The organism is Pseudomonas sp. MN1F, from assembly GCF_009391885.1.
In the GTDB taxonomy this organism is placed as follows: domain Bacteria; phylum Pseudomonadota; class Gammaproteobacteria; order Pseudomonadales; family Pseudomonadaceae; genus Aquipseudomonas.
Map to the genome: position 1 here is coordinate 1 of NZ_VZII01000052.1, position 56,717 is coordinate 56,717.

The 56,717-nt window shown below is 63.4% G+C and carries 50 protein-coding genes, 1 tRNA gene, 2 pseudogenes and 1 riboswitch (1 of these 54 running past the window's edge); of the genes and pseudogenes, 16 read left to right on the plus strand and 37 right to left on the minus strand.

Translation table 11 applies throughout. From position 1 onward, the window contains the following. Position 1: 1 nt before the first annotated feature. From F6X59_RS23890 to F6X59_RS23900, 3 genes are all read left to right on the plus strand, one after another. Positions 2-80, plus strand: a tRNA-Leu gene (locus F6X59_RS23890). A gap of 188 nt (positions 81-268) precedes the next feature. Then, on the plus strand, positions 269-1,282 hold the full coding sequence (locus F6X59_RS23895; RefSeq protein ID WP_152958501.1) for an extracellular solute-binding protein: 1,014 nt from the start codon (positions 269-271) through the stop codon (positions 1,280-1,282). Continuing rightward, positions 1,282-2,847, plus strand: coding sequence for an iron ABC transporter permease (locus tag F6X59_RS23900; protein WP_152958503.1), 1,566 nt, complete (start codon positions 1,282-1,284; stop codon positions 2,845-2,847). The genes F6X59_RS23895 and F6X59_RS23900 overlap by 1 nt, the downstream gene beginning before the upstream one ends. A gap of 50 nt (positions 2,848-2,897) precedes the next feature. On the opposite strand, the gene F6X59_RS23905 is transcribed toward F6X59_RS23900, so the two are convergent. The 17 genes and pseudogenes from F6X59_RS23905 to F6X59_RS23980 all read right to left on the minus strand — a co-directional run bounded on the left by F6X59_RS23905 (position 2,898) and on the right by F6X59_RS23980 (position 20,040). Continuing rightward, positions 2,898-3,272 carry a hypothetical protein gene (locus F6X59_RS23905; RefSeq protein ID WP_152958505.1) on the minus strand — a complete coding sequence of 125 codons (375 nt, stop codon included), beginning with the start codon at positions 3,270-3,272 and terminating at the stop codon, positions 2,898-2,900. Further along, entirely contained in the window at positions 3,269-4,240 is a 972-nt protein-coding gene (locus F6X59_RS23910) for a hypothetical protein (RefSeq protein WP_152958507.1), read from the minus strand. The genes F6X59_RS23905 and F6X59_RS23910 overlap by 4 nt, the downstream gene beginning before the upstream one ends. Positions 4,241-4,249: 9 nt before the next feature. Then, entirely contained in the window at positions 4,250-4,738 is a 489-nt protein-coding gene (locus F6X59_RS23915) for a type VI secretion system tube protein Hcp (protein ID WP_152958509.1), read from the minus strand. A 233-nt stretch (positions 4,739-4,971) separates the two neighbouring features. Then, positions 4,972-5,463 carry a DUF2867 domain-containing protein gene (locus F6X59_RS23920; RefSeq protein WP_152958511.1) on the minus strand — a complete coding sequence of 164 codons (492 nt, stop codon included), beginning with the start codon at positions 5,461-5,463 and terminating at the stop codon, positions 4,972-4,974. 183 nt (positions 5,464-5,646) lie between these two features. Further along, positions 5,647-6,531, minus strand: a complete 885-nt coding sequence (locus F6X59_RS29030) for a methyl-accepting chemotaxis protein (RefSeq protein WP_372240509.1) — start codon at positions 6,529-6,531, stop codon at positions 5,647-5,649. A 21-nt stretch (positions 6,532-6,552) separates the two neighbouring features. Then, positions 6,553-7,245 (minus strand): annotated as a pseudogene (locus tag F6X59_RS29035) (methyl-accepting chemotaxis protein); the annotation flags it as partial. Positions 7,246-7,764: 519 nt separating this feature from the next. After that, a pseudogene (locus tag F6X59_RS23930) lies at positions 7,765-9,058 on the minus strand (adenylosuccinate synthase). A 56-nt stretch (positions 9,059-9,114) separates the two neighbouring features. Beyond that, complete coding sequence (locus tag F6X59_RS23935; protein WP_152958513.1) at positions 9,115-10,302, minus strand: ATP phosphoribosyltransferase regulatory subunit; 1,188 nt, start codon at positions 10,300-10,302, stop codon at positions 9,115-9,117. Positions 10,303-10,603: 301 nt separating this feature from the next. Further along, the gene (gene hflC, locus F6X59_RS23940) at positions 10,604-11,473 is read right to left on the minus strand and encodes a protease modulator HflC (RefSeq protein ID WP_152958515.1); all 870 of its coding nucleotides are present in this window, start codon (positions 11,471-11,473) and stop codon (positions 10,604-10,606) included. Beyond that, complete coding sequence (gene hflK / locus F6X59_RS23945) at positions 11,473-12,651, minus strand: FtsH protease activity modulator HflK (protein WP_152958517.1); 1,179 nt, start codon at positions 12,649-12,651, stop codon at positions 11,473-11,475. Before hflK ends, hflC begins: the two co-directional genes overlap by 1 nt. Before the next feature lie 96 nt (positions 12,652-12,747). After that, positions 12,748-14,049, minus strand: a complete 1,302-nt coding sequence (gene hflX, locus F6X59_RS23950) for a ribosome rescue GTPase HflX (RefSeq protein WP_060510652.1) — start codon at positions 14,047-14,049, stop codon at positions 12,748-12,750. Between the two features lie 12 nt (positions 14,050-14,061). Then, positions 14,062-14,322, minus strand: coding sequence for an RNA chaperone Hfq (hfq, locus tag F6X59_RS23955; protein ID WP_060510654.1), 261 nt, complete (start codon positions 14,320-14,322; stop codon positions 14,062-14,064). A gap of 95 nt (positions 14,323-14,417) precedes the next feature. After that, positions 14,418-15,389, minus strand: coding sequence for a tRNA (adenosine(37)-N6)-dimethylallyltransferase MiaA (gene miaA / locus F6X59_RS23960; protein ID WP_152958520.1), 972 nt, complete (start codon positions 15,387-15,389; stop codon positions 14,418-14,420). Position 15,390: 1 nt separating this feature from the next. Next, the gene (mutL, locus tag F6X59_RS23965; RefSeq protein WP_152958522.1) at positions 15,391-17,280 is read right to left on the minus strand and encodes a DNA mismatch repair endonuclease MutL; all 1,890 of its coding nucleotides are present in this window, start codon (positions 17,278-17,280) and stop codon (positions 15,391-15,393) included. Then, positions 17,277-18,707, minus strand: a complete 1,431-nt coding sequence (locus F6X59_RS23970; RefSeq protein WP_152958524.1) for an N-acetylmuramoyl-L-alanine amidase — start codon at positions 18,705-18,707, stop codon at positions 17,277-17,279. The genes mutL and F6X59_RS23970 overlap by 4 nt, the downstream gene beginning before the upstream one ends. An 11-nt stretch (positions 18,708-18,718) precedes the next feature. Next, positions 18,719-19,192, minus strand: coding sequence for a tRNA (adenosine(37)-N6)-threonylcarbamoyltransferase complex ATPase subunit type 1 TsaE (tsaE, locus tag F6X59_RS23975; RefSeq protein WP_372240506.1), 474 nt, complete (start codon positions 19,190-19,192; stop codon positions 18,719-18,721). After that, a complete protein-coding gene (locus tag F6X59_RS23980) occupies positions 19,180-20,040 on the minus strand; it encodes an NAD(P)H-hydrate dehydratase (RefSeq protein WP_152958526.1) in 861 nt (286 codons plus the stop codon). Before F6X59_RS23980 ends, tsaE begins: the two co-directional genes overlap by 13 nt. Before the next feature lie 64 nt (positions 20,041-20,104). Here F6X59_RS23980 and queG point away from each other — a divergent pair, with 64 nt between their 5' ends. Further along, complete coding sequence (gene queG / locus F6X59_RS23985; protein WP_152958528.1) at positions 20,105-21,169, plus strand: tRNA epoxyqueuosine(34) reductase QueG; 1,065 nt, start codon at positions 20,105-20,107, stop codon at positions 21,167-21,169. 26 nt (positions 21,170-21,195) lie between these two features. Here the strand turns inward: queG and F6X59_RS23990 are convergent, their stop codons facing one another. Next, positions 21,196-21,807 (minus strand): trimeric intracellular cation channel family protein, encoded by a 612-nt coding sequence (locus F6X59_RS23990; RefSeq protein ID WP_054887870.1) that lies wholly within the window; start codon positions 21,805-21,807, stop codon positions 21,196-21,198. 91 nt (positions 21,808-21,898) lie between these two features. Beyond that, positions 21,899-22,441: an oligoribonuclease gene (gene orn / locus F6X59_RS23995; RefSeq protein ID WP_152958530.1), complete on the minus strand. Its 543-nt coding sequence runs from the start codon at positions 22,439-22,441 to the stop codon at positions 21,899-21,901. A 141-nt stretch (positions 22,442-22,582) separates the two neighbouring features. Between orn and rsgA the strand changes: the two genes are divergently transcribed. After that, positions 22,583-23,614 (plus strand): small ribosomal subunit biogenesis GTPase RsgA, encoded by a 1,032-nt coding sequence (gene rsgA / locus F6X59_RS24000; RefSeq protein ID WP_152958532.1) that lies wholly within the window; start codon positions 22,583-22,585, stop codon positions 23,612-23,614. A 113-nt stretch (positions 23,615-23,727) separates the two neighbouring features. Next, a complete protein-coding gene (locus F6X59_RS24005; protein WP_152958534.1) occupies positions 23,728-24,207 on the plus strand; it encodes a molecular chaperone Tir in 480 nt (159 codons plus the stop codon). A gap of 30 nt (positions 24,208-24,237) precedes the next feature. Here the strand turns inward: F6X59_RS24005 and motB are convergent, their stop codons facing one another. Both motB and motA read right to left on the minus strand, forming a co-directional pair. Further along, the gene (gene motB / locus F6X59_RS24010) at positions 24,238-25,272 is read right to left on the minus strand and encodes a flagellar motor protein MotB (protein ID WP_152958537.1); all 1,035 of its coding nucleotides are present in this window, start codon (positions 25,270-25,272) and stop codon (positions 24,238-24,240) included. Between the two features lie 3 nt (positions 25,273-25,275). After that, positions 25,276-26,127, minus strand: coding sequence for a flagellar motor stator protein MotA (gene motA / locus F6X59_RS24015; RefSeq protein WP_152958538.1), 852 nt, complete (start codon positions 26,125-26,127; stop codon positions 25,276-25,278). Between the two features lie 130 nt (positions 26,128-26,257). Here motA and F6X59_RS24020 point away from each other — a divergent pair, with 130 nt between their 5' ends. Genes F6X59_RS24020 through asd form a run of 3 tightly spaced genes read left to right on the plus strand, consistent with a single transcriptional unit; the run spans position 26,258 to position 29,525 of the window. After that, complete coding sequence (locus tag F6X59_RS24020) at positions 26,258-27,793, plus strand: HDOD domain-containing protein (RefSeq protein ID WP_152958540.1); 1,536 nt, start codon at positions 26,258-26,260, stop codon at positions 27,791-27,793. 44 nt (positions 27,794-27,837) lie between these two features. Continuing rightward, positions 27,838-28,665 (plus strand): rhodanese-like domain-containing protein, encoded by an 828-nt coding sequence (locus F6X59_RS24025; RefSeq protein ID WP_152958542.1) that lies wholly within the window; start codon positions 27,838-27,840, stop codon positions 28,663-28,665. Further along, entirely contained in the window at positions 28,662-29,525 is an 864-nt protein-coding gene (asd, locus tag F6X59_RS24030; protein WP_152958544.1) for an archaetidylserine decarboxylase, read from the plus strand. Before F6X59_RS24025 ends, asd begins: the two co-directional genes overlap by 4 nt. Positions 29,526-29,583: 58 nt before the next feature. Here asd and serB read toward each other — a convergent pair whose 3' ends face one another. Further along, complete coding sequence (gene serB, locus F6X59_RS24035) at positions 29,584-30,798, minus strand: phosphoserine phosphatase SerB (RefSeq protein WP_372240507.1); 1,215 nt, start codon at positions 30,796-30,798, stop codon at positions 29,584-29,586. Between the two features lie 135 nt (positions 30,799-30,933). On the opposite strand from serB, the gene F6X59_RS24040 reads away from it, so the two are divergent. Beyond that, positions 30,934-32,397, plus strand: coding sequence for an AhpA/YtjB family protein (locus F6X59_RS24040; protein ID WP_346653987.1), 1,464 nt, complete (start codon positions 30,934-30,936; stop codon positions 32,395-32,397). 96 nt (positions 32,398-32,493) lie between these two features. Here F6X59_RS24040 and F6X59_RS24045 read toward each other — a convergent pair whose 3' ends face one another. From F6X59_RS24045 to F6X59_RS24085, 9 genes are all read right to left on the minus strand, one after another. Continuing rightward, positions 32,494-33,204: a membrane integrity-associated transporter subunit PqiC gene (locus tag F6X59_RS24045; RefSeq protein ID WP_152958548.1), complete on the minus strand. Its 711-nt coding sequence runs from the start codon at positions 33,202-33,204 to the stop codon at positions 32,494-32,496. 175 nt (positions 33,205-33,379) lie between these two features. Continuing rightward, positions 33,380-35,638, minus strand: a complete 2,259-nt coding sequence (parC, locus tag F6X59_RS24050; RefSeq protein WP_152958550.1) for a DNA topoisomerase IV subunit A — start codon at positions 35,636-35,638, stop codon at positions 33,380-33,382. Between the two features lie 10 nt (positions 35,639-35,648). Beyond that, the gene (locus F6X59_RS24055; protein ID WP_152958552.1) at positions 35,649-36,167 is read right to left on the minus strand and encodes a TIGR02281 family clan AA aspartic protease; all 519 of its coding nucleotides are present in this window, start codon (positions 36,165-36,167) and stop codon (positions 35,649-35,651) included. Continuing rightward, positions 36,164-37,150 (minus strand): esterase-like activity of phytase family protein, encoded by a 987-nt coding sequence (locus F6X59_RS24060; protein WP_152958554.1) that lies wholly within the window; start codon positions 37,148-37,150, stop codon positions 36,164-36,166. Before F6X59_RS24060 ends, F6X59_RS24055 begins: the two co-directional genes overlap by 4 nt. Then, the gene (parE, locus tag F6X59_RS24065) at positions 37,147-39,051 is read right to left on the minus strand and encodes a DNA topoisomerase IV subunit B (protein WP_152958556.1); all 1,905 of its coding nucleotides are present in this window, start codon (positions 39,049-39,051) and stop codon (positions 37,147-37,149) included. The genes F6X59_RS24060 and parE overlap by 4 nt, the downstream gene beginning before the upstream one ends. A 35-nt stretch (positions 39,052-39,086) precedes the next feature. After that, the gene (locus F6X59_RS24070) at positions 39,087-39,695 is read right to left on the minus strand and encodes a YqiA/YcfP family alpha/beta fold hydrolase (RefSeq protein ID WP_152958557.1); all 609 of its coding nucleotides are present in this window, start codon (positions 39,693-39,695) and stop codon (positions 39,087-39,089) included. Between the two features lie 145 nt (positions 39,696-39,840). Next, a complete protein-coding gene (cpdA, locus tag F6X59_RS24075; RefSeq protein WP_152958559.1) occupies positions 39,841-40,644 on the minus strand; it encodes a 3',5'-cyclic-AMP phosphodiesterase in 804 nt (267 codons plus the stop codon). A gap of 85 nt (positions 40,645-40,729) precedes the next feature. After that, a complete protein-coding gene (locus F6X59_RS24080) occupies positions 40,730-41,182 on the minus strand; it encodes a DUF1249 domain-containing protein (RefSeq protein WP_054887887.1) in 453 nt (150 codons plus the stop codon). Continuing rightward, positions 41,173-41,790, minus strand: coding sequence for an NUDIX domain-containing protein (locus F6X59_RS24085; RefSeq protein ID WP_152958561.1), 618 nt, complete (start codon positions 41,788-41,790; stop codon positions 41,173-41,175). Before F6X59_RS24085 ends, F6X59_RS24080 begins: the two co-directional genes overlap by 10 nt. A 185-nt stretch (positions 41,791-41,975) precedes the next feature. On the opposite strand from F6X59_RS24085, the gene F6X59_RS24090 reads away from it, so the two are divergent. Next, positions 41,976-42,722 (plus strand): RsiV family protein, encoded by a 747-nt coding sequence (locus F6X59_RS24090; RefSeq protein WP_152958563.1) that lies wholly within the window; start codon positions 41,976-41,978, stop codon positions 42,720-42,722. Here F6X59_RS24090 and cytX read toward each other — a convergent pair. Together cytX and thiC are read right to left on the minus strand one after the other, a co-directional pair. After that, on the minus strand, positions 42,691-43,974 hold the full coding sequence (gene cytX / locus F6X59_RS24095) for a putative hydroxymethylpyrimidine transporter CytX (protein ID WP_152958565.1): 1,284 nt from the start codon (positions 43,972-43,974) through the stop codon (positions 42,691-42,693). The genes F6X59_RS24090 and cytX overlap by 32 nt on opposite strands. Before the next feature lie 153 nt (positions 43,975-44,127). Then, entirely contained in the window at positions 44,128-46,008 is a 1,881-nt protein-coding gene (thiC, locus tag F6X59_RS24100; RefSeq protein ID WP_152958567.1) for a phosphomethylpyrimidine synthase ThiC, read from the minus strand. A 155-nt stretch (positions 46,009-46,163) separates the two neighbouring features. Beyond that, a riboswitch (TPP riboswitch) is annotated at positions 46,164-46,270 on the minus strand. Between the two features lie 161 nt (positions 46,271-46,431). Here thiC and F6X59_RS24105 point away from each other — a divergent pair. Beyond that, positions 46,432-47,865 (plus strand): TolC family outer membrane protein, encoded by a 1,434-nt coding sequence (locus tag F6X59_RS24105; RefSeq protein WP_152958569.1) that lies wholly within the window; start codon positions 46,432-46,434, stop codon positions 47,863-47,865. A 52-nt stretch (positions 47,866-47,917) separates the two neighbouring features. Here F6X59_RS24105 and waaA read toward each other — a convergent pair whose 3' ends face one another. Both waaA and F6X59_RS24115 read right to left on the minus strand, forming a co-directional pair. Next, entirely contained in the window at positions 47,918-49,189 is a 1,272-nt protein-coding gene (gene waaA / locus F6X59_RS24110; RefSeq protein ID WP_152958571.1) for a lipid IV(A) 3-deoxy-D-manno-octulosonic acid transferase, read from the minus strand. A gap of 11 nt (positions 49,190-49,200) precedes the next feature. Further along, entirely contained in the window at positions 49,201-50,091 is an 891-nt protein-coding gene (locus F6X59_RS24115) for a LysR family transcriptional regulator (protein ID WP_152958573.1), read from the minus strand. Positions 50,092-50,178: 87 nt separating this feature from the next. Between F6X59_RS24115 and F6X59_RS24120 the strand changes: the two genes are divergently transcribed. The 4 genes from F6X59_RS24120 to F6X59_RS24135 are packed head-to-tail and all read left to right on the plus strand — an operon-like array spanning position 50,179 to position 53,566. After that, the gene (locus F6X59_RS24120; protein ID WP_152958574.1) at positions 50,179-50,511 is read left to right on the plus strand and encodes a multidrug efflux SMR transporter; all 333 of its coding nucleotides are present in this window, start codon (positions 50,179-50,181) and stop codon (positions 50,509-50,511) included. A 46-nt stretch (positions 50,512-50,557) separates the two neighbouring features. Further along, complete coding sequence (locus F6X59_RS24125) at positions 50,558-51,733, plus strand: FAD-binding oxidoreductase (protein ID WP_152958576.1); 1,176 nt, start codon at positions 50,558-50,560, stop codon at positions 51,731-51,733. After that, positions 51,730-52,542 (plus strand): aldo/keto reductase, encoded by an 813-nt coding sequence (locus F6X59_RS24130; RefSeq protein WP_152958578.1) that lies wholly within the window; start codon positions 51,730-51,732, stop codon positions 52,540-52,542. Before F6X59_RS24125 ends, F6X59_RS24130 begins: the two co-directional genes overlap by 4 nt. 55 nt (positions 52,543-52,597) lie before the next feature. Next, positions 52,598-53,566: a metal ABC transporter ATPase gene (locus F6X59_RS24135; RefSeq protein ID WP_372240508.1), complete on the plus strand. Its 969-nt coding sequence runs from the start codon at positions 52,598-52,600 to the stop codon at positions 53,564-53,566. 33 nt (positions 53,567-53,599) lie between these two features. Here F6X59_RS24135 and hldE read toward each other — a convergent pair whose 3' ends face one another. Both hldE and msbA read right to left on the minus strand, forming a co-directional pair. Continuing rightward, on the minus strand, positions 53,600-55,021 hold the full coding sequence (gene hldE, locus F6X59_RS24140; protein WP_152958580.1) for a bifunctional D-glycero-beta-D-manno-heptose-7-phosphate kinase/D-glycero-beta-D-manno-heptose 1-phosphate adenylyltransferase HldE: 1,422 nt from the start codon (positions 55,019-55,021) through the stop codon (positions 53,600-53,602). 129 nt (positions 55,022-55,150) lie between these two features. After that, a protein-coding gene (gene msbA / locus F6X59_RS24145) for a lipid A export permease/ATP-binding protein MsbA (protein WP_152958582.1) crosses the window boundary here: on the minus strand, positions 55,151-56,717 show its 3' portion. Its footprint extends 242 nt past the window's final position; only the last 1,567 of its 1,809 coding nucleotides appear in the window; its start codon lies beyond the right edge, outside the window; its stop codon occupies positions 55,151-55,153.

The following is a 56,717-nucleotide window of genomic DNA, read 5'->3' on the forward strand; positions in this document are numbered from 1 at the left end:
TGGCGGAATTGGTAGACGCGCTGGTTTCAGGTATCAGTGACCGCAAGGTCGTGGAAGTTCGAGTCTTCTCCTGGGCACCATACAAAAAACCCACTAGCTTGCTAGTGGGTTTTTTCTTGCCTGCGATTTTTGCATCCCCCTCCCTCCTCCCTCCAAAGCCCGGCATTACACGTTAGTCTGCCGATGAATTTCTCGTCACCCGGCCACTTGAGAAACGATTTCGTTTACCATTGTTCCGAATATGTAGCCGAAGCGAGGAAGTACCCGCATGACGATCCGCCCGCAACCGCTGATGCGTACCCTGGCTGCCGCAGTTCTGAGCCTGGTGATCGGCGCTCCGGCCGCCCTGGCAGACGAACCGGTCACGCTGACCATGTACAACGGCCAGCACAAGGAAATCGGCGAAGCCATCGCCAAGGCCTACGAGGCCAAGACCGGTATCCACATCAATATTCGCAAGGGCAGCAGCAACCAGCTGGCCAGCCAGATCATCGAGGAAGGCAACCGCTCGCCGGCCGACATCATCTATACCGAAGAGTCGCCGCCACTGAACAACCTGGGCGAGCTGGGCCTGCTGGCCAAGATCGACGACGCCACGCTGAACATGCTGCCCAAGGAATACGTGGGCGCCAACGGCACCTGGATGGGCGTTACTGCCCGTACCCGCGTGGTGGTGTACAACCCGAAGAAAATTGACCAGAAAGACCTGCCGACCACCGTGATGGACTTCGCCGGCCCAGAGTGGGAAGGCCGCGTCGGCTACGTGCCCACCAGCGGCGCGTTCCAGGAACAGGCTGTGGCCATCCTGAAGATGCACGGGCGTGAAGCCACCGAAGAATGGCTGACCGGCCTGAAAGCCTTCGGCAAGACCTACACCAACAACATGGTCGCCCTGAAGGCCGTGGAAAAAGGCGAAGTCGCTGCGGTGCTGGTCAACAACTACTACTGGTACGCCCTGGAGCGCGAGCGCGGCAAGCTCGATTCCAAGCTCTACTACCTGGCCGACGGCGACGCCGGTAACCTGGTGACCATCTCCGGTGCTGCCGCGGTCAAGGCCAGCAAGCATCCGAAGGAAGCCCAGGCCCTGCTCAACTGGATGGCCAGCGAAGAAGGCCAGCGCGTGATCACCCAGACCACCGCCGAGTACCCGCTGCACAAAGGCATGGTCTCCGACCGTGGACTTAAACCATTCGAAGAGCTGCGCCCGCCGAAGATCTCACCAGCCGACCTGGGCAATGCCGAGGAAGCGATCGAGCTTGAACGCGAGGTCGGCCTGCTCTGATGACTGCCGCCCTGTCCACGCCTGCGCAGGTACGTTACGTGCCGCGCCGCAAGCGCCCCTCGATCTGGGTGCTGCTGCCTGTGCTGTTCCTGGTGGCGATGAGCTTGCTGCCGTTGCTGTACGTCGCCATGAAAGCCTGGGAAGCCGGCTGGCGCGAAGCCCTGCACCTGCTCTGGCGCCCGTTCGTCTGGGGCCTGATGCGCAATACCCTGATGCTGATGGCCGGGGTGACGCTGGCGTGCATGGTGGTCGGCCTGGCCCTGGCCTGGCTGCTCGAGCGCAGCAACCTGCCTGGCCGCCGGCTGTGGGGCGTGGTGCTGTGCCTGCCGTTCGCCGTGCCGTCGTTTGTCAGCAGCTTCACGTGGGTATCGCTGAGCTCGGACTTCGAAGGTTTGGGCGGGGCGATCCTGGTCATGGCACTGTCCAAGTACCCGCTGGTGTTCCTGCCGGTGGCGGCGACCCTGCGCAACCTCGACACTTCGCTTGAAGAGTCGGCGCGCACCTTGGGCTACAGCCGCTGGGGCGTATTCCGCAAGATCACCCTGCCGCTGCTCTGGCCGTCGATGCTGGGCGGTGCGTTGCTGATCGCCCTGCACATGCTGGTCGAGTTCGGCGCGCTGTCGATCCTCGGCCTGCAGACCTTCACTACGGCGATCTACCAGCAGTTCGAACTGGAATTCAGCAACGCCAACGCCGCCATGCTGTCGGCGGTACTGTTGGCGATGTGCCTGCTGATGCTGTGGCTGGAACTGCGCGTGCGCGGCAAGGCGCGCCACGTGCGCATCGGCCAGGGCGTGGCACGTCGCGGGCAGCCGGTACGGCTGCGTGGCTGGATGCCGTTGGCGCAACTGTTCTGCCTGAGCCTGGCGATTCTCGGCAGCGGCATCCCGCTGGCCATGCTGGGTTACTGGCTGAGCGTGGGTTCGTCGGCCGCCTTCCCGGTGGCGGCGATCAGTAAAGCGCTGCTGACTTCGCTGTCGGTGTCGCTGGGTGGCGCAGGCTTCTGTGTACTGCTGGCGCTGCCGGTCAGCTTCCTGGTGGTGCGCTACAAAGGCCGCCTGGCAATCTGGGCCGAACGCCTGCCATACCTGCTGCACGCCCTGCCCGGCCTGGTGATTGCGCTGACCTTGGTGGTGTTCTCGCTGCACTACGTGCCGGCGCTGTACCAGACCACCGCGTTGCTGCTGCTGGCTTATGCGCTGCTGTTCCTGCCTCTGGCCCAGGCGCCGGTGCGCACCGCGCTGAACAAGGCTTCGCCGACACTCGAAGAAGCAGCCCGCACTTTGGGCGCCAGCAGCTTTGCAGCGTTTTGCCGGGTGACCTTGCCGATCATCTTCCCGGCGCTGGCGGCGGCGTTTGCGCTGGTGTTCCTTGATGCCATGAAGGAGCTTACCGCTACTCTGCTGCTCAGCCCGACTGGCATGACCACCCTGGCCACTGAGGTCTGGGCGCATACCGCCAACGTCGAGTTTGCGGCGGCGGCGCCTTATGCGGCGTTACTGATTGTGGTTTCGGGGTTGCCGGTGTATTTGCTGACTACCCGGATGTACTTGAACAAGGCTTGAGAACGAATCCAGGCTGGCAAGCAGCCTGGATTTTTGAACGACACACGAGCTTACCTCCAGTACTCTATCCAAACAAAAAACAGCACAATCAGTGCAATCAGAAAAATTTGTACAGACCACAAGCGCACTAACAACTTCTGCAGGTCGGCGGGAGCCTTAGCAAGGTCATCGCCATCTAATAGACCCTTTCGAACGCTAAAATATTTCATAGATAGCATTGCAGAAATTGACCCTAGCCGCATGACTTTCCCGAGCAACCCGGCATGAGAATATATTTCTCTATTTACAGCCACCATTCGACTATTTGACAAGGCTGATTCGATACGATCCAGATATCGATGTGCAACGAATATCCATACACCAAACATAAAATACGGCGAAATAATCGCGAATACCCCAAGCACTGCCAGGTGCAAGTTACTCATCGCACTGCCTCGTACAAAATCTCCCCTACTCTTTCTCCCAACATCTCGCCAAACTCACCCCCAGCAATACCTCCAGCCGCTCCCCCCAGTACCGCGCATGCGAAAGTTGCCGTTCCACCGGTGGGAACGCCTAAGGCAACACAAGCTATTGGCCCCAATACGCCCCCGACTTTCCCACCAATTCCTCCTAGCCCCAAACCCGCGACTAGCGAACTCCTCTCGACATACTTAGCCTTTTTACACTCATCCTCCCGCCCAAGCACGCAAGCGTTACGAATTGACAGCTCGGTTGACGCCACTTCAAGCGCCATCCCCAAATACGCACCTTTTTTTACCCAATTAGCCGCCTTAGCCACGCCAGATATTTTTTCTGCGTACCCTTTAATCTCACCACCGTGAAGAAATCTTTTGGTGGATATATCCAGTGCATGCTTGATTTTACCCCGATTGCGCAATCCGGCCCCATACGCAGCCATACTGTCTAGCTGCGCCTCCAACGTCAGAAATAACGCTGTACGTTTCGAGTAGAATACATCACGAGCTTTCAACGTACCCTGATGCAAATAATTTCGGTGGAGCCGTTCTATCTCCTCTAACGTTTTCTTGATCGCTTCAAGATGCTTACTCCAAGCGTCACTAGCGGTACCAGCGCCGATGGACCCACGAGCCAGCAAGCTCTGCAGCAGCTCAAAATTCTCCAGAAGGAACCCGTCAAGCCCACCGCCGTTCAATTCGATATCAAGGTGTATACCCAACGCCTTACCCATGAGAAATGCCTCATGAGCAGTACAGGACGGTGTGCTTGGGTCACCCACGATTATCAGTTCGCCAGGGAAAACAACAGTGTTGACGATATGCGCATTCAAAACATCAAACTTGGCCCGCTGGTTCCCGTTCATGGGTGTATCGGCCCTCAGCGACTCATAGGACTGCGCTTTGGGATTAATGTAGCTACGAGCCTCGGACATGGTCGCACCTCACGCATACTTCTTGTTACTGATGCGATCCCAGCCACCGGTTACATTGCCACCGGCGCTGCCATCGAGACGTTTCTGCCGCGTGTAGGTGGTCTTGATGCGGCCATAGTTCAGTTGCACCACCTCCATGGGCACCCCGGTGCTGGCGCTCTGGGCGTAGTCGGCGATGATCACTTCTTCGAGGACCACTTCGAAGTACTTGAGCTTGTCGCCACCCGCACGACACAGCACCAACTTCACTTCCTTCAGGTGCTGACCGGCACAGCTGGCCTCCAGCAGCTTGCAGCTGGCGCTGTCCAGGTACTTGGTGAAGGAGAAGTTGGTGAGTGTGGTACGGCCTGATGATGCGCCGCCAGCAGAGCTTGCGGTGGCAGAGGTGCTCTGGTTGGCGCCGAACTTGTAGCCCGCAATCTCGATCCAGTTGGTGAACTGCTCGTCCAGTGCTTCGCCAGCAATTTCGGTGATTTGAATATAAGCATCGAAAGCCATGCTTACCTCTCCTTGGCAATATTTGGGCTGAATAACGACAGCGCTCTCGCATTGTCGTCTTGCGGTTGTGCCTGAAAAGCAAGACGGCGGATTAGCGCTGTCGCCTCGGGGCCCGATTGACACTAGTTCCCTGCGCCGAGCCACGCAATAGCACGCACGCTCCCAAGCAAACTTTGGGAAATTGCCTACAAGATCGGATAAAAATTCTGATTTATTAGGTAAGAATATATTGCTTACCGACGCTTGAAACGGTGGCCCTGCAGGTTGCCCAGCATCCGCCGCACGATCACACCATGAACCCTTCCGACCGGCACCATGTACAAACGGCCGAAGGTGTTGAAACACTTTACCGATGTGGTCACGTTCAACTTCGCGAGGCTGCACTCCCCTGTCGACACATCCATGCAGACCATGACGGCCAGGTGCGTATCACGAGAAGCCAGAACCAGTTGCTGGTCGCTGATGGCCTCGACGGTGAAGAAGTCCAGGCGCTCACCGACGACGGGCACATGCCCTGGATCGCGGGGAGTGAAGCCGTGGATATCGGCGACATTGAAACGACGTGAGATGAAGTCGCGGATGCGGAAGGCCTTGGCCAACCAGCCGGGGACGTCCGAGGTCATGGCGCAGTAGGCTTGCAGGGCGGTCATCGGGGCAGTGAGCTGTACGCTGTCACTGTGCAGGAAATTCAGTTCGGCCTGGGCGGCGACCAGTTGGGCGGACATGAGCAACTCCCTTTGTCATGTGTCGCCGACAGCATAGCAACATGACTCGCTGCAGGAGCGCCTTGTGTCGCGAAAGGGCTGCGCAGCAGCCCTGGGATTTCTGCTTCAACGCTGAAATTGCCGGGGCCGCTTTGCGGCCCTTTCGCGGCACAAGGCCGCTCCTACTAATGGACCGCGCAAGCTTCAAGCCCGGAACTGACCGAGACTGGCACGTAACTGGGCCGCCAGACCATCCAGTACCTTGCTGCTGGCCGTGGTCTGCATCACCACCTCGGCCGAACGCTCGGCCTGGGCATGGATGTTCTCCACCCGTCCCCGTACCGCCTGCGCGCCGTGTGCTTGCTGCTCGGCAGCGCGAGTAGCCAGGCCGATAGCCGCGTGCACCTGCTCCACCGCAGCCTGCACCGATTGCTGGCGACGCTCATTGTCCCGCAACACCAACAACCCTTCGCTGGCCTTGAGCCCAGCTTGACCGATGGTCGCCACCGCTTCCTTGGCACCTTTCTGCAGCGCGGCAATGTGCGCCTGAATGTCGCCGGTAGAGCTCTGGGTCTTGCTCGCCAGCGCCCGTACCTCATCGGCCACTACGGCAAACCCACGGCCAGTCTCGCCAGCGCGTGCGGCTTCGATTGCGGCGTTGAGCGCCAGCAGGTTGGTCTGTTCGGCAATGCCATGGATGACGGTCAGCACCACTTCGATCTGTTCGCTCTGCTTGGCCAGGCGCTCGATCACCTGCGAGCCGGTCTCCACCTGCCCGGCCAGGTTCTCGATCAGGCTCGCCAGTTGCGTCGAGGAACGGCTGTTCTCATCGGTCGCCTGGCGAATGTCCACTACCTGCTGCAACGCTGCCTGCATGGCATGGCTTTCAGCCTGGGCCTCATCAGCCATGCTCGACAGGTCGCGCAGGCTGGCGGCCACTTCATCACGCTGCAACGCCGCTGCGGCATCGGCACCGGCGTTACGCTGGGCCATGGCACCGATCTCGACCCCGGTACGCTGGGCCACTTCGCCAGCCTCACGCACGATGGGCTGCAACTTGTCGACGAAGCGGTTGACCGCCGAAGCCATATCGCCGATCTCGTCGCGGCTGTCGAGGGTCACGCGCTTGGTCAGGTCGCCTTCGCCAGCGGCAAGGTCGTTGAGCGCGGCGATCAGCAGGCGCAGCTTGCTGAGCACGCGGCGGCCTAGTACTACGGCGACCACCAGAAGAACACCCAGGCCAACCACCACCAGGCCCAGGCCAATCCGCCAGCGCAGCTCGGCAGCCGCATCGCGCACGGTCTGTGCCGTGTTGGCCTGCATAGCGGTGGCGCTGGCCTGTGCGGTCTCCAGGCGCTCGCGCAGGGCCTTGCCACTGTCGGCGGCCGCCGCGCCCAGGCTATCGCCAACCAGCTGCTCACCGCTGGCGATCAGGGCGCTGAAGCGCTGGTCGAGGGCCTTGAGCGCCTGGTCAACGCCGGCCGTGGAAACCCCCATCAGGACTTTGCCGATCTCGGCACCATTGGGGTTGATCGACGCTTCGACGAAGTACACCGACGGGTCGCGACGCGCGGCGTCGAGCACCTTGTCCAGCGCCCGCTCGCCCTGCCCCTTCTCGATCAGCGCCTGGTTGATCGGGTTCTGCCGGTTCAAGTAGCGGGTCAGGTGCTGGCCCTGGGCATCGTCATAGATCACGAACAGCACGTTGGGGTTGCGCTGGGCCCGACGGGCGAAGTCGGAGAGCATCGGCACATCGTTGTCCCAGATCGCCCGCGGGGCGACCGAGGCCAGCAGCTCGGCCATGTCGTTGGCCGAGTCCTTGAGATTTTTCTCCAGGGTGGCGCGCAACTGCTGCTGTTCATCCTGCAGCCGGGTGGACAGGCCCGCACTCAGACGCTGGCGGGTGCTGCTGGAAAGACTATCAAGGCCCCCGCGCACGTCCTGCCCGGCCTGCTCCAGCTCACCAGCGAGCTGGCGGCTGTCTTTGCCCAGGCGCTCACCCAGGTCAGCCTCCAAGGCCGTCACGGTGCTACGGGTCAGCGCAACAGCAACCAGCACCTGCACCAAAAGGGCGATACCAAGGGCAACAAACACAGGCCGCAATAGGCGGCTTCGTAACAGTGAAAGGATGGCAGACACGGTGTAACCCTCGTGTTTTCTGGCGCCACTATTTTGATGGCATCTACAGAAACTTCTTACAGCAAGGGTTGTGCCGTACACAGCAGGGATAAGCGCCAAGGTCTAGCAACCAAGCCTGCGCCACAAATGAAAACGCCGCGATCCTTTTCAGGACCGCGGCGTCAGATCAGCCTGGAGGGCAGATCAGGCGAACGGATGACGCAGGACGATGGTCTCGTTGCGGTCCGGGCCGGTCGAAATGATGTCGATCGGCGCGCCTACCAGCTCTTCGATACGCTTGATGTAGTCACGCGCAGCTTGCGGCAGCTCTTCCAGGGTTTTCACGCCCAGGGTCGATTCGCTCCAGCCTGGCATCTCTTCGTACACCGGCTCCAGGCCGATGTAGCTGTCGGCATCGGAAGGGGCGTCGATGACGGCACCGTTCTCGTTCTTGTAGCCAACGCAGATGTTGATGGTATCCAGGCCGTCCAGCACGTCCAGCTTGGTCAGGCAGATGCCCGAGATGCTGTTGACGTCGATGGCGCGACGCAGGATGACGGCATCGAACCAGCCGCAACGACGGGCACGGCCGGTGGTCGAACCGAACTCGTGGCCACGCTTGGCCAGCGTGGCGCCGGTTTCGTCGAACAGTTCGGTCGGGAATGGACCGGAACCCACGCGAGTGGTGTAGGCCTTGGTGATGCCCAGGATGTAGTCCAGGTACATCGGGCCAACGCCGGAACCGGTGGAGATGCCACCAGCGGTGGTGTTGGAGCTGGTGACGTACGGGTAGGTACCGTGGTCGATGTCCAGCAGCGAGCCCTGGGCGCCTTCGAACATGATGTCCTTGCCAGCGCGACGCAGGTTGTGCAGCTCGGCGGTGACGTCGAGCATCATCGGCTTGAGCTGTTCGGCGTAGGCCATGCACTCGTCCAGGGTCTGCTGGAAGTCGATGGCCGGCTCTTTGTAGTAGTTCACCAGCTGGAAGTTGTGGTAGTCCAGCAGCTCACCCAGCTTGGCGGCGAAACGCTCACGGTGGAACAGGTCGCCAACGCGCAGGCCGCGGCGTGCGACCTTGTCTTCGTAGGCTGGGCCAATGCCGCGGCCAGTGGTGCCGATCTTGGCTTCGCCACGGGCCTTTTTCACGGGCCTGGTCCAGGGCCACGTGGTACGACAGGATCAGCGGCGCAGCCGGGGAGATGCGCAGGCGCTCGCGCACCGGTACGCCTTTCTCTTCCAGCTTGGTGATTTCACGCATCAAGGCGTCCGGAGCAACGACCACGCCGTTGCCGATCAGGCACTGTACGCCTTCACGCAGGATGCCCGAGGGAATCAGGTGCAGAACGGTTTTCTCACCGTTGATCACCAGGGTGTGGCCCGCGTTGTGGCCACCTTGGTAGCGCACTACGGCGGCAGCATGTTCGGTCAGCAGATCGACGATCTTGCCTTTGCCCTCATCACCCCACTGGGTGCCCAGGACGACGACATTCTTACCCATTACATTGGTCCTCATTCACGCAAACTTGGTTGCCGGCCTACTGCCGACGCAGAAACTCACTGGGCCAGCGGCAGAACCTGCCAGCGCCCGTCTTGCTGAATCAATTGCCGATCACAATCCGCCTCGAGAGCAGCACTCAACGGCTGGCCAGGCAGAGCCTGGACCACACGCTGGCCCTCGTTGCGCAACTGGCAGACCTGCTGCCAGAGGGCCGCGTCGCCACTGTCCGGCATCCAGATGCCGCCAGTTGGCAATACGACCTCCGCTCGCCCCAGTGTGACCAGGGTCTTCAAATCCGTGGAGAAACCGGTGGCCGGGCGTGCCCGGCCAAAGTCGGCGCCGATGTCGTCATAGCGGCCGCCCTGGGCGATCGATTGACCTTCGCCCGGCACGAACACGGCGAACACCACGCCGGTGTGGTAGTTGTAGCCGCGCAGCTCGCCGAGGTCGAAGTACAGCGGCAGGTCCGGGTAGCGCGACGCCAGGCGATCGGCGATCGCCAGCAGGTCGTCGAGCGCCGCCAGCACACTGGCCGGGGCACGGCCCAGGCGCACACGGGCTTCGGCCAGTACTTCACGGCCACCGCACAGTTCGACCAGGGCGCGCAGCATGTTGCCCAGGTCCTTCGGCAGGTCGGCGGTCAGTGCCTGTACTTCGTCGACGGACTTGCGCTGCAAGGCGTCGAACAGCTGCTGCTCGACCGCGCCCGACAGGCCGGCGGCACGGGCCAGGCCGCGGTAGATACCGACATGGCCAAGGTCCATGTGCACATCTGGCACATCGGTCAGTTGCAGCGTGGCGAGCATCAGGCTGATGACCTCGACGTCGCTGCTCGGGCTGGCATCGCCGTACAGCTCGGCACCCAGCTGGATCGGGCTGCGCGAGGTGGACAGAGCACGCGGCTGGGCGTGCAGCACGCTGCCGGCGTAGCACAGGCGGCTCGGGCCTTCACGGCGCAGGGTGTGGGCGTCGATGCGCGCCACCTGCGGGGTGAAGTCGGCGCGGAAGCCCATCAGGCGGCCCGACTGCGGGTCGACCACCTTGAAGGTGCGCTGATCCAGGTCCTGGCCGGCGCCGGTGAGCAGCGACTCCAGGTACTCGATATGCGGGGTGACGACCAGCTCGTAGCCCCAACTCTGGAACAGGTCCAACACCTGGCGGCGCGCGATCTCGATGCGCGCAGCCTCAGGTGGCAGTACTTCCTCGATGCCATCTGGCAGCAGCCAGCGGTCTACCGTTGCCATTACGCCATTTCCCCTCTGGTCCGGGCGGCTTGCCAGCTGGCGAGCCGTCAGTAAAGCCGGTATCGCGCACAGCAGCGGGCAGCACTGATCCCAGCGCAGCCACCGTACCCGATACCCTCAAATTGCCTTGCGACCTGACCAAACCGTCAACTGGCGCTTTGCCAATCAACCTTGCAGACGCAAAAAAGCCGGGAAATTTCCCGGCTGCCTCATCATACACCCCTTTTCATTCAGGATGCACCCCGCCTGGTGTTTTAGCTGCCAGGCGGGGCGCTGCTGCATGAAAATCAGGGCCTGAGCATCACGGCTTGCTCTTGTCCAGGAAGCGGAAGAACTCGTTCTTCGCGTCCAGTACCAGCACGTCGTTCTTGCTCGAGAAGCTGTCGCGGTAAGCCTGCAGGCTACGGTAGAACGCGTAGAAATCGGCGTCCTGAGTGTAGGCCTTGGCGTAGATGGCGGCCGACTGGGCGTCGCCGTCACCGCGGGTCTCTTCCGCTTCGCGGTAGGCTTCGGCCAGCAGTACACGGCGCTGACGGTCGGCATCGGCGCGAATACCTTCGGCCAACTCGTTACCTTTGGCGCGGTGCTCGCGGGCTTCACGCTCACGCTCGGTGCTCATGCGGTCGAACACGCTGCGGTTGACTTCCTTCGGCAGGTCGATGGCCTTGACGCGCACGTCGACCACCTCGATACCCAGCTCCTTGCTGGCCATGCGGTTCAGCGATGCGGTGATGTCAGCCATCAGCGCGTCACGTTCACCGGAAACCACCTCGTGCAGGGTACGTTTACCGAACTGGTCACGCAGGCCGCTTTCCAGACGACGCGACAGACGCTCGTCGGCGATCTGCTTCATGCCGGAAGTGGCGGTGTAGAAGCGCTCGGCATCCTTGACGCGCCACTTGGCGTAGGCGTCGACCATCACCGCCTTCTTCTCCAGGGTCAGGAACCGCTGGGTCGGGGCATCGAGGGTCATCAGGCGTGCGTCGAACTTGCGTACCTGGTTCACGTACGGAATCTTCACGTGCAGGCCCGGCTGGACATCCGCCTGGACTACCTTACCGAAGCGCAGCAGTACCGCACGCTCGGTCTGGGACACGATGTAGAAGCTGTTCCAGGCCACAATGGCCAGAACCACGGCGGCGATCAGGGCGATCAGCGATCGGTTGCTCATCAGCGGCTCTCCCTAGTGCGCAGTGGCTGCTGTTGCTGTTGCAGGTCCTGCGCGGCACGTGCGGCCGCATCGTTGACCGACGGGCTGACGCTGGTGCTTGGCGCGGAAGCGTTGCGGCTGCCTTCGACCATCTTGTCCAGCGGCAGGTAGAGCAGGTTGTTCTGCCCGTCCTTGGCCGTGACCAGGACCTTGCTGGTGTTGCTGTAGACCTCTTGCATGGTCTCCAGGTACAGGCGCTGACGGGTCACGTCAGGGGCCTTGCGGTACTCGGCGACCAGCTTGGTGAAGCGGTCGGCCTCACCCTTGGCGCGGGCGATGACTTCGTCGCGGTAACCGTTGGCGTCCTCGATGATGCGCTGGGCCTGACCGCGGGCTTCCGGCACCACGCCATTGGCGTAGGACTCGGCCTGGTTGCGGGCACGCTGCTCGTCTTCACGGGCGCGGATCACGTCGTCAAAGGCTTCCTGCACTTCACGCGGGGCTGCCGCGCTCTGTACGTTGACCTGGGTGACGGTGATACCGGTGCGGTAGTTGTCGAGGAAGCGCTGCAGGCGCTCGCGGATATCCACGGCCATCTGCTCACGACCCTCGGTCAGCACCTGGTCCATCGAGGTGGAACCCACCACGTGGCGCAGGGCACTGTCGGTCGCATGCTGCAAGCTGACCTCAGGCTGGTCGACGTTGAGCACGAAGTCCTGCAGGTTGCTGATCTTGTACTGGACGGTCAGCGGCACCTCGACGATGTTCTCGTCTTCGGTGAGCATCTGCCCCTGCTTGGTGTAGGCACGCTCGCGCGTGACGTTTTCCATGTACTTGCGATCGATTGGCGGGAAGTAGATGTTCAGGCCGGGACCGACCGTCTCATAGTACTTGCCGAAGCGCAGCACTACGGCTTGCTCCTGCTCGTCGACCACGTACACGGCGCTGTACAGCCAGATTGCAGCGAGCACCGCCAGGCCGATGCCCAGCAGGCCGTAGCCGCCACCCTTGCCGACATTGCGGTCACCGCCGCCACGTTTCTTGCCACTGCCGAACATGCCGTTCAGGCTGTCCTGCAGCTTGCGGAAGGCCTCGTCCAGATCCGGCGGACCCTTCTTGTCGCCACCACCGCCGCCACCGCGACGGCCGCCCCAGGGATCCTGATTGTTCGAGTTGCCACCCGGCTCGTTCCAAGCCATAGCGCTCTCCATCTGATAAAGCAAAGACGCGCCCACGGCGCGCCGTCCAATGCTACAGAATGCCTGCCACTGCTGCCCGGCGACCTCACCGGGCATTTATTGCAAAGTGTGTTGCTCGACAAACACTTGCGGCTCCATGCCCTCACGACTGACCAGGCGATTCAACTCGACCCTGGGCAGGCGAACACTCAGCAGGCTGCGCCCTTCTTCGTCATGCTCTTCACTTCGCACGGCACCCAGGGCAAAGAATTGCGCGCGCAAGCGGGCAAAACGCTGCTCCAGGCACAGGGTGCCGACAAACAGATCATCCCCCAACAACTCGGCAATCGCCTGGCCGACAAGCTCCAGGCCACGTCCATCTCGTGCCGACACCCAGACCCGCTGCGGCTTGCCATCGGCATCGCGCTGAATCTGCGGCTCGACATCTTCAAGCAGGTCGAGTTTGTTATAGACCTCGAGGATCGGCAAGCCTTCGGCACCGATCTCACCCAACACGGCCAGCACTTGCTCGATCTGCTCCATGCGCTCTGGCTCATGGGCGTCGATCACATGCAGCAGCAGGTCCGAGTTGCTCGATTCTTCGAGCGTAGCCCGAAATGCCTCGACCAGCTTGTGCGGCAGGTGACGAATGAAGCCCACGGTGTCGGCCAGCACGATCGGGCCCAGGTCGGCCAGTTCGAGCCGGCGCAGGGTCGGGTCGAGCGTGGCGAACAACTGATCGGCCGCGTACACCTCGGATTCGGTCAGGGCATTGAACAGTGTGGACTTGCCGGCGTTGGTATAGCCGACCAACGAAACCGAAGGGATATCCGCGCGCTTGCGGCCACGACGGGCCTGCTCACGCTGGCTGCGCACCTTTTCCAGGCGCCCCTTGATCTGGCGGATGCGTACCCGCAGCAGACGGCGGTCGGTCTCCAGCTGGGTTTCACCCGGGCCGCGCAGGCCGATACCACCCTTCTGCCGCTCAAGGTGGGTCCAGCCGCGCACCAGCCGCGTGCTCATGTGGTCGAGCTGGGCCAGTTCGACCTGCAGCTTGCCTTCATGGGTACGCGCCCGCTGGGCGAAGATGTCGAGGATCAGCCCGGTACGGTCAAGCACACGACACTCGAAGACTCGCTCGAGGTTGCGCTCCTGACTGGGCGTGAGGGTGTGATTGAAAATCACCAGGTCTACCTGTTCGGCTTTGACCAGGTCGCGCAATTCCTCGACCTTGCCGCTGCCAATCAGGTATTTGGCCGTAGGCTGATGCCTGGCTACCGTGGCCAACGAGACGATGTCGGCTCCGGCCGACAGTGCCAGTTCCTGAAACTCCTGCGGGTCTTCGCGCGCCTCAGGGTTCTGACCTTCCAAGTGAACGAGCAGCGCCCGCTCACCACCACCGTGGCGCTCAAAGAACAATGCAGGCTCCTATCAGGCGTTGCCTGGCTCGCTGTCGCCGTGCTCGCCGTCGGTCGGGCTTGGCAGGCGGACCGGACGGGCCGGAACTACGGTCGAAATGGCGTGCTTGTAAACCATCTGGCTGACGGTGTTCTTCAGCAGTACCACGAACTGGTCGAAGGATTCGATCGAGCCCTGCAGCTTGATCCCGTTGACCAGATAGATCGATACCGGGACCTTTTCTTTTCTCAGTTGGTTCAAGTAAGGGTCTTGTAGCGAATGCCCTTTTGACATATGCCGCACTCCTGTAAGGATAAATAATTAGAAAATCAGAAAAATTGATAAGTCAGGCCGCCCCTTCGCAAGAATAGACGGCTATCAGCAGGGACTCAGCTCAATATGGAGACGGCCCCAAGGTATTTCAAGGTGCGGGACAGATTGTCGCAGGCCAGGCTGTCAAGCCAATGCACGTCAGGCCAGCCGCGCAACCAGGTGAACTGCCGCTTGGCCAGCTGTCGAGTGGCAATGATACCGCGTTCTCGCATCTCATTCTCAGTCAGCTTGCCGTCGAGGTAGTCCCAGACCTGTCGATAACCCACTGCCCGTATAGACGGCAGTCCGGCGTGCAAGTCACTTCTGGCTCGCAGCGATCGGACCTCGTCGACGAAGCCCTGTTCCAGCATCTGCGAAAATCGTAGCGCAATTCGCTTGTGCAAAATGTGACGATCCGCAGGCGCAATCGCCAAACTCGCGACAGTATAGGGCAAATGCCCGCCAGCGCCTGCGTCTGCGCCGCTACTTTCCGCGAATTGACGTTGCCGATGGGCTGTCATGCTCTCGCCACTCACCCGGTAGACTTCCAGCGCGCGGATCAGCCGCTGCGGGTCGTTGGGGTGAATGCGCGCCGCCGACTCCGGGTCAACCTCTGCCAGTTGCCGGTGCAATTCGGCCAGGCCCAGCGCCTCGGCCTGGGCCTCAAGCTCTGCGCGCACCGCCGCATCCGCCGCCGGCATGTCTGCCAGGCCCTCGATCAATGCCTTGTAATAAAGCATGGTGCCGCCGACCAGCAGCGGAATCTTGCCGCGCGCGGTGATATCGGCCATCGCTTCCAGGGCATCAGCGCGAAATTGCGCGGCCGAGTAGCTCTCGGCCGGGTCGCGGATATCGATGAGCCGGTGCGGGTAAGCCGCCAGAATCTCTTTGGAGGGCTTGGCCGAACCAATGTCCAGGCCGCGATACACCAGCGCCGAATCGACGCTGATCAGCTCGCAAGGCAGGACCTTGGTCAGCTCGATGGCGAGGTCGGTCTTGCCGGCCGCCGTCGGGCCCATGAGGAATATCGCAGGGGGTTTGCCGCTCATGTCATCGACCGCGCAGGAAGAGTTTGTCCAGGTCGTCCAGGCCCATCTGGGTCCAGGTCGGACGGCCGTGGTTGCACTGGCCGCTGCGCTCGGTGTTTTCCATGTCGCGCAGCAGGGCGTTCATCTCGGGAATGGCCAGGCGCCGGTTGGCGCGTACGGCGCCGTGGCAGGCCATGGTACCGAGCAGTTCGTTGAGGTGCGCCTGGATCCGGTCGCTGGTGCCATATTCCATCAGGTCGGCGAGCACGTCCTGGACCAGGCGGTTGGCCTCAGCCTGCTTGAGCAGTGCCGGAATCTGGCGGATCGCCAGCGTCTCTGGCCCCAGGCGCTGCAGCTCGAAGCCCAGGCGCTGGAACCACTGGCCGTGCTCCTCGGCGCAATCCGCCTCGCGCTGGCTCAGCGCCAGGGTTTCCGGCACCAGCAGCGGCTGGCCGCTGAGGCCTTCGCTGGCCATGGCCACCTTGAGGCGCTCGTACATGATGCGCTCGTGGGCCGCGTGCATGTCCACCAGCACCAGGCCGACGGCATTCTCGGCGAGGATGTAGATGCCCTTGAGCTGCGCCAGGGCATAACCCAGCGGCGGGATGTCGCCCTGGCTTTCCGGCAGCGCCGAAGGGGTGGGCGCCCCCTCGTTCAGCGGCTTGTAGAACTCGCGGTAGACCGCCTGGGACTCGGCAGCCGGCAACGGTTGCGAAGGGCGCGGGGTGTACTGGTACTGGTAGCCGGCGCCACTGCCGCCATTGGAAATGGAATGCTGCGGTTGTTCGAGCACTGGCGAGGCCAGGCGCATTTCACCCTGCGGGCCAAACTCACCGACCTGCTGGCCAGTCGGGCGAACCACTTCAGGCACGGCAGCAGGCGCCGCCAGCTGATCTTCCGGGCGCACATCAGCCAGGGCGCGGTGCAACGTGCCATAGAGGAAATCATGCACCGAGCGGCCTTCGCGGAAGCGCACTTCGTGCTTGGTCGGGTGGACGTTGACGTCGACGCCATTCGGCTCAAGCTCAAGGAACAGCACGAAGGTCGGGTGCCGGCCGTTGAACAGGACGTCGCGATAGGCCTGACGCACAGCGTGGGCGACCAGCTTGTCGCGCACTGCACGGCCATTGACGAAGAAGTACTGCAAGTCGGCCTGGCTGCGCGAGAAGGTCGGCAGGCCGACCCAGCCCCACAGCCTCAGGCCATTGCGCTCGACGTCGATTGGCAGCGCCTGCTCCATGAAGCCTGGGCCACAGATGGCGCCGACCCGCCGCGCACGGGCAGTTTCATCGTGAGCCTCATGCAGGCTGAGGATGCTCTTGCCGTTGTGGCGCAGGTGGAAGCCGACATCGAAGCGGGCCAGGGCCAGGCGACGGATGACTTCCTGCAGGTGATCGAATTCGGTCTTTTCGGCCTTGAGGAACTTGCGCCGGGCCGGGGTATTGAAGAACAGGTCGCGCACTTCCACCGACGTGCCGACCGGGTGCGCGGCAGGCTGCACGCGCGGGGTCATGTCACGGCCTTCAGTCTCGACCTGCCAGGCCTCGCCAGCGCTGGCAGTGCGCGAAGTCAGGGTCAGGCGCGCCACCGAGCTGATCGATGCCAGCGCCTCGCCCCGGAAGCCCAGGCTCAACACACCTTCAAGGTCTTCCAGCTCGCGAATCTTGCTGGTGGCGTGACGGGCCAGGGCCAGCGGCAGGTCATCGGCGGAAATGCCACTGCCATCGTCACGTACCCGCAGCAGCTTCACACCGCCCTGCTCGACTTCCACATCGATGCGCCGGGCCCCGGAGTCCAGGCTGTTTTCCAACAGTTCCTTGGCCACCGAAGCCGGGCGTTCAACCACCTCGCCGGCGGCAATCTGGTTAGCCAGCCGCGGGCTGAGCAGCTGGATGCGCGAACCACCACTCATTGCGAAGCCAGCGTGGTAGCGGGGATATCGAGGTGCTGGCCGACCTTCAGCTCATCGGTCTTGAGGCTGTTGCTGCTGCGCAGGCTGGCCACGCTGACCTGGTAGCGCACGGCGAGCATAGCCAGGGTTTCGCCCGGGCGCACGGTGTGCTCACGCGGGCCCTGGGCGATCTTGCCGCTGTCGCGCAGCCAGGCAACGTAGGTACCTGGCGGCGGGTTCTGCTGGAAGTACTGGCGCACGCCGGTATGAATCGAACGCGCCAATGCTTGCTGATGGCTGGCAGTGGCCAGCTTGGCGGCTTCGTTGTTGTTCGAGATGAACCCGGTTTCAACGAGGATCGACGGGATATCCGGCGACTTCAGTACCATGAAGCCCGCCTGTTCCACTCGCTGCTTGTGCAGCGACGTCACCCGCCCCATGTTGCCGAGCACCTTTTGCCCGACGTTCAGGCTGGAACTCAGCGTGGCGGTCATCGACAGGTCGAGCAGCACGCCCGCGAGCATGCGGTCCTTGTCGTCGAGGCTGACGTTGCCGGCACCACCAATCAGGTCGGAACGGTTTTCCGTGTCGGCCAACCAGCGCGCAGTCTCGGACGTAGCACCACGGTCGGACAGGGCGAACACCGAGGCGCCAAAGGCAGCGCGCGACGGTGCGGCGTCGGCGTGGATCGAGATGAACAGGTCGGCACCCTTCTTGCGGGCGATCTCGGTGCGCTTGCGCAGCGGGATGAAGTAGTCACCGGTACGGGTCAGCTCGGCGCGGTAACCCCTTTCGGTGTTGATCTGGCGTTGAAGCTCCTTGGCGATCTGCAGCACGATGTCTTTTTCGTGCTGGCCGCTCGAGCCGGATGCGCCCGGGTCTTCACCGCCATGGCCGGCGTCGATGGCGACCACGATGTCGCGCTTGCCACTGGGCACGGGCGGCAGCTTGATTGCAGGCTGGGCCGGGCTCACCGGTACGGCTGGCGTGGTTGCCGGGGTCGGCACTGGCGTGGGTGGCGGGGTCGGTGCCGTGGCAGCGACAGCATCGGCCTCCTGGTCGTACAGGTCGACCACCAGGCGGTTGCCGTACTGGGCATTGGGCGCCAGGGTAAAGCTCTTGGGCGTGACCGACTTCTTCAGGTCGACTACCACGCGCAGGTCGGTGGGGGTACGTTGGGCCGAGCGCACGCTGTTGATCGGCGTATTCGCGGTCGACACGTTCAATGGCGCGGCCAAGGTCGCGCCATTGATGTCGATCACCAGGCGATCGGGTGCACTGAGGGTGAAGACGCTATGCTGCACGGGGCCGGACAGGTCGAAGACCAACCGCGTGTTGTCCGGCGCGCGCCACAGGCGCACGCTCTTGACTTGAGTGACGGCCAGAGCGTCAACGGTCACCGCTGTCAGCAGCAATCCAACGACAGCGACCAGTGCGCGTATGCGCATACCTACCCCACTTACTGTTTATAGTGTTCGGCCAGTGCAGTGCACCAGGCCTCGCCGCGAGCCCCCTGCGGCGTAAGGTCAAGCGAGCGGCCGCCCGCTTGGGGGCTTATGGTAATGGTCAGGTCGGGCTTTGGCAAAACGCCCGCACCCTTTTGTGGCCATTCGAACAGGCACAGCGGATCGCCCTCGAAATAGTCACGAATCCCCATGAACTCCAGCTCTTCCGGGTCGACCAGGCGATACAGGTCGAAATGGAAGGCGCGCACGTCACCGATTTCGTAGGGTTCTACCACGGTGAAAGTCGGACTTTTCACTGCACCAGTATGGCCCAGGCTACGGATCAGGCCACGCGAGAGCGTAGTCTTGCCCGCGCCCAGGTCGCCTTCGAGAAAAATCACGCCACGACCGCCGGTCACCTCGGCCAGTTTTGCGCCGAAATCGACCGTGGCCGCTTCATCGGCCAGAAACAGGGTTAAGCCAGACACGCAGAATGCTCCTCCAACAACTCACGAATGACCGGCGCCAGATCACTGGCTGCCAGGCCTCTACCTTTGACGCCAAGGCGTTCCCCTGCACAGGCATGCAGCCATACGCCCAGGCCTGCCGCGCTCCAGGCATCCAGCCCCTGGGCCAGCAACGCCGCCAGCACGCCGGTCAGCACGTCACCCAGCCCTGCACCGGCCATCGCCGGATGGCCCCGCTCGCACAGCGCCAGCTGGCCGGTCGGGTCCGCCACCAGGGTACCGGCGCCCTTGAGCACGCAGACGCTGGCATAGCGGCGAGCCAGCTTGCGCGCCGCACCTGGGCGATCAGCCTGCACGGCCTCGGTGGATATGCCTAGCAGCCGAGCCGCCTCCCCCGGGTGCGGGGTGAGGATGCTGCCACTGGGCAGCGCCAGTGGCGTGCGTGCCAGCAGGTTCAGTGCGTCGGCATCCCACACCTGCGGGCGCTCGGCATTAGCCACTGCGGACAACAGGCTGCGGCCCCAGGCGGCCTGCCCCAGGCCGGGCCCCACCACCAGCACCGAGGCACGCTCCAGCACACCGATCAACTGATTGGCCGACTCGACCCCCAGGCACATGGCTTCCGGCATGCGCGCCAGCCCGGCCACGACGTGATCCGGGCGTGTCGCCACGCTGACCAGCCCGGCACCGCAGCGCAGCGCAGCCTCGGCACTGAGCAGGACGGCGCCACCGGTGCCCAGGTCGCCACCGACGACCAGCACATGGCCAAAGTCGCCTTTATGGGCATGCGCGTGTCGTGCCGACAGGCGTGCAACGGTCACGCTGCTGATCAGTTGCGGGGCATTGCTGGGGTGATTGGTCTGCGGCATGGGGTCAAAGGCTCCAATGTCTGGCAGAATTATACGCACCTGAGCCCGTATTGCCTGCCCATCCATGTCCGCTTGTACGCCTGACCTCGCCCAACTGGCCCAATCCATCAAGATCTGGGGCCAAGAACTCGGTTTTGCCCACGTCGGCATCGCCGGTGTCGACCTTGGCGAACACGAACAACACCTGCAACGCTGGCTCGACGCCGGCTACCAGGGCGAAATGGAGTACCTCGGCGCCCATGGCAGCAAGCGCGCCCACCCCGACCAACTGATTCCCGGCACAGTACGCGTGGTGTCGCTGCGCATGGACTACTTGCCCGGCGACACGCAGATGGCGCATCGCCTGGCACAGCCGGAAAAGGCCTACGTGTCGCGCTACGCCCTGGGCCGCGACTACCACAAGCTGGTGCGCAAACGCGTGCAGTTCCTGGCGGACCGCATCCAGGAAGCGATCGGGCCGTTCGGCTACCGCGCCTTCGTCGACAGCGCCCCGGTACTGGAGAAGGCCCTTGCCGAGCAAGCCGGGCTGGGCTGGATCGGCAAGAATACCCTGCTGCTCAACCGCAAGGCCGGCAGCTATTTCTTCCTGGCCGAACTGTTCGTCGACCTGCCGCTGCCGGTGGACGAGGCGCATACCAGTGAACACTGCGGGCGCTGCCAGGCGTGCCTGGATATCTGCCCGACCCAGGCATTCATCGGGCCCTACGTGCTGGATGCGCGGCGCTGCATTTCCTACCTGACCATCGAATTGCGCGGGCCCATTCCGGTGGAGTTGCGTTCGATGATGGGCAATCGCGTGTTTGGTTGCGATGACTGCCAGATCGTCTGCCCGTGGAACCGCTTTGCCAATTACAGCCAGGAGCAGGACTTCCAGCCGCGGCATGGGCTGGAGAATGCCGAGCTGGCGGAGATGTTCCTGTGGGACGAGCGAACCTTCCTGCGCAAGACCGAGGGCGGGCCGTTGCGGCGTGCGGGGTATGAGCGGTTCTTGCGCAACCTGGCGGTGGGGTTGGGCAATGCGCCTTCGACGATCCCGGTGATCGAGGCATTGAAGGCCCGGCGGGAGGATGGATCGGAACTGGTGCGCGAGCATGTGGAGTGGGCGCTGGCCCGGCATGGCGCTGAATAGCCGGGGCCGCTGCGCGGCCCCAGAATTCACTGCTGGTCGTTGTAGTGGAACTTGGGCATTTCCCAATGGAAACGAATCGCCAGCAAGCGCACCAGGAAGCCACCGAACAAGGTCAGCAGCATCGCCTGCTCCGCGGGTAGCTTGAAGTACACGCAGCCCAGATAGAACCAAGCCGCCGCGAACGACACACTGGCATACAGCTCACGACGGAACACCAACGGGATGTCGTTACAGAAAATATCCCGCAGGATCCCGCCAAATACCCCAGTGATCACCCCGCTGATCGACGCCACCAGCATGCCCTGCCCCATCTCCAGCGCGGTCATGCAGCCAATCAGGGTAAACGCCACCAGGCCCAAGGCATCCAGCACCAGGAACAGCGATCGCAAACGGCGCATCATCGGCGCAATGAAAATCGTCAACAGCGCGGCGAAGCTGGTCAACACCAGGTACTCCGGGTGCTTCACCCAGGTCAGCGGGTAGTGCCCCAGCAGCACGTCACGCACCGAGCCGCCGCCCAGGGCGGTCACGCAGGCGATCAGCACAACACCAAACCAGTCCATGCCACGGCGGCCGGCGGACAGGGCACCGGTCATGGCTTCGGCGGTAATGGCGATCAGGTAAAGCATCAACAACATGGCGCAGGTCCGAGCGGGAAAGGCGCGCAGTCTAACCAGTTGCCTGAGGCACCAAAAGAGGGCGCCAGCACAATATCTGCGCCCCTTCGGCTCATACCTTGATGAAATGCTCGCGGTAGTGACGCAGTTCGGCGATCGACTCGCGGATATCGTCCAGCGCCAGGTGGGTGCCGCCCTTCTTGAAGCTGTCACGCACATCCGGTGCCCAGCGCGCGGCCAGTTCCTTCAGAGTGGAGACATCGAGGTTGCGATAGTGGAAGTAGTTTTCCAGGCCGCGCATGTGCCGGTAGAGGAAGCGGCGATCCTGGCAGATGCTGTTGCCGCAGATCGGCGACTTGCCTTTCGGCACCCACTGCTCAAGGAAGGCGATGGTCTGCGCTTCGGCTTCGGCCATGCTGATCTTGCTGTCACGCACGCGCTGGGTCAGGCCCGACGCGCCATGGGTGCGGGTGTTCCACTCGTCCATGCGCGCCAGCACTTCGTCACTGTGATGGATGGCGATTACCGGGCCTTCGGCCAGGGTGTTCAGCTCGCTGTCGGTGACGATGGTGGCCATCTCGATGATGACGTCGTGGTCCGGGTCCAGGCCGGTCATTTCCAGATCGATCCAGATCAGGTTCTGTGGGTTCTGCATGAAGGGGCTCCTCGTATAGGCCGTCATATTAGCCTAGCGACGCCGGCCTGCGCATGCGCGGCGCAAAGGTAACCAGAATGGTCCATGAGCGGGCGTGCTAAACTGCCTGCCGTTTTCAACTTGCCCCACCTTGGAAGGTCCATGGCCAAACGCCAGCTCAATCGGCGCCAGAACTGGCGTATCGAAAAAATCCAGAACGAACGCGCCGCTCGCGCCGCCAAACGCGAGCAGCACGCGCTGCAAGAGCTGGAGGGCGGCGACCTGGGGCCGGAACAATTGGGCCTGGTGATCGCCCACTTCGGCGTGCAGGTCGAGGTAGAAGCTCAGGACGGCGAAGCCGCCGGCCAGGTGTTCCGCTGCCACCTGCGGGCCAACTTGCCGGCGCTGGTCACTGGCGACCGCGTGGTCTGGCGCGCCGGCAACCAGGGCATCGGCGTAATCGTCGCGCAGATGCCGCGCAGCACCGAGCTGTGCCGGCCGAACAACCACGGCCAGCTCAAGCCGGTGGCGGCTAACGTCGACCTGATCGTGATCGTCTTCGCCCCGGCGCCGGAGCCACACCCGAACCTGATCGACCGCTACCTGGTGGCCGCCGAGCACGCCGGCATCCGCCCGCTGCTGCTGCTGAACAAGGCCGACCTGATCGACGACGAGAACGGCCCGGGCCTGCACGCGCTGCTCGAGGTCTACCGTGAGCTAGGCTACCCGCTGCTGGAAGTCTCCGCGCACCATGGCGACGGCATGCAGCGCCTGCAGCAGATGCTCGACGGGCACATCAGCGTGTTCGTCGGCCAGTCGGGCGTGGGCAAGTCGTCGCTGGTCAACAGCCTGCTGCCAGATGCCGGCACCCGCGTCGGCGACCTGTCCGAATGGTCCGGGCAGGGCCAGCACACCACCACCACGGCACGCCTGTATCACTTCCCCAACGGCGGCGACCTGATCGACTCGCCGGGCATCCGCGAATTCGGCCTCGGCCATGTCAGCCGCGACGACGTGGAAGATGGCTTCATCGAGTTCCGCGACTTGTTCGGCACCTGCCGTTTCCGCGACTGCAAGCATGATCGCGAACCGGGATGCGCACTGCTCAAGGCCCTCGAAGAAGGCCGTATCAAGCCGCAACGGATGAACAGCTACCGCTCGATCATCGCCAGCCTGCCGGAAGACAGCTACTGATTTGTAGGAAATATTACCGGTGCGCGTAGGACGCCTCCGGTTTTCCTGCCATCTATTGCCCTGGCCGTCGCTTTCCCTGAAGGTCACGACTTCTATCAGGGAGGGCAACCGCGATGCCGGTTTTTATCAGCTACCGCCACGAAGAGCGGCTTGACGCCTTCATCCTCAACGAACGCCTGCTGCTCGAAGGCATCACCGCGCAGCTGGTGGAGTTTGCCAGCGACGGCCAGACCCACGACGATCTCTACGCCAGCGCCTGCCAGCAGATAAGCGATGCAACCCACTGGATTGGCCTGCTGCCCGCAGAAGCCGACCTGGACTGGTGGACCGCCTGGCTGCTGGCGGCTGCAGTGATGGCCAACCGGCGGGTCAGCTTCTATCGCAAAGGGGGCGGCGAACTACCCGCACACCTCGGCAAATGGCCGGTCATGCGCGAGAGAGTGCATATCGACCTGTTCGTGAGGGCGTATCACGATGAGCGCACATTCGAGCGGGCAATGGTGTTGCCAAATGGGAGCGGTACGTGTGCCGACCGGCACAACGCGGATTTCTTTCATGCAGATCTGAAGGCCAAGATCAGGCGGGGGTTTTGAGACTTTGGGGCCGCAAAGCGGCCCCGGCGTTTACTGATCCTTTTGCTCATCCATCTTCAAGGTCCCATCCTCGAAGATGTTCAGCTTCTGACGCAGCTCACGCGGCTGCATCGGCGCCTGGGCAGCGGCATCTCCCGCCGCCGGCGCGGCCGGAGCCGCCGCCCCAGGCGCTGCACCTGCTGGCGGGGCCGGCTGGGCAGGGGCCTCGGGAGCCCCCTGCTCACCCTCGATGTTGCGCTGCGCCTTCTTGGTCAGGACGATGATGTCGATGCGGCGGTTGACCGGGTTGAACGGGTTCTTGCGGTCGAACAGCGACGAAGAGGCATATCCCACCACCCGCGCCACCTGGCCATCGGGATAACCGCCGGCAACCAAGGCTCGACGTGCAGCGTTGGCACGGTTGGCCGAGAGCTCCCAGTTACCGAAGTCGCCCGTACCGGAGTACGGTTTGGCATCGGTGTGGCCACTGATGCTGATCTTGTTCGGCACCGCCTTGATGGTGTCGGCCATGGCCAGCAGGATGTCTTCGAAATACGGCTGCAGGCGCGCACTGCCGATGTCGAACATCGGCCGGTTCTCGGCGTCCATGATCTGGATGCGCAGGCCGTCCTGGGTAATTTCAAACAGGATCTGGTCCTTGAACTTCTGCAGCTGCGGGTTTTCCTCGACCTTGTTCTGCAGTTCCTGCAACAGCAACTCGAGGCGCTCGCGCTCGACCTGTTCGGCCATGGTCTCGACCTGATCCTTGTCCAGCTGGATGCTGGTATCAGGTGTAGGTTCGGACTTCACTTCCGGGTTGATGGTCTTTTCCGGCGCCATCTGCGGCGAGCCACCCAGGTCGATGACGTAAGGCGTGCCACTTTCGGAAAAACCGATCGGGTCCTTGAAGTAGCCGGCAATGGCGATCTTCTGTTCAGGCGTGGCCGTGGAAAGCAGCCACAGCACCAGGAAGAACGCCATCATCGCCGTGGCGAAGTCGGCAAACGCGATCTTCCAGGCGCCGCCATGGTGCCCGCCACCGAAGCGCTTGACGCGCTTGATGATTATCGGCTGATTGTTCTCCATGACTCAGCGACCGCGAACCGCTTGTTCCAGCTCGGCAAAGCTTGGGCGATGCTTCGGATACAGCACCTTGCGCCCGAACTCGACGGCCAGCGAAGGCGGCATGCCGGAAGCCGAGGCCACCAGCGAGGCCTTGATCGATTCATAGAGGTTGAGCTCTTCCTTGGCATCGTGCTCAAGGCACTTGGCCAGCGGGCCGAAGAAGCCATAGGCGGCGAGAATACCGAAGAAGGTACCGACCAGTGCCGCACCCACGTGCAGGCCGATCGACTTCTGGTCACCATCACCCAGCGATGCCATGGTCACCACGATACCCAGTACCGCCGCGACAATACCGAAGCCCGGCATGCCGTCGGCGATGCCACTGACGGCGTGAGACGGGTGCTCGAGCTCCTCTTTCATGCTCAGCAGTTCCATGTCGAACAGGCCTTCGAGCTCATGGGGTGCCATGTTGCCGGTGGACATGATGCGCAGGTAGTCGCAGATGAACGCGGTCATGCGCTCGTCGCCCAGCACCGCCGGGTACTTGGCGAAGATCGGGCTGGCGGCGGCGTCTTCGATGTCGCTCTCGATCGCCATCATGCCTTCGCGGCGGCTCTTGTTGAGGATTTCATACACCAGGCCCAGCACTTCCAGGTAGAAAGCATGGGAGAAGCGCGAGCCGAACATCTTCATCGACTTCTTGATTACATGCATGGTCATGTAACCCGGGTTGGCCTGCATGAAGGCGCCAAAGGCTGCACCGCCAATGATCAGCACTTCGAACGGCTGGATCAGCGCCGCGATCTTGCCGTGGGAGAGTACATATCCGCCGAGCACGCTCGCGAATACGACGATGATGCCGATAATTTTAGCCATAGGATCAAAGCACTTGCTGTCGTGGTCAGGGAGTGGGACGGGAGCTTTAAAACTCTTCTTCTACTTATCGGCAGAACTGCGCCAGACTATAGCCACTAAAAGCGAAAAGCCAGTTCGGACTGATGTCAAAATGCCAATGGAATCCAAGGTGCCCACTCAGAATCCGCGTACGGTAGAAGCCTGGGTCAAACTGCTAGACGGTATTCGCGTACCGGTCCCGAAGCAGAGTTATGACCGGGTCATGAGCGCCATCAACGACAACCGTCGCTCGTTGCGCGAGATTGCCGAACTGATGCAGGACAGCCCCGCCCTGGTATTGTCGGTGATGCGCGAGGCCAACCACCCTGCCAATGCCAGCCAGGCCGAACCGGCCGAAAGCCTGGAAATCGCCCTGAACCGCCTGGGCCTGGCGCGCAGCAGGGAACTGCTGATGCGCTTGCCGGCCGTGCCGGAAGACGACATTCCGCCGGTGCTGCGCCAGTTCCTGCTGATCAGCCAGCACGCCGCGCAACAAGCCAGCGGCCTGTTCGCCAGCCGCCTGGCGCGCCTGTGGCAGGAGATCCACTGGGGCAGCCTGCTGTTCCTTGCCCCGCTGTGGCCGCTGGCCCTGGCCCAGCCCAAGCTGCTGGACGCGTGGGAGTTGCGGGTCATTCACAAGGGCGAAACCGCAGCCGACGTGGAGCAGGAACTGTTCGGCGTGCGCATCTTCGCCCTGTGCCAGGCCATGGCCGAACACTGGCGCCTCCCCAAGTGGGTGACCCAAGGCTATCGCCTGCTGCTCGAAGAGCGCGACCAACTGGCGCTGGTGCTGAGCATCGCACGTGATGAAGACCCGCTCAGCCAGCAGCATCGCCTGGACGAAGCACCTGGCTTGCGCCGCTGGTTCAATGAGCCGGCCAATACCGTGCTGCTGGCCAACAACCTGGCCCTGGCGGCGCAAGTAGGCTGGGACAACCCGCACCTGCTGCGCTGGCAACTGCTGACCGCGCTGTACCTGCAGACCTCGCTTGAAGACGTGCAGCAGCAAGTTCACCAACAAGCAGCGGCCAGCGCCCGCCGCCACGCCCGCCATGCCCTGTTCCACCCCGCCGAGGCGCTGATCTGGCCCTGGGACCAGCGTCGCCCGCACCCGGACATGCTCACCCCGCCGCCGCCTTCCAGCGACGCCCTCGGGCGCTGGCGCAAGCTATGCCAGGAATTACTGACCCAACCCAGCCCGTTCACCAATGCCGTGCACCTGGCCACCCATGCGCGCGAAGCGCTGCAAGCCTGCGGGATGCAGCGCATCATGCTGCTGAGCCTGGACAAAGCCAGTGACTGCCTGCGCGTGCAGCAGATCGCCGGCCTGCCCAAGGAAGCAGGTGGCATTGCCCTTGAGATCGAGCAGAACAAGCTGCTGCAAAAGCTGATGAGCAAGGCCGGCCAACTGCGCCTGACGCCCGAGAACCACACCCAGTTCTCGGCGCTGCTGCCAGCCCCGCTGCGTGCACTGTTGCGCAGTGAACACCTGTTGCTGCGCTCGTTGGCCGTCGGCGACCAGGTATTGATGCTGGTCGTCGCCGATCAGGGCGGCAAGCCACTGGCCGATGTCAGCGTGCAGGCCTTCGGCAAGACTTCGCAATGTATCGAGCGTGCGCTGGCGGTGTTTGCCAAACGCGGCGCCTGAGCCTTGCGCTACAATCGCCCCTCTTTCCACACTGGAGAACGTGGATGACTGACTTTTCCGGCCTGCCTTTGGTGATCGAAGCCGCAGACCTGCTGCCGCGCCTGGATTCACGCCAGCTGATCCTGGTCGACCTGAGCAGCGCCAACCGCTATGTCAGCGGGCATATCCCCGGCGCCCGCTTCGTCGAGGGCAAGCGCACCCAGCTTGGCCAGCCTCCGGCACCCGGCCTGCTGCCGGCCCTGGGCGACCTGGAAAAGCTGTTCAGCGAACTGGGCCACCGTGACGATGCCGTCTACGTGGTGTACGACGATGAAGGCGGCGGCTGGGCCGGGCGCTTCATCTGGCTGCTCGATGTCATCGGCCATACGCGCTACCACTATCTCAATGGCGGTATCCAGGCCTGGCCGGCAGACAAGCTCACCACTGACGTGCCCTTGCCTGGCAAGGACCCCGTGCACCTGCAACTGCACGACGAACCGACTGCCACGCGCGAATACCTGCAAAGCCGCCTGGGCGCCGACGACCTGGTGGTCTGGGATGCCCGCGGCCCGCAGGAATTCAACGGCGAAAAAGTCCTGGCTGCCAAAGCCGGGCACATTCCCGGCGCCGTCAACTTCGAGTGGACGGCCGGCATGGACCTCAACGACCATCTGCGCATCCGCAAGGACATCGCTGAAGTCCTGCAACAATTGGGCATCACCCCGGACAAGGAAGTGATCACCCACTGCCAGACCCACCGCCGCTCCGGTTTCACCTACCTGGTGGCCAAATCCCTCGGCTACCCACGCATTAAGGCTTATGCCGGTTCGTGGAGCGAATGGGGCAACCACCCGGACACGCCTGTCGAAGTTCAAGGACAATCAACTCAATGAAATCCCGTCTGTTCATCCTCAGCCAGTACCTGCTGCCGCACCACTTGCTGTCGCGCCTGGCTGGCTGTGTCGCCGAGTGCCGTGCGCGCTGGTTCAAGAACGCCTTCACCGCCTGGTTCGCCAAGCGTTACCAGGTGAACATGAACGAAGCGCTGGTCGAAGACCTCACCGCCTACGAGCACTTCAACGCCTTCTTCACCCGCGCCCTCAAGCCAGGTGCACGCCCGCTGGACGAAACCCCGGGCGCAATCCTCTGCCCGGCCGATGGTGCCGTCAGCCAGCTGGGCCCGATCGAACACGGTCGTATCTTCCAGGCCAAGGGCCACAGCTTCAGCGCGCTTGAGTTGCTCGGTGGTGATCCGGCACTGGCCGCGCCATTCATGGGCGGCGAGTTCGCCACCATCTACCTGTCGCCGAAGGACTACCACCGCGTGCACATGCCGCTGGCCGGTACCCTGCGTGAGATGGTCTACGTGCCGGGCCGTCTGTTCTCGGTCAACCAGACCACTGCCGAGAACGTTCCGGAGCTGTTTGCCCGCAACGAGCGTGTGGTGTGCCTGTTCGATACCGAGCGCGGGCCGATGGCCGTGGTGCTGGTCGGTGCAATGATCGTCGCCTCGATCGAGACTGTCTGGGCCGGCCTGGTCACGCCACCGAAACGTGAACTGAAGACTTTCCGTTACGACGAAAGCAGCCGTGCACCGATTCACCTGGAGAAAGGTGCCGAGCTGGGCCGCTTCAAGCTGGGCTCGACCGCCATCGTGCTGTTTGGGCCAGAGCAAGTGAAATGGGCCCAGACCCTCGGCGCAGCTTCGGCTGTGCGCATGGGCGAACTGCTGGCGACCCCTGTCCAGGCTTGAGCCTAGCCACAAAAAAAGGCCCTGCATGTGCATGCAGGGCCTTTTTTTTAACCGCGGATCAGCCGCGGGCGTCGCGGTCGCGCAGGCCCAGCAGGTACAGCACGCCATCCAGCCCCAGGGTGGAAATCGCCTGCTTGGCCGACTGGCGCACCAGCGGCTTGGCGCGGAAGGCCACGCCCAGGCCGGCCAGCGACAGCATCGGCAGGTCGTTGGCGCCATCGCCCACGGCGATGGTCTGCTCCAGTTGCAGGCCTTCTTCACTGGCCAGATGTTGCAGCAAATCAGCCTTGCGCTGGGCATCGACGATCGGCTCTACGGCCACGCCGGTCACCTTGCCATCGACCACTTCCAGTTCGTTGGCAAACACGTAATCGATGCCCAGCCGCGCCTGCACCTGCTTGGCGAAATACGAGAAACCACCGGACAGGATCGCCGTCTTGTAGCCCAGACGCTTGAGCTCGGCGAACAGGTTCTCGGCACCTTCGGTCAGGCGCAGGGAAGCACCGATTTCGTCGAGTACGCCGACATCCAGGCCCTTGAGCAGTGCCATGCGTTCCTTGAAGCTGGCGCGGAAGTCCAGCTCGCCGCGCATGGCCCGCTCGGTGATCGCGGCAACCTGCTCGCCCACACCCGCTGCCTTGGCCAGTTCGTCGATGACTTCCGCCTCGATCAGGGTCGAGTCCATGTCGAATACCGCCAGGCGGCGGTTGCGGCGGAACAGGTCGTCCTTCTGGAACGCAATGTCGATGCTCAGCTCTTCAGACAACGCGAAGAAGTCAGCACGCAGCGCCTGGGCGTCGCTCGGTACGCCACGCACGGAAATTTCCAACGCCGCCTTGCCCTTTTCGCTCGATGCGCCCAGGGCAACCCGCGCCGACAGGCGTTCGATACGTTCGATGGTCAGGCCATACTGGCTGATGACTGCGCTGACGCGTTGCAGTTGCTCGGGGGTGATCTTGCGGCTGAGCAGGGTCGCGATATGTCGCGCTTCGCCCTGGGCATCGGCCCAATGCTGGTAGTCGGCCTCGGAGATCGGCGTGTAACGCGCTTGCAGGTTCAGCTCGTGGGCCTTGGACTGCACGCTCTGCAGCAGGCTGGTAGCCACTTCGTTATCCGGGATATCAACCAGGATGCCGAACGACAGGGTGCCGTGCATGACCGCCAGGCCGATGTCGAGGATGTTCACACCGCCCTGGAGCAGGACGCCGGTAATGGCGGCGGTAAGACCCGGGCGGTCCTCACCGGTGATGTTGATCAGAACGATTTCGCGCACAACCTGGCTCCGACTTCGATGAAAAATGCGCATTCTACCGATTTTCCATGACCATCGGGCGCCAACTCTACTTTGCCGACAAAACACTGCTCGCTATACTGCCCAACACTTTTATGCCATTAAGAGCCGAGCTCTGTGAACCGGCCCACGCCCGTCAAAACCGACAACTTCTTCATCATGATCTTCCGAGCCCTGCGCCAACGTCGCGTGCCCCTGGCATTGCGCATCGCCACCACCAACATTTTCCTGGTGGCGCTGGCGTTGGTGATCTATGCCTGCGTGATGGGCCTGCAGTTCAAGCAGGCCATGCACGAGCAGGCCGACGCCCTCGGCCAGAGCCTGACCACCCAGACCGCCACCTCGGCCACCGAGCTGCTGGTGTCCAACGACATCCTCAGCCTCAACGTGCTGCTGGGCAACCTGGTGAAAAACCCGCTGGTGGCCCATGCGGCCATCTACAGCGTGGATAACCGCATCCTCGCCGAGGCAGGCCAGCGCCCGCGCAACAGCCTGCTGGGCGAGGCCGAAGGCCTGTACCAGACCAAGATCACGTTCCAGGACGTGACCGCCGGTCAGCTGCGCATCAGCCTGGACATGAGTCAGTTCCAGCAGCCGATGCTGATCAGCCTGCAGAGCATGGGCATCCTCGCCGCCATCCTGCTGGCCCTGGCGCTGAGCCTGAGCCTGCGCCAAGGCCGCCACATCACCCTGCCGCTGCTGCAGCTGCGGGTGTGGCTGCGTGACCCGCACCCTTACACCCCGGCCATCGACCGTCAGGACGAGATCGGCGACATCGCCCGCCAGCTGCACGCCCGCTTGGCACCGCCACCTCCGCCCGAGCCGGAACCGGAGGAAGAAGAGGACGAACACGAGTTCGACGACCTGCACGACGAGGCCCCGGCCAAGCCCGCACAGCGCGCCAAGGCCGTGGTCCAGGCGGACGAGGACGACGACGCTGCCTTCGCTGGGTTGCTGGACGACGAGGAACAACCCGCGGCCAAACCTGCCGTGGTCGAATCCGACGAGCCGCAGAACACCGCGGTACTGGCCGTGCAACTGGGCTCCCAGGAACAACTGCGTCGCCTGCCGCGCACGCGCCTGACCGAGCTGCTGGAGCGCTATCGTGGTTGCCTGGAACAGGCTGCTTCGCTGTATGAAGGCGATATCCACACGCTCAACGATGGCAGCACCCTGGTGCTGTTCCACAGCCGCGACTGCGGTGAGGACTACCTGACCAACGCCATTTGCTGCGGTGAGCTGCTGCGCGCGCTGGGCCATGCCCTGCAGATCGAAGTGGCCGACAGCGGCATCACCCTGCAACTGCAACTGGGCCTGGCCCTGGGCGATGACCTGCAAGGGCTGGAGCAGGTCGACCTGCTGATGGCCGAAAAGGCCCAGGACGCGCTGGCACTGTCGCAGCACAGCCGCAACCTGCTGCTGGTGGAGCGTCAGATCAGTGATGACGAACTGATCCGCAAGCGCGCCCGCATCCGTCCGATCGCCAGCCCTGAAGGGGCTTGCTGTGTGGAGCGGTTGATGGAGCCTTACCCGTCGATGCTGGAGCGCCAGCTGGCGCGGATGCACGAGCGCCGGGCCTGATTTCACATCCTTGGGGCTGCTTTGCCGCCCCAGCCATTTCAGAGACCCACAAAAAAGCCCGCGAATGTGCGGGCTTTTTTGTGGGTGGCGGCTCGATCAGAAGCGATAGACTTCCATATCGGTACGAATCGGCGAAGCCATCGGGATCTTCGACTTCTCCGGCTCTTTCTTCACCTGTACCGGTGCTGCCTGCCTCTTCGGCGCCTCTTCGGCAACCGCAGGCTGATTGGCCAGCGGCTTGACCGCCGAGCTCAACTGTTCGGCCAGCTTCTGCAGCAACTGCCCCTGGGCCTGAACCTGCGACGACTCGCTGCCCTCGTGGGGCTGCTCGAGATGAACGATGCGGTTGTCACGCACATGGCCACGACGGTCGAGCAGGCGCCATTGCGCATCGAGAATCGCTGGCTGGTTCTTGCCCGAATCCAGGCGAGTGATCGACAGCAGCACCTGCACGTCCGGGGTGAAGCCAGTGCTGGCCGGGGCCAGCACCACGCGCTGGCTGTCCAGGCGCCAGGCCAGCTGACGCACCAGCAATTGATCGATGTCCGCCGACAGGCTACCCGCCCAACGACCGTCGGTCGCCGAACTCAGGCTGCCATCGGCCTGACGCTGCAAGAAGGTTTCGCGCTGCAGGTAATCGGCTACCGACACCGGGCCGAGTACCACGGCCATGCCCGCACTCTGTGAAGGCTGGCCAGGATCACCGCTGTCGAGTTGGTACAGGGCAACCGGCTGATGCATGCTGCACCCGCTCAGTCCCAGCAAACCCGTCATCAACAGCGCAAATGGAAGGCGCAGGAGTTTCATTCAACCCATCCAGGCGGTCGCCACCAGGCAAACCGCAGTGATACTGATAGAGATTCAATCGGGCACACGGCCACGCCGGCACCACAGGGGCACTATCATCCGCGAAATAGCGGCCCGACTCCAGCATTTCTGCCTGGAACGGCGCTGAAATTGCCGTTCCAGACATTTCGTCGGATTATGCCGGCCCTTCCACCTGCAGGCTGTCGACCCGCTGGAAGCCGCGGGGCAGCTTGCTGCCACGGCGGCCACGTTCGCCCTTGTAGTGCTCCAGGTCGTCTGGCTTAAGAGAGAGGGTACGCTTGCCGGCCTGCAATACAAGGGTTGCACCCTCGGCAATCACCGCCAGATCGGTGACGAATTCTTCACGACTGGCGACCCGATCACCGGGCACACCGATGATCTTGTTGCCCTTGCCTTTGCCCAGTTGTGGCAGGTCGGAAACCTTGAACACCAGCAGGCGACCTTCTGTGGTCACCGCTGCCAGCCAGTCCTGTTCACGATTGGCCACCGGGCGCGGCGTCATGACTTTGGCACCGTTAGGCAGGCTGAGCAGCCCTTTGCCAGCCTTGTTCTTCGCCTGCAGGTCTTCACCCTTGACCACGAAGCCGTAGCCGGCGTCCGAGGCCACCACGTACAGCGCTTCATCGTCTGGCAGCAGCACGCACTCGAACGTTGCCCCTGGCGGCGGCGTCAGGCGGCCAGTCAGCGGTTCGCCCTGGCCCCGCGCCGATGGCAGGGTATGCGCGGCCACCGAATAACTGCGCCCGGTGGAGTCGATCAATACGGCGAACTGGTTGGAACGCCCGGCAGCGGCGGCCTTGAAGCCGTCGCCGGCCTTGTAGGACAGGCCGGTGGCGTCGATGTCGTGGCCCTTGGCGCAACGCACCCAGCCCTTTTCCGACAACACCACGGTGACCGGCTCAGTCGGCATCAGCTCGTTTTCTGACAGGGCCTTGGCTTCGGCGCGCTCGACGATTGGCGAGCGGCGGTCGTCGCCATAGGTTTCGGCGTCCTTGATCAGTTCGCTGCGCACCAGCTTGCGCAGCTTGGCGTCGCTGCCCAGCAGGGCCTGCAGCTTGGCCTGTTCCTTGAGCAGTTCGTCCTGCTCGCCGCGAATCTTCATCTCTTCCAGGCGCGCCAGCTGACGCAGGCGGGTCTCGAGGATGTAGTCGGCCTGGATCTCGGTCAGCTGGAAGCGCTCGATCAGGGCCTGCTTGGGGTGCTCTTCGGTGCGGATGATGTGGATCACTTCATCCAGGTTGAGGAACGCGGTGAGCAAGCCTTCCAACAGGTGCAGGCGCTTCTCGACCTTGTCCAGGCGGTGCTGCAGGCGGCGGCGGACGGTATGGGTGCGGAACTCCAGCCACTCCAGCAGCAATGCACGCAGGTTCTTCAGCTGCGGGCGACCGTCGAGGCCGATGATGTTGACGTTGACCCGGTAGCTGCTTTCCAGGTCGGTGGTGGCGAACAGGTGCTGCATCAGCTCATCGGCATCGACGCGGTTGGAACGCGGGATGATGACGATGCGGCACGGGTTCTCGTGGTCCGACTCGTCACGCAGGTCGGCGACCATCGGCAGCTTCTTGGCCTGCATCCGCGCGGCCATCTGCTCCAGCACCTTGGCCCCGGAGACCTGATGCGGCAGCGCGGTGACGACAACGTCGCCGTCCTCGACGCGGTACACGGCGCGCATGCGGATCGAGCCACGGCCGCTTTCGTAGATCTTCTGGATTTCCGCACGCGGCGTGATGATTTCGGCCTCGGTCGGGTAGTCCGGGCCCTGGATGTGCTCGCACAACTGCTCGATGGTGGCCTTGGGCTCGTCGAGCAGGCGCACGCAGGCGCTGGCCACTTCACGCAGGTTGTGTGGCGGCACGTCGGTGGCCATGCCCACGGCGATACCGGTGGTGCCGTTGAGCAGGATGTTCGGCAGGCGCGCCGGCAGGACCGCAGGTTCCTCCAGAGTGCCGTCGAAGTTCGGCACCCAGTCGACGGTGCCCTGGCCCACTTCACTGAGCAGCACTTCCGAGTAGCGCGACAGGCGTGCCTCGGTGTAACGCATGGCGGCGAACGACTTCGGATCGTCCGGGGCACCCCAGTTGCCCTGGCCGTCGACCAGGGTATAGCGGTAGCTGAACGGCTGCGCCATCAGCACCATGGCTTCGTAGCAGGCCGAATCGCCGTGGGGGTGGAACTTGCCGAGCACGTCGCCGACGGTACGGGCAGACTTCTTGTGCTTGGCGTCGGCATTGAGCCCCAACTCGCTCATGGCATAGACGATGCGTCGCTGCACCGGCTTCAGGCCGTCGCCGATGTGTGGCAAGGCCCGGTCCATGATCACGTACATGGAATAGTTGAGGTAGGCCTGTTCGGTGAAGTCAGCCAGCGAGCGGCGTTCGACGCCGTCCAGGCTGAGTTCCAGTGAGTCGCTCATGCGGGCCTCGTCATTTCAGGTTCTGGCGCAACAGCATGGTGCCGCCGCGCTGGGTAAATTCAAGTTGTTTCAGGGCGCTCATGCCCAGCAGCACGGTCTGCCCGTCCAGGCCTGGCACCACCAGGGCGCGCACGTTCTGCAGGTGGATATCGCCCAACTGCAGGGTATCCAGCCGGGTGCGGTAGCCTTCGGTGCGGCCGTTGGCGGTGCTCAGCATCACCGAACTGCCGCGCTGCAGGTTCAGGTCCTTGGCCAGTGACTCCGGGATCGCCACGTCGGTGGCGCCGGTGTCGAGCATGAAATGCACCACTTGGCCGTTGATCGCGCCGTCCAGCACGAAGTGCCCCTGGCCATTGCTCAGCAGGCTCAATTCGATGAAACCGTCACCATGCGACGACTGCACCTGCGCATTCGGGTTGCGCTCGTGGTTTTCCCAGTGCCCAAAGTAACGCGTGGCAAGGAACAGCCCTGCCACCCAGGCCACCATCATCAGTACCTTGCCGGCGCGTTTGCCCGGTGGCTGGCTCATGGCGTGGCGCTCCAGCCGCCCTGCGGCGCGTCGAAGCGCCAGACGATCGGCCGGCTTTCGCCATCGGCACGATCACCGTTGTTGTTGTCCAGGCCGATCCAGGCGCCCTTGGCATCGATCACCAGCGCTTCGGCCAGGCCGTACGGCTGGTCGTAGCGGCGCTGCGGCACCAGTGCCTCGGCGGCGAATGACCAGCATTGCTCGACGTTGCCGCTCGTGGCATCACGCCGGCACACGCGGTAGGCATTGCGCTCGAGGGTGAAAAACTTGCCCTCGAACCAGGCGAGGTCGGCGAAGTCGCGCGACAGCGCCCGGGGGTTGGGCATCTGAGGCGGCTGCATCTCGACCCCGGCTTCGCTCAGCAACACGCAGCTGCGTCCGCAAGTCCATACCGACTGCTGCCGCTCGATGGCCACCAGGCCGCGCCGTTCGCGCTCGGCCGCCAGCCACAGGCGGTCACCTTGCGGATTGATGGCCAGGCCCTCGAACAGGGCATTGAAGTTGAGCAGCATGCCGCTGGCACGGGCCTGACGCACCATCGCCGGGTCGATCTTCAACCACTCGGGCTCACCCTCGGCAGGTAGCTGCAGCACTGCCGCATGGGCCTCGCTGACCAGGTAGAGGTTGCCCGCCTGGTCACAGGTGATGCCTTCGTAGTCCAGCTCGCCACCGCGCACGTAGGACGCCGCCCAGTTACGCGACTTCAACCCCCACGGCAGGCCACTCTCGGGCACCGGCGGTGGCGTAAAGGTCAGCGGCTGCGCGCGCCAGGCGGCGTTCTGCTGGTCGAAGCGGTAAATGCGATCGTCATCACGGTCGGAAACACCCCATAGCCCGCCCCGGCATTCGGCCAGGCCGGACAGGTTGCCGCCGCGCATGCCATCGATCGGATGCTCGGAGGCCAGCTTCAATTCCGGCCAGTTGCCCGCCAGGCTCGGCAGGGCAACAAGCGCCAGGCATGCTGCAAGCAACAGACGAATCAAACCATGACCTCAGCCAGGTTCCCCTTGGTTTCCAGCCAGCTCTTGCGATCACTTGCGCGCTTCTTGGCCAACAGCTTGTCCATCAGCTCGCAGGTGGCTTCGACATCTTCCAGGGTCAACTGCACCAGGCGCCGGGTGTTCGGGTCCATGGTGGTTTCGCGCAGCTGCGGCGGGTTCATTTCACCCAGGCCCTTGAATCGGGTGACCTGCGGCTTGCCGCGCTTCTTCTCGGCCACCAGGCGGTCGAGGATGCCGTCACGCTCGGCTTCGTCGAGGGCGTAGTAGATTTCCTTGCCCAGGTCGATGCGGTACAGCGGCGGCATGGCGACGTAGACATGGCCGGCTTCGACCAACGGGCGGAAGTGCTGAACGAACAGTGCGCAGAGCAAGGTGGCGATGTGCAAACCGTCGGAGTCGGCGTCGGCGAGGATGCAGATCTTGCCGTAGCGCAGTTGCGACAGGTCGGCCGCACCCGGGTCGACACCGATGGCCACGGCGATGTTGTGCACCTCCTGGCTGGCCAGGACTTCACCGCCATCCACTTCCCAGGTGTTGAGGATCTTGCCGCGCAGCGGCAGGATGGCCTGGAATTCCTTGTCACGGGCCTGCTTGGCCGAACCACCGGCGGAGTCACCCTCGACCAGGAACAGTTCGGCGCGCATCGGGTCCTGCCCGGCGCAGTCGGCCAGTTTGCCAGGCAACGCCGGGCCCTGGGTGATGCGCTTGCGCTCGACCTTCTTGCTCGCCTTGAGGCGACGGCCGGCGTTGCTGATGGCCAGTTCCGCCAGCTGCATGCCCAGCTCGGGGTGGGCGTTGAGCCACAGGCTGAAGGCATCCTTGACCACGCCCGAAACGAACGCTGCCGCCTCGCGGGACGACAGGCGCTCCTTGGTCTGGCCGGAGAACTGGGGTTCCTGCATCTTCATCGAGAGGACGAAGGTGATGCGCTCCCAGACGTCTTCCGGCGCCAGCTTGACGCCGCGCGGCAACAGGTTGCGGAACTCGCAGAATTCCCGCATGGCATCGAGCAGGCCCTGGCGCAGGCCGTTGACGTGGGTACCGCCCTGGGCCGTGGGAATCAGGTTGACGTAGCTTTCCTGAACGCTGTCTCCGCCTTCGGGCAGCCACAGCAGGGCCCAGTCGACGGCTTCCTTGTTACCCGCCAGGCTGCCGCAGAACGGCTCGTCGGGCAGACGCAGGAACTCGCTGACCGAGTCGACCAGGTAGGAACGCAAGCCATCTTCGTAGTGCCACTCGACCTTCTCGCCGCTGGCCTTGTCCTCGAAGCTGACCAGCAGGCCCGGGCACAGTACGGCCTTGGCCTTGAGCACGTGCTTGAGGCGGCTGATGGAGAACTTCGGCGAATCGAAATACTTCGGGTCCGGGCTGAAGTAGACGCTGGTACCGGTGTTGCGCTTGCCGACCGTGCCAACCACTTCCAGTTCGCTGGCCTTGAAGCCATCGGCAAAGGTCATCTGGTACTCGTTGCCGTCACGTTTGACGCGCACGCGCACCTGGGTCGACAGGGCGTTGACCACCGAAATACCCACGCCGTGCAGGCCGCCGGAGAACTGGTAGTTCTTGTTGGAGAACTTGCCGCCGGCGTGCAGCTTGGTGAGGATCAGCTCGACACCCGACACGCCCTCTTCAGGATGGATATCCACCGGCATGCCACGGCCATCGTCGCTGACTTCCAGCGAATGATCGGCGTGGAGGATGACCTGCACCGAGCGGGCATGGCCGGCCAGGGCTTCGTCGACGCTGTTGTCGATGACTTCCTGGGCCAGGTGGTTAGGCCGGCTGGTATCGGTGTACATACCTGGGCGTTTACGCACCGGGTCGAGGCCGGAGAGGACTTCGATGGCGTCTGCGTTATAGGCGCTAGCGCTGGGATTGGCCATGGATTCTCGTCGTCAGTCTGGTGAATGCAAAAAGATCAAAATACAGAAAAATCGAGCGCCGCATACTGCTGCCGGGCAATACCGGCAAAGGCCAGCAGGCCAGGCAGCTGCTCGGCAAAGCCCTGGAAGCTGTGGTCGCCACCGGCCTGGATGCGCAGGGCGCAAGCCCGGTAATAGTGCTCGGCGTGGCGGTAGTCCAGGGTTTCATCGGCGGTCTGCAGCCACACTTGATAGCGGCATGGGTCGGTCGGCGCCGGCACTTCCAGTTCGGCCAGGGCCTGCACATGGTCCAGGGTCAATTCCCACGTCTCGCCAGTGTAGTGGTTGCGCTGGGAACCCAGATAACCGTCGAAGCGCTTGTGCGGGGTGACTGCCGGGTTGACCAGCAGGGCTTTCAGCCCATGGCGCTTGGCCAGATGGGTGGCATAGTAGCCGCCGAGCGAACTGCCGACCAGCAGGGGCGCGCCAAGCTCGGCGATGGCCGCTTCGAGCTGGACCATGGCTTGACGTGGATGGTGGTGCAAGTCCGGGACGCGCAACTGCTGCGACAGGCCGATTTGCTGCATGACTGCCACGAGCTGGCGTGCCTTGGTGGAAAGCGGCGAGCTGTTGAAGCCATGGATATAGAGGATGGAACCCGACATGCTGCCCCCGGAATCTGTGGCTTTGCACCCGATCGAGTGGGCGCAGGGACGCGCAGTGTAGCGCGTTAGCCGGGTTTTGGCGCCGGATGGCCAATTTCGCAACAATTTCTTCAAAGAGCCGGGCTGCGCAGCAGCCCCGGTATCTTCAATATCCCGCGCTATTGAAGTCGAGCGTCACTTCAAAATCAGCGGCCCGCTCTACCCCAGTCTCCAGCTGCCCATCGGCATGCAGGCGCAACCAGCGATACCCCGGCTGCTCATCGCTGACCTTGAAGTCCTCGCTGCCCGCTGCGAACTGGATGCAGGTCGACGGCGTGGCCAGCAGGCGCAAACCCGCGCGCAGCTCATCCCACTCCTGGTGAATGTGCCCCCAGAGCAACGCCTTCACCTGTGGATAACCACGCAACCGCTGCAACAGTTCATCGGCATTGCGTAGGCCGATCGGGGCGATCCAGGCGCAGCCGATATCCACCGGCTGATGATGGCAGCACACCAGGCAATGGCGCGCGCCGGCCGAGGCCAGGGCGTCATCGAGCGCCGACAGCTGGTCCCGCTCGAGCAGCCCATGGGTAGCACCCGGTACCGCCGTGTTGAGCATGACCACGCGCCAGCTTCCGATGTCGGTCACCGACTGCACCAGCTCTGGTGCAACTTCAACCATGACCTTGGCTTCATCATGGTTGCCCGGCAACCAGCGGGTCAGCACAGGCATTTCCCGGGTCACCTGACGGAAGGCTTCATAAGACGCGACACTGCCATCCTGGGACAGATCGCCGGTGCATAGCAGCAAGTCGACACGCGGCTGCTCACGACCGACCTGAGCCACCACATGGCGCAGGCTGTCACGGGTATTGAGGCCCAGCAAGGTGCCCGCCGGATCGGCGAACAGGTGGGCGTCGGTCAGTTGCACCACATGCACGGGCGCAGGGGAAGGGTCTGGGTGCGGCAACGGCCGTCTCCTCGAACGGGTACTGCACGAATTATGGCGCTGGAACGGCTGCGAGCAAACACTCGAAACCGACCCAGGTCACAATTCAGCGCACACTTGCCAGTTCATGGCCGCAGGCCAGGCAATGGCTGAGCCATTCGCCGAGGAACAGATTGAGCTGCGCCTTCTCGTCCGGCTGATGCATGGCTTCGTTGGGGTACGGGTAGATGCTGCGCAGGCGGCGGGTATGCTCGGCGCTGATCACTTCGGCCATGCGCGCATCGTGATACACCTGCACCTCCAGGTGCGGCACCGGCAGCCAGGGCAAGCTGTGCTCCTGGCGCACCCGCAAGGTGGTGGTGTACGGGCAGGCCAGCAGCACATCGAGCACCAGCACGCCCAGCATCTGGTCGCCCTGGGTCATGCCGATGCGCCGCGAACTCTGGGTGGTGCGCATATCGGGCAGCAGGCGCATGAGCCGGGCATAGTTGGCCTCGCAGGCTGCTTGCAGCCCGGCCAGATCGACCCGATATCGCTCACGCAAGAGATTCACTTCCACATACCTCGAATTTCATCTTTGTTCAGCGCCAGCCACTGCAGGCTGATGATGGTCGCCGCGTTGCAGATTTGACCATCACGCACTGCCTGCATTGCATCGTCGAACGACCAGACGCGCACACGGATGTCCTCGCCCTCTTCTTCCAGGCCATGCAGGCCACCCGCGCCTTCACTGCTGCAGCGGCCGAGGTACAGGTGCACGTACTCGTCACTGCCGCCGGGCGAAGGGAAGTAGCGGGTAATCGGCCACAAGGCCCCTATGCTCAGCCCGGCTTCTTCCTCGGCTTCACGATGCGCGACGTTTTCCAGCTCTTCTTCCCTGTCGATCAGCCCGGCGACCATCTCGATCAGCCAAGGGTTGTCGATTTTGCCCACGGCACCGACACGGAACTGCTCGATCAATACCACCTCATCACGCAGTGGGTCATACGGCAGCACACAGACCGCATCGTGACGCACGAACAGCTCACGGCTGATCTCACGGCTCATGCCACCCGCGAACAGTTCATGGCGCAGCTGCACCTTGTCGAGCTTGTAGAAGCCCTTGAAGCAGTTGGCCCGCTTGACGATCTCGACCGCCTTGGGCACCGAATTCAACGTGTCTGACATGGAAACCCTCATGACCTCAATTACCGCATCGCGCCATCCTACTCTGCACGGTTGCCCGTTTCACCCCTTTCCGGCAACCGTTCGCGCACTCGGGACAGCACGTCTTCACTCTGTTAGCTTAGTGGCGAACTGAAGGCCGCGCAGACGGTCAAAGGCCGACTTTTCCCTGTTCTGCAAGGATCACCATGACACTTGTCAAACTGACTGCCGTGGCCGTGCTGGCACTCGCTCTGGGCGCCTGCCAGAGCCTGTTCGCACCCAATTACCGGACCCCGCTGGAGGTCAAGCGTGATGCCTGGGAGCACGTCAAGCCCGGCTGCAGCGCCAGCGACTGCCCGCTGGTGAACATCGACACCGTGCACTTCCCGGCCCAGCCCAAGCTCGATGCCATCGTCGAAAAACGCCTGCTGCAGCTGACCGAAGACAATCAGCATGGCACCGCGCCAAGCACCCTGCAGGCCTACGAGCAGCAATACCTGGCCACTGCCGACAAACGCAACAGCAGCTACCTGCAAGCCAAGGTACGCGAGCAGCATGACGGGCTGGTGATCATCGAGCTGTCCAGCTACCTCGACAGCGGCGGCGCCCACGGCATGCCGGGGCGCGGCTTCATCAACTACTCGCGCAAGCAGGACAAGGTACTGACCCTGCAAGACATGCTGCTGCCCGGCCAGGAGGAGACCTTCTGGAAGACCGTGGAGGCGTCGCACCATGCCTGGCTGATCAGCGTGGGCATGGACAAGGACGCCGAGTTCGTCAAGACCTGGCCCTTCAAGCGCTCGCCGCACATCGCCCTGACCTACGGCGCGCTGGTGGTGAAGTACGAGGTCTACGCCATTGCGCCCTACTCCATGGGCCACGTGGAACTGAAGATCCCTTACCCACGCCTGAACGGCGTGCTCAAGCCTGAGCTGTTTCCCGGCCGCGGCTGAAACTCAGCAGGCCATGCAGCCCACCTGCCAGCAGCAGTGCTGGCAGGGTAGCCCCCAGCTCCGGCGCCTTGGCGGCGATCACATGATAGGCCGCCACACCCACCACCCAGGCCAGCAGCGCCTGCCAGTGCAAGCCACCGATCTGTGCCGGCAGGCGACGGCGGCGGATCACGTAGTGGTCCATCAGCACCACGCCGAACAGCGGTGCGAACACCGATCCGATCAGCAACAGGAAGTTTTCGTACTGGGCCAAAGGCGCCAGCAAGGCGATCAGGGTGCATAGCACACCAATGGCCAAGGCCAGGTGCTCGACCTTCAGTGGCAACAGCACGCCAGTGGAAACGGCAGCCGAGTGGATATCGGCAAAGGCCTTTTCCGACTCGTCCAGCAGGATCAACAGCAGTGGGATGCCCATGCCGGCGCCCGCGAGGGCCAGCAGCAGCGCATTGACCTCGCCACTGGCGGCAAACGCCAGGGTGTAGGCCACGCCCAGGCTCATCAGCCAGGTATTGCCGATGAAGTAGCCCAGGACGGTTCCGCCGAATACATGCTTGCCGTTACGGGCGAAACGCGAGTAGTCGGCGATCAGCGGCAACCATGACAACGGCATGGCGATGGCGATATCGAAGCCCACCGCCAACGACATCGAACCGTCCCCGGCGCGGTTCCACAGCTCAGCCAGGTCGGCCTTGGCGAACAGGTTCCAGGTCAGCCACAGGCACGCGCCCAGCAGCAGCCAGATCCCCCAGGCACGCAGCACCTTGCGCACGAACGCCAACGGGCCGCTGACCGCCAGCAGGGTGGCCAGGCCACCGAAGCACAGCGTCCAGAGCATCGGGCTGTTCCAGGCACTGTCTTCGCCGAACGCCCGTGCACCCAGCAGGCTGGCAGCATCGCGCATGACGATGATCTCGAATGCGCCCCAGCCCACCAGTTGCAGCAGGTTGAGCAGTGCCGGCAAGCGCGCGCCATGGCTACCCAGGCTCAGCTTCAGGGTACCCATGGCCGACAGGCCGGTATCACTGCCGATGACCCCGGCAGCGCCGAGCAGCAGCACGCCGACACCGGTGCCAAGGGCGATGGCCAGGACCGCGCCGGCCAGGCCAAGGCCAGGGGCCAGCATGGCGCCTACCTGCAGGACCATCAGGCCGATGCCGAGGGAGAACCACAACGAAAACAGGTCACGGGCGCCGAAGATGCGCTGGTGGGTGGGGACCGGGTGGCCGGGGGAAAATGGGCTGGGGGTGGTCATGCTGATGTGCGCTCGCCAGAAAATAGGGTTGAAACCAATCGCCGGCAAGCCGGCTCCCACAGGGCCCGCACTGCCTTCAAGGTCAGCGCCGTACCTGTCGGAGCCGGCTTGCCGGCGATGCGGTGCGCCTCGCGCACCGCCCTGTTGTTGTAATTACACCTTGTGGTACAGCTGGCTGCCTTCCTGGCGGAACCGCTCGGCCTGCTCGCGCATGCCTTGCTCGACTGTCACGTCCACCGCCTCAATCTTGGCCGCGTATTCACGCACTTCCTGGGTGATCTTCATCGAGCAGAACTTCGGCCCGCACATCGAGCAGAAGTGCGCGACCTTGGCCGATTCCTTCGGCAGGGTCTCGTCGTGGAAGGCACGCGCGGTGTCCGGGTCCAGGCCCAGGTTGAACTGGTCTTCCCAGCGGAATTCGAAACGTGCCTTGGACAAGGCGTTGTCACGAATCTGCGCGCCCGGATGGCCCTTGGCAAGGTCGGCAGCATGGGCGGCAATCTTGTAAGTGATGATGCCGGTCTTGACGTCATCCTTGTTCGGCAGCCCCAGGTGTTCCTTGGGCGTGACGTAGCAGAGCATGGCGCAACCGAACCAGCCGATCATCGCCGCACCAATGCCCGAGGTGATGTGGTCGTAACCTGGGGCGATGTCGGTGGTCAGCGGGCCGAGGGTGTAGAACGGCGCTTCGTCGCAGCATTCCAGCTGCTTGTCCATGTTCTCCTTGATCAGCTGCATCGGCACGTGGCCAGGGCCTTCGATCATGCACTGCACATCATGCTTCCAGGCGATCTTGGTCAGCTCGCCGAGAGTTTCCAGCTCACCGAACTGGGCGGCGTCGTTGGCGTCGGCGATCGAGCCTGGGCGCAGGCCGTCGCCCAGCGAGAAGCTGACGTCGTAGGCCTTCATGATTTCGCAGATCTCGTCGAAGTGCGTGTACAGGAAGTTCTCTTTGTGATGCGCCAGGCACCATTTGGCCATGATCGAGCCACCGCGGCTGACGATACCGGTGACCCGCTTGGCGGTCAGCGGCACGTAGCGCAGCAGTACACCCGCGTGGATGGTGAAGTAGTCCACGCCCTGCTCGGCCTGTTCGATCAGGGTGTCGCGGAACAGCTCCCAGGTCAGGTCCTCGGCCACGCCGTTGACCTTCTCCAGGGCCTGATAGATCGGCACGGTACCGATCGGCACCGGCGAGTTGCGGATGATCCACTCGCGGGTTTCGTGGATGTGCTTGCCGGTGGACAGGTCCATGACGGTGTCCGAACCCCAGCGGATGCCCCAGGTCAGCTTGGCTACTTCTTCCTCGATCGAGGAGCCCAGGGCACTGTTGCCGATGTTGCCATTGATCTTCACCAGGAAGTTGCGGCCAATGATCATTGGCTCCACTTCCGGGTGGTTGATGTTGGCCGGGATGATCGCGCGGCCACGGGCGATTTCCTGACGGACGAATTCCGGGGTGATTTCTTTCGGGATGTTGGCACCGAAGCTGTGGCCGGCATGCTGCTCGTTGAGCAGGCCGGCGGCGCGTGCTTCCTGCAACTTCATGTTCTCGCGGATGGCCACGTATTCCATCTCGGCCGTGATGATGCCCTGGCGGGCGTAATGCATCTGCGAGACGTTGGCGCCAGCCTTGGCACGCCGCGGGTTGCGCACGTGGGCGAAGCGCAGCTTGGCCAGTTCGGCATCGTTCAGGCGCTGCTGGCCGAAGTCGGAGCTCAGGCCGTCCAGGCGCTCGGTGTCACCGCGTGCGTCGATCCAGGCCGAACGTACGTCGGCCAGGCCCTTGCGCACATCGATGATGACGTTGGGGTCGGTGTACGGGCCGGAGGTGTCATAGACCAGCACCGGCGCATTGCTTTCGCCGCCGAAGTCGGTCGGGGTGTCGTCCAGGCTGATTTCGCGCATGGGCACGCGGATGTCCGGGCGCGAGCCTTCGACATAGACTTTGCGCGAACGCGGGAACGGTTGCACGGACTGCTGATCGACTTGCGCCGATTCGCTGAGGTTGATCGTTTTTTCTTGTTTGGTCATCACAGGCTCTCCAGACGGCTTCCTAGCAGGGGAATGTCGGGGTGAACCTGAAAGGCGTGGACGCACCCTGTGACGGGTGCAGTGCCGGATATGGGGGTGCCTGGAGCTGCATGCAGCTGCGACATTCCCGGACCTGGCACAAGAGGCTCCCCGGGAAGGCGAGCAATCTTGTTCCCTACGCAGGCGCTAACCTGATCAGGTTCAACGGGATCCGCACCTCTGCGATCTCAGCCTTTGCTTCAAGGCACCCCGACAAGAACATGCGCAGTCTAGACTGGAGTGGTCGGCAAAGCCAAGCGGGTAAAACGCAGGTGAGATGAAAGGCGCAGCCTATGATTGTTGGCAGATGCGCATGGCACTACACTGGCCCGTCGCTCGATACTCAACAGTTCAGTAATTAAATTTCGTACAAGGATTGCCTTTATGCTGCGCAAACTTTCACTGGCGATAGCCGTGTCTTGTGCGTCCAACGGAGTGGTCTGGGCAGCGGATATGCCCACGACGGTGAAGACCGATCTGGTCAGTGTTTACCAGGAAGCGGTCGACAACAACGCCGATCTTGCTGCCGCCCGTGCCGATTATGGCGCCCAGAAAGAAGTGGTGCCGCAGGCCCGCGCCGGCCTGCTGCCAAACCTCTCGGCCGGTGCCGAGATGATGAATACCCGCACCAAGATCGACCAGCCTTCAGCCACCACCAACCGCAGCGGCAATACCTGGAGCGCGACCCTCGCGCAACCGATCTTCCGCGCTGATCGCTGGTTCCAGCTGCAGGCTGCCGAAGCGGTCAACGAGCAGGCGGCGCTGCAACTGTCGGCTACCGAGCAGAACCTGATCCTGCAGACTGCGCAGGATTACTTCTCCGTGCTGCGCGCCCAGGACAACCTGGCGGCGACCAAGGCTGAAGAAGCAGCCTTCAAGCGCCAGCTGGACCAGTCCAACGAACGGTTCGACGTTGGCCTGTCCGACAAGACCGACGTGCTGCAATCCCAGGCCAGCTACGATACCGCCCGGGCCAACCGGATCATCGCCGAACGCCAGGTGCAGGATGCCTTCGAGGCCCTGGTCACCCTGACCAACCGCGAGTACAGCTCGATTCAGGGTGTCGTCCACACGCTACCGGTGAAGGTGCCGACACCCAACGACGCCAAGGCCTGGGTGGAAACCGCCGGCCGCCAGAACCTCAACCTGCTGGCCACCAACCACGCCGTTGCCGCCGCCGAAGAAACCCTGCGCCAGCGCAAGGCCGGCCACGCGCCGACCCTCGATGCGGTGGCCAAGTACGAAAAAGGTGACAACGACAGCCTGGGCTTCACCAACCCGTCGCCGTTCGGCCAGCGCTACAGTGGTGATGTGGAGCAGACCAGCGTCGGCCTGCAGTTGAACATCCCGATCTACAGCGGTGGCCTCACCAGCTCGCAGGTACGCGAGGCCTACCAGCGCCTGAGCCAGAGCGAACAGCAACGGGAAAGCCTGCGCCGCCAGGTGGTGGAAAACACCCGCAACCTGCACCGCGCGGTGAACACCGATGTGGAGCAGGTGCAGGCGCGCAAGCAGTCGATCATCTCCAACCAGAGCGCCCTGGAAGCCACCGAGATCGGCTACCAGGTCGGTACCCGCAACATCGTCGACGTGCTCGACGCCCAGCGCCAGCTGTACACCTCGGTGCGCGACTACAACAACAGCCGCTATGACTACATTCTCGACAACCTGAGCCTGAAGCAGGCGGCAGGGACCTTGAGCCCGCAGGATCTGCAGGACCTCAAGCAATACCTGAAACCGGACTACAACCCGGACAAGGACTTCCTGCCACCGGACCTGGCGGCCGCTGCTGCCAAGAACTTCGAGCGCAGGCCTTGAGACCGGTGTTGGCTTCTTCGCGGGTGAACCCGCGAAGAAGCCAACACAAGCGTCAGCCAAGCAGCTTGCCCAGCCCATCCAGCAAGCGCTGCAAGGCGCCCTGGTTGGCCCGCATCACCGCCCTGCCCGCCTCGCCCATGCGCTGTGCATCCTGAGGCAGCTCGATCAATCGACGCACCGCCTCGGCCAGCCCTTCGGCATCATCAACCTGCTGCAACGCCCCCGCCTCGCGCAACATCGCGCTGATTTCAAGGAAGTTGAACACATGCGGCCCCATGAGCACCGGCAATGCCAGTGCCGCAGGTTCCAATGGGTTATGACCGCCCGTGGCCACCAGGCTGCCGCCGACAAAGGCGATGTCGGCCAGGGCATAGAGGAACAGCAACTCACCCATGGTGTCGCCAAGCAACACCTGTGTCCGGGCATCCACCGGCGTGCCGGCAGAGCGGCGTACGGTGGCGAACTGCCCGGCGCACAAGGCCTGCACGGCATCAAACCGCTCAGGGTGGCGCGGCACCAGGATCAGCAGCGCATCACCATGTACCTGCAGCAACTGCCGGTGCGCCTGCAGGATCAAGGCATCCTCACCCTCGTGAGTACTGGCAGCGATCCATACTGGACGCTGGTCGGCGCCCCACTGTTCGCGCAATGCCCTGGCACGGGGCTGCAAGTGCTCGTCGAGCTTCAGGTCGAACTTGATCGAGCCGGTCACCTGGACACACTCGGGGCGAGCGCCCAGATCACGGAAACGCCGGGCCTCGGTTTCGGTCTGCACGGCGATCAGGCTCATCTCACCCAGCATCGGCCGGGTCAGCTTGGCAAAGCGCCCATAGCCACGGGCTGAACGCTCGGACAATCGGGCGTTGGCCAAGGCCACCGGGATACCGCGCCTGGCGCACTGATGGATATGGTTTGGCCACAGTTCGGTTTCCATGATGATGCCCAGCTTGGGCTTCACATGGTCGAGAAAGCGCCCCGCCGCCCACGGCAGGTCATAGGGCAGGTAACAATGCTGGATGCGCGGCTCATCGGCGAACATCGCGCGAATGCGCTCGGAGCCGGTCGGGGTCATGCAGGTGAGCGTGATCGGCAGGTCCGGGTAGGCCTTGAGCAGCGCACGCACCATCGGTGCGGCGGCAATGCTTTCACCGACCGACACCGCATGCACCCAGATCCCGCCCTGGCGCATGGCCGGCAGGTTGCGGGCGAAGCGCTCGCCGATGCGCTGGCCATAGGCCGGTGCCTTGCGTGCGCGCAGATACAGGCGCAGCGCAACCAGCGGCAGGCCCAGGTGAAACAGCAAGGTATAGAGTGTTCTGTTCATGGCCGCGGAGTTTACCCGATCGCGCGCAGGTGCACTGCAAAGCGCTCGGCCAACCATTGCGCAGCCGGGCCCAGTGGTTCATCGCGGCGCCAGGCCAGTTCTGCCACCAGTGCGGGCGGGCGCCATTCACTGTCGAGCTCGACCATGTATGCCTGGTAGGTCGGGTATTGCACCACATGCCGCGGCAGCCAGGCCCAGCCCAGGCCCCGCATCAGCAGCTCGGCCATGGCGTAGAAGCTGTCGGCACGCCAGACCTGCGGGCTGATCGCCTCGCCGCCGGGGTAGCCACTTTGCTGCGGGGTGATCAGCAATTGCCGGTGGCGGGCCAGCTGCTGGCGGGTGACCTGGCCTTCGCGAGCAAGTGGATGACCAACCGCACATACCGTCACCATTTCCACGCTGCCCAACGCTCGGCGCTCCAGTGATGCCGGGATGCTTTCGTGGTGGAAGAACAGCCCCAGGTCGGCGCGTCGCTCGGCCAGCTTGCGCGCTACATCGCCCTGGGCGCCGCTGGCCAGTTGCACCTCCAGGTAAGGGTAACGGCTAGCCAGTTCGTCGAGGCTGTCGATCACTGGCTGATAAGGCATCGCCTCGTCCTGCGCCACCCGCAACAAGGCTTCCTGGCCACGCATCAAGGCCAGGGCACGGCCATCCAGGCGTTCGCACTGGCGCAAGAGTTCGCGGGCATCTTCGAGCAACGCCGTGCCATTTTCAGTCAGTTTCGGCTGGCGCCCGCTGCTGCGCTCGAACAACGTGACGCCGAGGTCGGTTTCGAGCAGGGCGATGGCATTGCTGACGGCCGACTGTGCCTTGCGCTGTTCGCGGGCCACTGCGGAAAACGAGCGCAATTCGGCAACACGCAGAAAGGTGCGCAGTTGTTCCAGGTTCCATTGCTCGGCCATCAACCTATCTCCCATATGGATAGGTAATGACTTTACCGCATCTGGGTAATCTCTAGAATGCCCAGCCAGTCACCGGAGGATCCAGCAATGAACGCCTATACCTATCTCGCCATCGCCATCTGCGCCGAAGTCATCGCCACTGCCTCCATGAAGGCGGTGAAGGGGCTGAGCACGCCGTTGCCGTTGCTGCTGATGGTGGTCGGCTACGGGATCGCGTTCTGGATGCTGACCCTGGTGGTGCGCAGCATTCCGGTGGGCATCGCCTATGCGATCTGGTCGGGCCTTGGCATCGTGCTGATCAGCGTGGCGGCGCTGGTGATCTATGGGCAGAAGCTGGATGTACCGGCAATGCTGGGCATGGCGATGATCGTGGGTGGCGTGGTTGTGATTCAGCTGTTTTCCAACACTGCCGGGCACTAAGGCAGCCTGTATACTTGCCAGCTGTCCCAGTCTTCGAGGTACCGCCATGCCAACCGCCATTTCCACTGACGTACTGATCGTCGGCGCCGGGGTCGCAGGCCTCTGGCTCAATGCCCGCCTGCGTCGCCTGGGTTACTCGACAGTGCTGGTGGAGCGCGCCAGCCTCGGTGGCGAGCAGACCATCAAGTCCCAGGGCATCATCCATGGCGGTACCAAGTACGCCCTGCATGGCGCCCTGACCGGTGCCTCGGAAGCCATCGCCGACATGCCGCGACGCTGGCGCGAAGCGATCGCAGGCAACGGCGAGCTGGACCTGACCAGCACCCGCCTGCTTTCCGATGCCCATTACCTGTGGTCGCCAGGCACCCTGGCCGGCAACCTGACCAGCTTCTTCGCCAGCAAGGCGGTACGTGGCCGGGTCGATCAGGTAAAGGGCGAGCAATTGCCACCGGCCCTGCAGGACCGTGCCTTCAAGGGCAAGGTCTACCGCCTGGCAGAGTTGGTGATCGATGTGCCCAGCCTGCTGGCGAACCTGGCCGAACTGGCCGGTGACAGCCTGCTCGCTGGCGAACAGATCGAACCGCTGCGCGAGGGCGACGAACTGCTCGGCTTGCGCGTCGACGGCCGTGAAATCCGCGCCCAGCGCATCGTGCTCAGCGCCGGCGCTGGCACCGAAGACCTGCTGCATGCCCTGGGCCTGAAGCAACCTGCCATGCAGACCCGCCCGTTGCACATGGTCCTGGCCAAAGGGCCAAACCTCAAGCCGCTTTATGCGCACTGCCTGGGCGGTGGGCCGAAGCCGCGCGTGACCGTCACCACCCACCCGGCGGCCGATGGCCAGTGGGTCTGGTACCTCGGCGGCGACCTGGCCGAAGCCGATGGCGTAGCCCGCGAGCCAGCCGCGCAAATCGCTGCAGCACAGAAGGAAATTGCCAGCCTGCTGCCTTGGGTCGACCAGAACCAGGTGCGCTGGGCGACCCTGCGCGTCGATCGCGCCGAGCCCGCACAGTCTGGCCTGGTGCGCCCCGACAACGCCTTCCTCGCCGAACAGCAGCGCCTGCTGGTGGGCTGGCCGACCAAACTGGCACTGGCGCCGGACTTCACTGACCGTGTACTGGCCAGCCTGGAACGCGATGGCGTACGCCCGACAGCGCAGGCCGACCTTTCCGGCCTGCCACGCCCGGCCCTGGGTGTACCGGCCTGGGAGCAACTGCTGCCATGACCTTGCCAACCTTGCATGGCTTGCACCGCCCCCTGGGCAGCACCGGTTTCAAGGTTTCGCCACTGGGCCTGGGCACGGTCAAGCTGGGCCGCGACCAGGGCGTCAAATACCCCAATGGCTTCACCATCCCCGGCGATGACGAAGCCCGAATGCTGCTGGCCCAGGCCCGCGAGCTGGGTATCAACCTGATCGACACCGCCCCGGCCTATGGCCGCAGTGAAGAGCGCCTGGGGCCTTTGCTGCGCGGCCAGCGCGATGAATGGGTGATCGTCAGCAAGGTGGGTGAGGAGTTCGAAGACGGCCAGTCCAGCTTCGACTTCAGCGCCGCCCACACCCGCCGCTCGGTGGAGCGCAGCCTGCGCCGCCTGGAAACTGACCGCATCGAACTGGTGCTGGTGCACTCCGACGGCAATGACCTGGCAATCCTTGAACAGGAGGAGGTCTACCAGACCCTGGCCGCGCTCAAGCAGGAAGGCAAGATTCTCGGCTATGGCCTTTCAGGCAAGACCGTCGCCGGTGGCCTGAAGGCGCTGGAGCAAGGCGATTGCGCCATGGTCACCTACAACCTCAACGAGCAGGCAGAACGCCCGGTGCTGGACTACGCTGCCGAACACGGCAAAGCCATTCTGGTGAAGAAGGCCTTGGCCAGCGGGCACATCTGCCTTGCCCCGGGGGTCGATCCGGTGCAAGCCAGCTTCGAGCTGCTGTTCGCCCACCCAGGCGTGAGCAGTGCTATCGTCGGCACCATCAATCCGTTGCACCTGGCCCACAACGTGGCCACCGTCGCCCGCATCCTGGGCCAGCATTGAGTTGTCACCCACCCAAGCTGGGCCTGGAGACTGACCCGACGCAAGGAGGAGCCTCGTGGCGCGTACGCTGATCCGCAAGAACCCGAGCAACTTCAAGACACTGCCGCTGCATGTCGAAGCCACCCCCGAAGGCCTGGTCTACCAGAGCATCGGCATGCCCCTGAACTTCGCCCAGACCCAGCAACGGCGGCGCGCCATCCAGCTTGCCGACAAGCAGCGCTTCGTGGTCGAACTGGCCAACCTGGGTGTTTCCGTTCGCCTGACCCTGCATTGGCAGCACCGTGATTACTGGGTGCTGGTAAGGCAGCGCCGCCAGGACCGCGGCGATGTGGTCTTGAAACTGATTTCCGGCTATGTCCCCGCCCAGGAGCTCAACCTGCCGCTGCACACCGCCGTCCAGGAGGTCGCTGAAGAATGCCTGCTGGAGACCCCGGAAGGCTGGCTGAGCGGGCGCTTCAACGATACTTGGCTGCCAGCTCCTTATGCCGCCGCACTGCATTACCGCGAAGCATTACCCTTTGTGCTGACGCCGGAGTCAGGGGCTGCCCGCCCGGTGCACTGTGGCAACCTGATGTTGCTGGAACGGCCACGGGCTTATGTGCACTTGCCGACGGCTTCGCTGCAGTTGATCTACGACATGCGCCTGCAGGTGCCGAGGGAGACCAAGAAACTCAGCCTGTTCCATGTCGATGAGCGCCTGGAAGGCGACCAACTGGTGGCGCGGCTCAACCGCAAGCGGCCGGACCTGTACCTGATGCCGGTGCAGGATGGGCAGCCGTTGGCGGAGCTCTACACGTTGAAGAAGGATGAGTTGGTGCCGGCGAGTACCCGGGGCCTGTACCTGGCCGAGAGCTTTGCCCGCCAGGAAGGCTGGGTGGTGGCAGATGAGCGGATTCGCTGGAAGGACTGGGTGAAACAGCAGGGGCTGGTGGAGCGCAAGGTGGCGCCGGCTTCGCATTTGCAGCGCTTGGGCGACAAGGCACGGGCGCTACTGGAACGGGCCCGAACTTCACTTCATAAATAGCAGCTGGGGCTGCTTTGCAGCCCCAGCAATCGATCAGTTCTTGCGGATCTTCTCGACAATGGCCGTGGTCGAGCTGTTTTCGACCAGCCCCAGCACTTTCACGGTGCCGCCATAGCCCTTGACGATATCGGCACCTACCACCTGGTCGATGCCATAGTCCCCGCCCTTGACCAGCACGTCTGGCTTGACCTGGCTCAGCAGGTTTTCCGGGGTGCCTTCTGGGAAACTGATCACCCAGTCCACCGCGCCCAGGCCAGCCAGTACGGCCATGCGCCGGTCAACGCTGTTGATCGGACGACCCGGGCCCTTCAGGCGGCTGACCGACGCATCGTCGTTGACTGCGACAATCAGGCGATCGCCCTGTGCACGCGCCTGCTCCAGGTAAGTGACATGCCCGGCATGCAGGATATCGAAACAGCCGTTGGTGAAGACGATCTTCTCTTTGTGCGCCCGCGCATCGTCGATGGCCAGCAGCAGTTGCTCCAGGCCCAGCACGCCACGCTCGGAGCCTTCTTCACGCTGGATCGCCCGGCGCAGTTCCGGGGCACTGATTGCGGCGGTGCCCAGCTTGCCGACCACGATGCCGGCCGCCAGGTTGGCCAGGGCCACCGCGTGAGGCAGGTCTTCGCCGGCGGCAATGGCCGCTGCCAGCGTCGAGATCACGGTATCACCGGCACCGGTCACATCGAACACTTCGCGAGCCCGTGCAGGCAGGTGCAGCGCCGGCTGACCGGTGCGCAGCAGGGTCATGCCATGCTCGCCACGGGTCACCAGCAGCGCACCAAGGTCCAGGGCCTGCAGCAATTGCAGGCCTTTGGCGACCAGTTCTGCCTCATCGGCGCAGCGGCCGACGATGGTCTCGAACTCGCTCAGGTTCGGCGTGATCAGGCTGGCGCCACGGTAGATCGAAAAATCCTTGCCCTTGGGATCGGCCAGCACTGGAATGCCCTTGGCACGTGCGGCCTGGATCAGGCTCTGATGGTTCTTCAGCGCGCCCTTGCCATAGTCGGACAGGACCAGGACCTTGACGCCTTCGAGCAAGGTGTCGACTTCCGCCCCCAGCGACAGCGGGTCGGTGGCGAACGGCTGTTCGAAATCGATGCGCAGCAATTGCTGGTGACGGCTCATGACCCGCAGCTTGACGATGGTCGGCTGGTGCGCGATGCGCTGGAACACCGAACGCACGCCTGCGGCCTGCAGGCTGTTGGCCAGGCTGTCGGCGGCCTCGTCCTGGCCGGTGACGCCGATCAGCGAGGCTGGTGCGCCAAGGGCGGCGATGTTCAAGGCAACGTTGGCCGCGCCGCCGGGGCGATCCTCGATCTGATCGACCTTGACCACCGGCACTGGCGCTTCAGGCGAGATACGCGAGGTACCGCCATGCCAGTAGCGGTCGAGCATGACATCGCCGACCACCAGTACCGGGGCTTGATCGAAACGCGGCATGGACAACTTCATGGGCAACCCATATGGAAATAATGAACAGGGGCAGGATATTAGCACAGGGTAGGCGACGGCTTTACGGCCAGATACACCCTGGAACATTCCCGTGACAATCGGGGCCGATACGGCCCCGATCAAGGCGGGTCAGGTGATATCGGCTTTGGCCGGCTCATCCAGGCCCATGGCATGCAGGCGGGCATAATGGCCATTGGCCGCGAGCAGTTCGGCATGCGTACCGCGCTCGACCAGACGGCCCTGGTCCATCACCAGGATCAGGTCGGCCTTCTCGATGGTCGACAGGCGGTGGGCGATCACCAGCGTGGTACGGCCCTCCATGACGTGATCCAGGGCCGCCTGAATATGCCGCTCGGACTCGGTATCCAGCGCCGACGTGGCTTCGTCGAGGATCAGCAGTGGGGCATTCTTCAGCAACGCCCGGGCAATCGCCAGGCGCTGGCGCTGGCCACCGGAGAGCAGCACGCCGTTTTCACCGACTTCGGTATCGAAGCCTTTTGGCAGGCGGTCGACAAATTCCTTGGCATAGGCATCTGCGGCTGCCGCTTCGATATCGGCACGCGGGGCGCCAGCCAGGTCACCATAGGCGATGTTGTTGGCCACCGTGTCGTTGAACAGGGTGACATGCTGGGTCACCTGGGAAACATGGCGACGCAGGTTGCGCAGGCGATAGTTCTCGATCTCCACGCCATCGAGCAGGATCTGCCCCTGGTCGTGGTGGTAGAAGCGCGGGATCAACGCTGCCAGGGTCGACTTGCCGCTGCCCGAACGCCCGACCAAAGCAATCATCTGCCCAGGCTCGGCGACGAAGTTGATGTCGCTCAGCACCTCGCGCTCGGTGCCAGGGTAGGTGAAGCTCAGGTTACGCACTTCGAGGCGGCCTTCCACACGGTCCTTCTCGACGGTACCGGTATCGATCTCCGGCTGCTCGTCCAGCTGCTCGAAGATGCTCTCGGCACCGGCCAGGCCCTTCTGGATGGTCGAACTGACTTCCGACAGCTGGCGGATCGGCTTGGGCAACAGGCCCGCCGCGGTGATGTAGGCCACCAGGTCACCGGCGGTGGATTCACCGCGCAGGAACAGCACCAGGAACATCAACGCCGCCATGGCGGTGTAAATCACCAGCTGCAGCAGCGGCGTGTACAGCGAGCCGGTCTTGGTCATGTGCAGCTGCTTGTCGGTGTTGCTCTGGCTGGCATTGCCGAAGCGCTGCTGCTCGTAGGCTTCACCGCCAAAGCTGCGGACCACGCGGTAACCCTGGATGGTCTCGGAGGCGACATGCGTCACATCGCCCATGGCGGACTGGATCTTCTTGCTCTGCTTGCGGAATTTCTTGCTGGCAATGCTGACCATCACCGCAATTACCGGCAGGATGGCGACCATCACCAGGGTCAGGTGCCAGTTCATCCACAGCAGGTAGCCGAACAGGAACACCACCGTCAGGCCTTCACGGATAACGACCTTGATCGCATCGGTAGCAGCACCGGTGACCATGGTCACGTTGAAGGTGATCCGCGAAATCAGGTGGCCCGAGTTGTGGTTGTCGAAGTAGCGGTTGGGCAGCACCAGCAGCTTGTTGAACAGCTCGACGCGCAGGTCATGCACCAGGCACAGGGAAACCTTGGCCAGGAAATAGTTGCCCAGAAACGAGCCCAGGCCCTGCCACGCTGCGATCAGGATGATCAGCAGCGGCACC

What these genes read in the sequence shown, in the direction of transcription:
- hldE (WP_152958580.1), bottom strand. Translation starts at nt 55,021, where the DNA reads ATGAAGTTGTCCATGCCGCGTTTCGATCAAGCCCCGGTACTGGTGGTC.
- F6X59_RS23990 (WP_054887870.1), bottom strand. Translation starts at nt 21,807, where the DNA reads ATGTTGTTGATGCTTTACCTGATCGCCATTACCGCCGAAGCCATGACC.
- thiC (WP_152958567.1), bottom strand. Translation starts at nt 46,008, where the DNA reads ATGACCAAACAAGAAAAAACGATCAACCTCAGCGAATCGGCGCAAGTC.
- F6X59_RS24025 (WP_152958542.1), top strand. Translation starts at nt 27,838, where the DNA reads ATGACTGACTTTTCCGGCCTGCCTTTGGTGATCGAAGCCGCAGACCTG.
- F6X59_RS24105 (WP_152958569.1), top strand. Translation starts at nt 46,432, where the DNA reads ATGCTGCGCAAACTTTCACTGGCGATAGCCGTGTCTTGTGCGTCCAAC.
- rsgA (WP_152958532.1), top strand. Translation starts at nt 22,583, where the DNA reads ATGGCCAAACGCCAGCTCAATCGGCGCCAGAACTGGCGTATCGAAAAA.
- queG (WP_152958528.1), top strand. Translation starts at nt 20,105, where the DNA reads ATGTCCGCTTGTACGCCTGACCTCGCCCAACTGGCCCAATCCATCAAG.
- waaA (WP_152958571.1), bottom strand. Translation starts at nt 49,189, where the DNA reads ATGAACAGAACACTCTATACCTTGCTGTTTCACCTGGGCCTGCCGCTG.
- F6X59_RS24120 (WP_152958574.1), top strand. Translation starts at nt 50,179, where the DNA reads ATGAACGCCTATACCTATCTCGCCATCGCCATCTGCGCCGAAGTCATC.
- F6X59_RS24090 (WP_152958563.1), top strand. Translation starts at nt 41,976, where the DNA reads ATGACACTTGTCAAACTGACTGCCGTGGCCGTGCTGGCACTCGCTCTG.
- asd (WP_152958544.1), top strand. Translation starts at nt 28,662, where the DNA reads ATGAAATCCCGTCTGTTCATCCTCAGCCAGTACCTGCTGCCGCACCAC.
- mutL (WP_152958522.1), bottom strand. Translation starts at nt 17,280, where the DNA reads ATGAGTGGTGGTTCGCGCATCCAGCTGCTCAGCCCGCGGCTGGCTAAC.
- hfq (WP_060510654.1), bottom strand. Translation starts at nt 14,322, where the DNA reads ATGTCAAAAGGGCATTCGCTACAAGACCCTTACTTGAACCAACTGAGA.
- F6X59_RS24115 (WP_152958573.1), bottom strand. Translation starts at nt 50,091, where the DNA reads ATGGCCGAGCAATGGAACCTGGAACAACTGCGCACCTTTCTGCGTGTT.
- orn (WP_152958530.1), bottom strand. Translation starts at nt 22,441, where the DNA reads ATGCAGAACCCACAGAACCTGATCTGGATCGATCTGGAAATGACCGGC.
- F6X59_RS24005 (WP_152958534.1), top strand. Translation starts at nt 23,728, where the DNA reads ATGCCGGTTTTTATCAGCTACCGCCACGAAGAGCGGCTTGACGCCTTC.
- F6X59_RS23920 (WP_152958511.1), bottom strand. Translation starts at nt 5,463, where the DNA reads ATGTCCGCCCAACTGGTCGCCGCCCAGGCCGAACTGAATTTCCTGCAC.
- cytX (WP_152958565.1), bottom strand. Translation starts at nt 43,974, where the DNA reads ATGACCACCCCCAGCCCATTTTCCCCCGGCCACCCGGTCCCCACCCAC.
- motB (WP_152958537.1), bottom strand. Translation starts at nt 25,272, where the DNA reads ATGGAGAACAATCAGCCGATAATCATCAAGCGCGTCAAGCGCTTCGGT.
- F6X59_RS23905 (WP_152958505.1), bottom strand. Translation starts at nt 3,272, where the DNA reads ATGAGTAACTTGCACCTGGCAGTGCTTGGGGTATTCGCGATTATTTCG.
- F6X59_RS24085 (WP_152958561.1), bottom strand. Translation starts at nt 41,790, where the DNA reads ATGTCAGACACGTTGAATTCGGTGCCCAAGGCGGTCGAGATCGTCAAG.
- F6X59_RS24070 (WP_152958557.1), bottom strand. Translation starts at nt 39,695, where the DNA reads ATGTCGGGTTCCATCCTCTATATCCATGGCTTCAACAGCTCGCCGCTT.
- F6X59_RS24130 (WP_152958578.1), top strand. Translation starts at nt 51,730, where the DNA reads ATGACCTTGCCAACCTTGCATGGCTTGCACCGCCCCCTGGGCAGCACC.
- motA (WP_152958538.1), bottom strand. Translation starts at nt 26,127, where the DNA reads ATGGCTAAAATTATCGGCATCATCGTCGTATTCGCGAGCGTGCTCGGC.
- F6X59_RS24045 (WP_152958548.1), bottom strand. Translation starts at nt 33,204, where the DNA reads ATGAAACTCCTGCGCCTTCCATTTGCGCTGTTGATGACGGGTTTGCTG.
- F6X59_RS23895 (WP_152958501.1), top strand. Translation starts at nt 269, where the DNA reads ATGACGATCCGCCCGCAACCGCTGATGCGTACCCTGGCTGCCGCAGTT.
- miaA (WP_152958520.1), bottom strand. Translation starts at nt 15,389, where the DNA reads ATGAGCGGCAAACCCCCTGCGATATTCCTCATGGGCCCGACGGCGGCC.
- hflK (WP_152958517.1), bottom strand. Translation starts at nt 12,651, where the DNA reads ATGGCTTGGAACGAGCCGGGTGGCAACTCGAACAATCAGGATCCCTGG.
- F6X59_RS29030 (WP_372240509.1), bottom strand. Translation starts at nt 6,531, where the DNA reads ATGGCTTCGGCGGTCAACCGCTTCGTCGACAAGTTGCAGCCCATCGTG.
- F6X59_RS24020 (WP_152958540.1), top strand. Translation starts at nt 26,258, where the DNA reads ATGCCAATGGAATCCAAGGTGCCCACTCAGAATCCGCGTACGGTAGAA.
- F6X59_RS23935 (WP_152958513.1), bottom strand. Translation starts at nt 10,302, where the DNA reads ATGGCAACGGTAGACCGCTGGCTGCTGCCAGATGGCATCGAGGAAGTA.
- F6X59_RS24055 (WP_152958552.1), bottom strand. Translation starts at nt 36,167, where the DNA reads ATGAGCCAGCCACCGGGCAAACGCGCCGGCAAGGTACTGATGATGGTG.
- F6X59_RS23900 (WP_152958503.1), top strand. Translation starts at nt 1,282, where the DNA reads ATGACTGCCGCCCTGTCCACGCCTGCGCAGGTACGTTACGTGCCGCGC.
- parC (WP_152958550.1), bottom strand. Translation starts at nt 35,638, where the DNA reads ATGAGCGACTCACTGGAACTCAGCCTGGACGGCGTCGAACGCCGCTCG.
- F6X59_RS23970 (WP_152958524.1), bottom strand. Translation starts at nt 18,707, where the DNA reads ATGCGCATACGCGCACTGGTCGCTGTCGTTGGATTGCTGCTGACAGCG.
- F6X59_RS23980 (WP_152958526.1), bottom strand. Translation starts at nt 20,040, where the DNA reads ATGCCGCAGACCAATCACCCCAGCAATGCCCCGCAACTGATCAGCAGC.
- F6X59_RS23915 (WP_152958509.1), bottom strand. Translation starts at nt 4,738, where the DNA reads ATGGCTTTCGATGCTTATATTCAAATCACCGAAATTGCTGGCGAAGCA.
- hflC (WP_152958515.1), bottom strand. Translation starts at nt 11,473, where the DNA reads ATGAGCAACCGATCGCTGATCGCCCTGATCGCCGCCGTGGTTCTGGCC.
- parE (WP_152958556.1), bottom strand. Translation starts at nt 39,051, where the DNA reads ATGGCCAATCCCAGCGCTAGCGCCTATAACGCAGACGCCATCGAAGTC.
- F6X59_RS24125 (WP_152958576.1), top strand. Translation starts at nt 50,558, where the DNA reads ATGCCAACCGCCATTTCCACTGACGTACTGATCGTCGGCGCCGGGGTC.
- F6X59_RS23910 (WP_152958507.1), bottom strand. Translation starts at nt 4,240, where the DNA reads ATGTCCGAGGCTCGTAGCTACATTAATCCCAAAGCGCAGTCCTATGAG.